Consider the following 44187-nt stretch of genomic DNA (forward strand, 5'->3'; position numbering starts at 1 on the left):
CGGGCTGGGGTTCTACGTCCCCGACCTGCTGACGGTGGCGCTGCTGCTGGCCGCGCGCCGCATGCGCGCCGGGGCCGCCGCCGGGCTGGGGGTGCTCTTCGGCGTGCTGGACGGCGCGGTGAATCCCTTCACCATGGGGGCCAGCGCGCTGGTGCTGGCGGTGCTGGGCTACCTGGCCTCCCGCTCGCGCGAGGTGCTGGCCGGCGACTCGCCGGTGCTCCTGGTGGCCTTTCTGGGGCTGGGGAAGTACCTGTTCGACGCGTTCCTGTGGGGAGTGCTCTCTTCGCGGTCCCTGGCGGGGCCCGCGTCCGTGCTGTTCACCCTCTCCCCGCTGGCGGCGCTGTACGCCGCGGCGGCGGGGCTGGCGGCCGTAACCGTGTACCGCGCGCTGGTGTAGGGATCCGTCTATGAGAAGGTACAGGGCGCTCCGGCTGGGGGACCCCCTCCTCTTCGGATTCGTTGTGGCGCTGGCGATCTTTGGGATCGCCATGGTGTTCAGCGCCGGCGTGGTGGACGTGGGGTACACCCGCGCCCAGGGGGCGTGGCGCGCCCAGATCATCTGGTTCTGCCTGTCGCTGATTCTGGTGCCGCTCATCCTGCGCGTTCCGGTGGGGTGGCTGGAGTGGGGCGCGCAGCCGGCCTACGCCCTCTCCCTGGTCCTCCTCCTCCTGGTCCCCGTCATCGGCTCCGGCGGCGAGACGACGGGCGGCATCAAGAGCTGGATCGTGATCGGGCCGCTGCGCCTGCAGCCGGCGGAGCTGGCGAAGCTGGCCACGGCCATGATGCTGGCGCGCGTCCTGGGCGAGTGGCGGGAGCCCCCGCGCACGCTGTGGGCGCTGTGGAAGCCGATCGTGGTGGTGATGGTGCCCATGGTGCTGGTGCTGGCGCAGCCCGACCTCGGCTCGGCGATGGTGTTCGGCTCGATCCTGGTGTGGTGCCTGTTCTGGGCCGGGACGCCGCTGATGACCATCTTCTTCCTGGTGAGCCCGGCGCTCTCGCTGTTCATCTCGATCAACCCGATCGTGTGGGGCGTGTACATCGTCGTATTGCTGATACTGCTGCTTTACCGCGACGCATTCCTGGCGGAGAAGGCCTCCATCTGGATGGCGAACGCCGTGGCGGGCGGCGTGGCGCTGCCGCTGTGGAACACGCTGAAGCCCTACCAGAAGAACCGCCTCCTGGTCTTCCTGGATCCGATGATCGACGCGCGCGGGGCGGGGTACAACCTGATCCAGTCGCGGGTGGCCATCGGGAGCGGCGGGCTGTGGGGGAAGGGGTTCCTGGACGGCTCGCAGAAGCGCCTGGCCTTCCTTCCCGAGCAGCACACCGACTTCATCTTCGCCGTGGTGGGCGAGGAGACGGGGTTCATAGGGGTGATGGCGGTGCTGGTCACCTTTGGCCTGATCTTCTGGCGGCTGATCCACATCGCCGAGCGCTCGCGCGACCCGTTCGCCTCTCTGGTGCCCATCGGGCTGCTGGGGAGCTGGTTCGCGCACGTGCTGGTGAACGTGGGGATGACGGTGGGGATCATGCCCATCACCGGCATCCCGCTCCCCTTCATCTCGTATGGCGGCTCGTTCCTCCTGCTGAACATCGTGGCGATGGCGGTGGTGCAGCGAATAGCCGCGGAGACGGCGAGATAGCGGAACTGCAGGGATGAGGGATGGGGGATCAGGGATGAGGCGCGTCTCCGCGGCATCTCCTGTTCCCTCTCCCTAATTCCCACATCCCCCATCCCTAATCCCTAATCCCCACCAATGGCCTGGTTCCGCAAACCCAAGACGCGCCTGCAGGCGGCCGACCGGCGCGACCTTCCCGGCGACGTGTGGGAGAAGTGCCCTGCGTGCGGGGACATCCTGTACCGCGAGAAGCTCAAGGAGAACTGGAACGTCTGCCCCACCTGCGCCCACCACATGCGGCTGCCGGCCAACGGCTACGTGGCGCTGCTGGTGGACGAGGGGACGTTCCGCGAGCGCGACCGCGACCTGCGCTCGGCCGATCCGCTCAAGTTCGTGGATCTCAAGGCCTACAAGGACCGCCTGGCCGCCGCCGAGCGCAAGAGCGTCCATGGCGAGGCCGTCATCACCGGCGAGGGGAAGCTGGACGAGATCCCCGTGTCGATCGGCGTGATGGACTTCGCCTTCATCGGCGGGTCGATGGGCTCGGTGGTGGGGGAGAAGCTGGCGCGCGCCGGGCTGCGCGCGCTGGAGAAGCAGCAGCCGCTGATCATCGTCTCCGCCTCCGGCGGGGCGCGGATGATGGAGGGGATCTTTTCGCTGATGCAGATGGCGAAGACCTCCGCCGTGCTCGCGCAGATGGACGAGGCGGGGCTCCCCTACATCTCCATCCTCACCGACCCCACCACGGGCGGCGTCACGGCGTCGTACGCCATGCTGGGCGACGCCAACCTGGCGGAGCCGGGTACGCTGATCGGCTTCGCGGGGCCGCGCGTGATCGAGCAGACGATCAAACAGGAGCTCCCCGAGGGCTTCCAGCGCGCCGAGTTCCTGCTGGAGCACGGGATGCTGGACCGCATCGTCGACCGGCGGAGCATGAAGCGCGAGGTGTCGCGCCTGCTGCGGCACATGCTGGCGCTTCCCGCGCCGGAGGACTTCGCGCTGAACATGGCTCCCGACGCCCCGTGACGCGCGCGGACGTACCCGGGGCCTGGCTCTTCGCCCGGCCCACGGGCGGCATCCGCTGGGGTCTGGAACGGACGGAGGCGCTCCTCGCCGGTGTGGGTGATCCACACCGGCGTTTCCGTGCGCTCCACGTGGGCGGCACCAATGGCAAGGGTTCGGTATGCGCCCTCTGCGCCGCCGCTCTGCGCGCCGCCGACCCGCGCCGCACGGTGGGCCTCTACACGTCGCCGCACCTGATCTCCTTTGCGGAGCGCATCCGCATCGGCGGCGCGGCGGTGGAGCGCGACCTCCTGCTGGCGTGCGAGGCGCGCCTGCGTCCCGCCATCGAGGAGTCGGGCGCCACCTTCTTCGAGGCCACCACCGCCATCGCCTTCCTCTGCTTCGCCGAGGCGGGTGTGGACGCGGCCGTGGTGGAGGTGGGGCTGGGAGGGCGGCTGGACTCCACCAACGTCATCACCCCGGTCGCGACCGCCGTCACCAACGTCGGCATCGACCACACGGAGTACCTGGGCAACACCCCCGGCGAGATCGCGTGGGAGAAGGCGGGGATCTTCAAGCCCGGCATCCCCGCCATCGCCGGCGAGACGGAGCCGCTCCCCCTGGGCGTCCTGCGCCGCCGCGCGGAGGAGGTCGGCGCCCCCTTCTTCGCGCTCGATGACGCCGCGCGCGTGGACGACGTGCGCCTGTCGCTGGAGGGCACGCGCTTTCGCCTGGCGTCCGCGCGCTGGGGCGAGCGCGAGGTGCACACGCCGCTGATCGGCGCGCACCAAGCCCGCAACGCCGCCCTCGCCGCCGAGCTGCTGGGCATCCTCCCCGACGATCTGCGGCCGGGGTGGGACGCGGTGGAAGCGGGGCTGGCGGGGGTGCGCTGGCCGGGGCGGATGCAGGTGGAGGTGAGGAACGGGCTCACCTGGGTGTTCGACGTGGCGCACAACCCCGACGGCGTCGAGTCGCTGGCCGCCGCGCTGGACGCGCTGGATCTTCCGCGTCCGCGCGTCCTCCTCGCGGCCATCCTCTCGGACAAGGACTGGCGCGCCATGCTCCCGCCACTCGCGGCCCGCGTGGACGCCGTCGTGCTCACCGTCGCACCCACCGCCCCCGACTCGCGGCGCTGGGACCCGGAGGCGGTGGCGGCGTCGCTGGAGGTGCCGCCGGGGGTGGCGGTGCGGGTGATCCCCGACTTCTCCGCGGCGCTCCAGCGGGTGACGACGATGGCGCCGTACGGCACGGTGCTGGTGACGGGGTCGGTGCACACGGTGGGGGATGCGCTGGGGGAGCTGGGGGTGTGAGGGGCCCCCTCCCCCGCTCGTTCCTCGCGACCCCTCCCCCAAAACTGCCTGGGGGAGGGGTGGTGGTCCGGGTTGGTTCCCGTGGGCGTGATCCGGGGTATCTGTATGGATGAACTCCAACAGGATTCGGAAGACGACGCCTGAGCTCGACGCTCGGGCGAAAGAGCTGCGGCGGCGGGAAACGCCGGCTGAGCGGGTGTTGTGGCGGCGGTTGCGGAGGGCGCAGGTGATGGGGTACAATTTCCGGCGACAGCACCCGGTCGGGCGCGCCATCCTCGACTTCTATTGCCCGAAGGGACGCCTCTGCGTGGAGCTGGACGGGCCGATCCACGACCGCACGCGGAACTACGATGCCGCGCGCGACGCCAACCTCGCCGCCCACGGCGTCAGGGTCATCCGCTTCCGCAACGACGAGATCTTCGCCGACATCGAAGACGTCCTCGCCCGCATCCGCGCCGCGCTTCCTCCGCCGTGCGCACCGGAGCACGTCGATCACCCCTCCCCCAGGTAGTTTTGGGGGAGGGGTCGCGAGGAACGAGCGGGGGAGGGGGCCCCCGCCGTCCACGTGTTGACACCGCCATCCCCCGCGCCCTACATTCGCCACAGGATACGTCGAGCGCGGTCCCACCTTTGCGGCGGGCCCGCGCTTTTGTGCGCAATGCGCCCGGATTCCTTTGGTACAGCGTCCGAGATGACTGGCAAGAACGGCTGTGTGGTGATCGTGGGCTCCCAGTGGGGAGACGAGGGGAAGGGGAAGATCGTCGACGTCCTCGCGGAGGAGGTGGACGTCGTCGCGCGCTACCAGGGCGGGGCGAACGCGGGGCACACCGTGCACGTGGGGACCGAGGAGTTCATCCTCCACCAGATCCCCTCCGGCATCCTGCACCCCAACCGCCGCTGCCTGCTGGGGAACGGAGTGGTGCTCGATCCCTTCCAGTTCTTCCAGGAGCTGGACAAGCTCACCGCGCGCGGCATCGACGCCGCGCCGCGCGTGGGGGTCAGCGGGCGGGCGCACCTCCTCCTGTCGTACCACAAGCTCCTGGACCGTGCCGCCGAGCAGCACCGCGGCGCCGGGAAGATCGGCACCACGGGGCGGGGGATCGGGCCGGCGTACGAGGACAAGGTGGCGCGCCAGGGGATCCGCGTGGCCGACCTGCGCGATGCCGCCCGCGCCGAGGAGCGCCTGCGCGCCGCCGCCGTGCGCGTCAACGAGCGGCTCTCGCTGCTGGCCACGGACGAGCGGGTGGATGCGGACGCGCTTGTGGCGGAGGTGATGTCGATCCGCGACCGGCTCCTCCCCATCATGGTCGATACGGGGCGCGTGATCCACGACGCCATCCGGGCCGGCGAGCGCGTGCTGCTGGAGGGCGCGCAGGGGGCGCTGCTGGACGTGGACCACGGCACCTATCCGTACGTCACGTCGTCCAACACCACGGCCGGGGGCGCGGCGCTCGGCGTGGGCGTGGGCCCGACGGCGATCAGCGAGGTGTACGGGGTGGTGAAGGCGTACACGACCCGCGTGGGTGAAGGGCCGCTTCCGACGGAGTTTCCGTCGCCGATGCAGGAGCAGATCCGCGACCTGGGCGGCGAGTACGGTGCCACCACGGGGCGGCCGCGGCGCTGCGGGTGGTTCGACGCGGTGGTGGTGCGCTACGCGGCGCGCGTGAACGGGCTCACCGGGCTCGCCGTCACCAAGATGGACGTGCTGGACACGCTCCCCGAGCTCAGGATCGCGGTGAGCTACCGGGCGGGCGGGGAGTCGCTGGAGGACTTCCCCGGCGACCTGGGGCTGCTGGCGGAGGCCCAGCCGGAGTATGAGACGATGCAGGGGTGGCAGACTTCCACCGCCGATGCGCGCCGCTGGGACGACCTGCCGCCGGCCGCGCAGGCGTACCTGCGCCGCATCGAGGAGCTGACGGAGGTGCCGATCCGCTACGTGTCCGTGGGGACGCGCCGCGACCAGATCATCCACGTGGAGCGATGACCCGTCCCGGACGTGCTCGTGGATGGCACCGGAAGGGCGCGGCAATGGGGCCGCGCCCTCCGCTCGTTTTTCGACCGGGAAGAACGCGTTGACCGATCTGGACGCCGATGCCGTCCTCGCGCTGGTGAAGCCCTCCGTCCGTGCGATGGGGGCCTACACCCTGCGCCCGTACGAGCCGCGCATCAAGCTCAATCAGAACGAGAACCCCTGGGACGTTCCGGACGAGGTCAAGGCGCGCATCGCCGCCATCCTCGCGGATCGGCCGTGGAACCGCTACCCGCCCTTTGTCGCCTCCAACTTCATCGCCGCGGTGGCCGAGGCGACGGGGTGGCCGGCGGAGGGGATCCTGGTGGCGAACGGATCGAACGAGCTGATCCAGTCCGTGCTCGCGGTGGTCGTGGGGCCGGGGACCTCCGTCGTCATCCCCGAGCCGACGTTCACGCTCTACCGGCTGATGACGGAGGTCAACGCGGGCGAGGTGGTCTCCGTGCCGCTCGCCGCCGACCTGCGCTTCGACGTGGACGCCATCATCCGCGCCGCGCGGGAGAGCCGGGCGGCGGTGGTCGTGCTCTGCACACCCAACAATCCCACGGGCGCGGCGCTGTCGCTCGACGAGATCTCGCACATCCACGACGAGGCAAGCGGGCTGGTGCTCGTGGACCAGGCCTACGTGGAGTTCGGCGGCGCGGACGCGATCTGCCTGCTCGATTCGCACCCGCGGCTCGTCGTGCTGCGCACCTTCAGCAAGGCGATGGCGATGGCGGGGCTGCGCGCCGGCTACATGCTGGCGCACCCCGCGCTCACGGCCGAGGTGAACAAGGCCAAGCTGCCGTACAACGTCAACTTCTTCACCGAGGTCGCCGCGGCGGAGGTGCTGCGGGCCCGGCATCTGCTGGAGCCGGGGGTGGCGAAGCTGCGAGACGAGCGCGACCGGCTGATCCGCGAGATGTCTGCGATCCCCGGCCTGCGCGTGTACCCCAGCGAGGCGAACTTCTGGGTCTTTCGCGTGGAGTCGCCCAACATCACCCACACGCAGCTCTTCCAGCGGCTGCTGGATGAGCACGGAATCCTGATCCGCGACGTGAGCAAGTACCCGATGCTTAAGGATTGCCTGCGCGTCAACGTCGGCGCGCCGGAGGAGAACGACGCCTTCCTGGGCGCCGTCCGCGCGATCATGGAGGAGGCGCGATGAGCCGCGTGGGCACGAGGGAGCGGAGCACGCGCGAGACGCAGATCCGCGTCCGCGTCGACCTGGACGGCACGGGAAAGGCCGAGGTGAGAACCGGCGTCGGCTTCTTCGACCACATGCTGGACGCGCTGGCCCGCCACGGGATGTTCGACCTGGAGGTGGAGTGCACGGGTGACCTGCACATCGACGCGCACCACACCGTGGAGGACGTGGGGATCGCGCTGGGCGGCGCCTTGCTGGACGCGCTGGGCGACAAGCGCGGCATCGTGCGCTACGCGGATGCGACGGTGCCGCTGGACGAGGCGCTGGTGCGGGCGGTGGTGGACGTCTCTGGCCGCCCCTTTCTGCACTTCCACGTGCCGCTCCCCGCCGGCCAGCCGCGCATCGGCGACTTCGATGCGGCGCTGTCGGCGGAGTTCTGGCGCGGGTTCGCCATGGAGTCGCGGCTGACGATGCACCTGGACGGCATCCGCGGCGACAACGCGCACCACGTGGTGGAGGCGACCTTTAAGGCCGCCGCCCGTGCGCTGGACGCCGCCACCGCGCTCGATCCGCGCCGCGCGGGCGAGGTGCCCTCGACGAAAGGGGCGCTGTGAAGCCCTCCATCGTCCTGCTGGACTACGGGGCGGGGAACCTGCGCTCCGTAGCCAAGGCGTTCGAGCACGAGGGCGCCGAGGTGACGCTGACCTCCGACCCCGCCGTGGCGCGTGGCGCGGAGCGGCTGGTCCTTCCGGGCCAGGGGCACTTCGGGCAGTGCATGACGAGGCTGGAGGAGAGCGGGCTGGGCGACGCGGTGCGCGAGTTCATCGGCACGGAGCGCCCCTTCCTGGGGATCTGCGTGGGGATGCAGCTCATCTACGACGCCAGCGAGGAGGCGCCCGGCATCCCCGGCCTCGCCCTGATCCCCGGCACGGTGAAGCGCCTGCGCACGGACCTCCCCCTGCCGCACGTCGGCTGGAACTCGGTCGAGTTCGTGCGCATGGCGGAGGGCGACCCCGTGCTGGAGGGCGTTGCCGGCCCCAAGCCGCGCTACTTCTACCACGTCCACTCCTACGGCGTGCTGGAAGCCGACGGCGAGCACGTCCTCGGCCGCTGCACCTACGACGACGCGTTCGCATCCATCGTGCGGCGCGACAACGTGTGGGGCATCCAGTTCCATCCTGAAAAGAGCCAGGAGGACGGTTTGCGCATCCTGGGCAACTTCGCGCGCCTATGAACTGCCGTTTCACACAGAGCCGCAGAGGAAAAAGAGAGAACACTGTGGGAGAACCAACCCTCTCTGCCTTTCTTGTAGTTTCCTCTGTGTCTCTGTGTGAGGCCCCACAAGATCTCCGGGAGGTCCCATGACTGAAGAAGAAGGACCGCGCTTCGCCTACGCGATGGACACGCTGCTGATGGAGGTCGGTCGCCTCAACCGGGTGATCCGCCGGCTGCAGGAGACCCCGTCCGCGGACCCGATCGAGCGGGCGGATCGGGACGGCGTAATCACGAACCTGATGCAGCGAATCGTCGAGATCTTTGAAGCGATCGACGCGCTCGGGACGGCGCAGGGCGGCGAGGACCAGCCTTCCGACGAGGAGTGAGATGGCGGAGTTCTACAAGGGCCACGGGCTCGGCAACGACTACATCGCGCTGGAGCTGGACGGGCTCCCATTCGACCTCACCCCGCCCGCCGTGCGCCTGCTGTGCAACCGGCACACCGGCGTAGGGTCGGACGGGGTCCTGGGGCGCACCGGGTCGACGGCGGCGGACTTCGGGCTGCGCATCTTCAACCCCGACGGCAGCGAGGCGGAGAAGAGCGGCAACGGGCTGCGCATCTTCGCCGCGTACCTGCTGGAACGCGGCGAGGCCAGCGTCGGCGTGCCGTTCAGCGTGGAGACCCCCGGCGGCATCGTGGGGATGACCGTCGTCGGCGCCATGGGCGGCGGGGTGCTGATGGTGGAGGCGGAGATGGGGACGGCCGCGTTCCGCAGCACGGACGTGGGGCTCGCCGGCGACGAGCGCGAGGTGGACAACGAGGCGCTGGAGCTGGAGGCCGGCGACGCGGTGCTCATCAACACCGTCTCCATCGGCAACCCGCACTGCGTCGTCTTCATGGATGAGCTGGACGTGGAGGACCTTCGCCGCCGCGCCCCGCAGATTTCCACGCACCCGGCATTCGCGCGCGGCACCAACGTGCAGTTCGCCGTCCCGCTGGAGCCGGGCGCGGTGGAGGCGTGGGTCTGGGAGCGCGGGGCGGGGGAGACGCGCGCATCCGGCTCCAGCGCCTGCGCCGTCGCCGCCGCCGCGGTGAGACGCGGGATGGTCACCGAGCGCAGCGTGGAGGTGCGGATGCCCGGCGGCTCGCTGCACGTGGACGTGCGCGACGACTTCTCGCTGCTGTTGCGCGGCCCGGTCGAGGGCGTGTACCGCGGGACGCTGGGCGAGGGGATGGTGGCGCGGCTGCGGGAGCTGTCATGGGGCTAGCGAAGCGCATCATCCCCTGCCTGGACGTCAAGGAAGGGCGGGTGGTGAAGGGGATCCAGTTCGAGGGGCTGCGCGACGCCGGCGACCCCGTGGAGCAGGCGATGCGGTACGACGCCGAGCGCGCGGACGAGCTCTGCTTCCTGGACATCACCGCGTCGCACGAGGGGCGCTCGTCGATGCTGGAGGTGATCCGCCGCACCGCCGAGTCGATCTTCATCCCCTTCACCGTGGGCGGCGGCGTGCGCTCGGTGGAGGACTTCGTCGCCATCCTCGGCGCCGGCGCGGACAAGGTGACGGTGAACACCGCGGCGCTGGAAGACCCGGCGCTGGTGGCGCGCGCGGCGGAGCACTTCGGCTCGCAGTGCGTGGTGGTGGCGATCGACGCGCGGAGCAGCGAGTCGTCCGGGAGCGGCTACGAGGTCTTCACCCACGGCGGGCGCCGCGCGGCGGGGCTCGACGCGGTGGAGTGGGCGCGCCGCGTGGAGTCGCTGGGCGCGGGAGAGATCCTGCTGACCTCGATGGACCGCGACGGGACGCGCGACGGCTACGACCTGGAGCTTCTCCGCGCTGTGAGCGGCGCCGTGCGGATTCCCGTGATCGCGTCGGGGGGCGCGGGGGCGCTGGAGCACCTGGATGCGGGGCTCGCCGCGGGGGCGCACGCGGTGCTCGCGGCCTCCATCTTCCACTTCGGCGAGTACACGCTGGCCGAGGCGCGGCGCTACCTTGCGGCGCGCGGGCACGCAGTTCGCGAATAGAACGGGCGCGCTGCCACGAACCTTGCAGGAGCGCCGCCGATCCGCATGCGCGGAAGGGTGCAGAGCTGACAGTCGCGGCCCGTGAGCCGCTCATCGAGGGAGATTGCCGTGACGGAAACTAGATCGTTCTGGAAGGCGCCCGCCGCCGCTCTCCTGGTGGCGGCGCTTGCCGCGTGCGGCGACGACGCCGGAAACGGGGGCGAGGCGAAGGGGAAGGCCGGCGCCGCCGCCAAGGGCGGCACGGGAGACACGGCCGCGGCGCAGCAGGCTGCGGGTCCGCCCCCGCAGTTCAAGCTCGGGAACACGGCGGCGCAGGCGCAGCAGTGCCTGGAGCAGCGGCAGCAGCGCCTGACCGCCGCGGCCAACGCGCTCAAGGCAGACTCCGCGGCCAAGCGCCCGGGCGCGGGGAAGAACCCGGCCTTCGCGGTGGAGCAGGGGTGGTACCCCAAGATGCCGGCGTTCAGAGACGGCGCCATCCTCCCCTGCAACCGGGTCATCGTCTACTACGGCAACCCCGCCTCCAAGAAGATGGGCGCCCTCGGCGAGTTCCCGCGCGACGAGATGCTCGCGCGCCTGCAGCGCCAGGTGGCCCAGTGGAAGGAAGCCGACCCCAACACGCCGGTCGTCCCCGGCCTGCACCTGATCGCGGTGGTGGCGCAGGGCGATCCCGGCCCGTCAGGCAAGTACCGCACGCAGATCCGCGACGCGGTGGTGGACTCGATCCACAAGATGGCGCAGTCCATCAACGGCGTCCTGTTCGTCGACGTGCAGGTGGGTACGGACGACATCCGCAGCATCATGCCGCGCTTCGACTCCATCCTGAAGGCTCCGGACATCCACTTCGCGGTGGACCCGGAGTTCTACATGCGCGGCGGCGTGGTGCCGGGGCGCAAGATCGGGACGATGTACGCGGCGGACATCAACTGGGTGATGGACCGGCTGACGCAGATCGTAAAGGAGAACAACCTTCCGCCCAAGATGCTGATCATCCACCGCTTCACCCGCGGCATGGTGCCGGACGTGCAGAACGTCCGCCTGCGCCCGGAGGTGCAGCTGGTGCTGCACATGGACGGGTGGGGCGCGCCGTGGCTGAAGTACGACTCGTACCGCGACTACGTGGTGCGCTACCCGGCCCAGTTTACCGGGTGGAAGAACTTCTACCACAACGACACCAAGAAGGGCGACCCGCTGACCACCCCGCGGGACCTCCTGCAGCTCTGGCCGGAGCCGCTGTACATCCAGTATCAGTAAGCCCTCTCCCCGCTCGTCACCTCGCTGCCCCTCCCCCAAACTGCTGGGGGAGGGGCGGTTTGCGTGCGGCGGTGCGGGGTGCATCGGCGGCGCGGGGTCGGGCACGGGCAGCCACGCGGGGCGGCCCCTACAAGATCACGTTGCGGACGGGCGGGGTGGCGGTTTCGCGCATTGCAGGGCGTGGAAGCACCGCGCGGAGGGCCGCGATCTCCCCCCTCTCCCAGCAGTTTGGGAGAGGGGGGCAGGGGGGGTGAGGGCCTCCCTCACCACGCGATCCCGTAGTCCTCGCCGTGGATGCTGGAGCCGCCCCAGAACGTGCCGTGCGCGCGGTCGAAGAAGATGCCGTTGATGGGGCCGGAGGTGATCTTTTCAAAGGTCAGCTCGTAGCCCATGCGCTGGAGCTGCGCGCGCACCTCGGGCGGCGTATTCTCGGCCAGGAGGATGCGGCCGGGGCGCGACTCGTGGCCGCCGAACGAGGCGCGCAGCTGGAAGGAGTTGATGTTGGGCGCCTCGGCGGCCTCCTGCGCGTTCATCCCCCACTCCACCACGTTCAGGAAGTACTGCAGGAGGTTCTGGTCCTGGCTGTCGCCGCCCTGCACGGCGAAGGAGAGGTACGGCTTGCCGTCCTTGAGCGCCATCGAGGGGGTGAGCGTCACGCGCGGCTGCTGGCCGGGGCGCAGGACGTTGAACGGCCCCTCGGCGGGGTCCAGCACGAAGCTCTGCATCCGCTGGCTGAGCCCCACGCCCGTGCGCCCCGCGATCACCGCCGGCACCCACCCGCCGCTCGGCGTCACCGACACGACCCACCCCTCCGCGTCCGCCGTCTGGATGGAGGTGGTCCCCAGGTAGAAGCTCTCGTCGAAGGAGAGCGACGCGCGCGGCGGGGCGGAGATGCTGTCGCCCACGGGTCGGCGGTTGTGCCACTCGCGGAGCTCGCGTGTGAACGGGTTGCGCCCGTTCTGGAACGGGTACGGGTCGCCGGGGCCGATCAGCGGGTCGTTGCGTTCCGGGTTGAAGAGGCGGCTGCGCTGGCGCGCGTACTCCTTGGAGAGCAGCCCCTCGAGCGGCTCCGCGGGCGGGAACGCCGGGTCGCCGTAGTAGAAGTCGCGGTCCGCGAAGGCGAGGCTCATCGCCTGGTAGAGGGTGTGGATGTAGCGCGGCGAGTTGTACCCCATCGCCTTGAGGTCGAAGTTCTCCAGGATGTTGAGCGCCTGGAGCATCGCCGGGCCCTGCGTCCAGGTGGTCAGCTTGTAGACCTGGATCCCCTTGTAGTCGGTGGAGACCGGCTCCTCGATGCGCACGCGCCAGCGGTCGAGGTCCTGCAGGGTAATGAGCCCGCCCTCCTCCTGGACTCCGCGCACCAGCTCGCGCGCGATGTCGCCGCGATAGAAGCGGTCGTAGGCGGCCAGGATCGCCTCCTTGCGGCTGCGCCCCTGCCGTAGTGCGTTCTGCTCCGCCTCCACCATCTTGCGTAGCGTGGCGGCCAGCTCCGGCTGCCGGAAGATCTCGCCGGCCCGCGGCGCCTCCCGCGCCTCGCCCGCGTGCGGAAGCATCACCGAGCGCGAGTAGCGCCACTGGCGGATGCGCTCCTTGTTGCGCTCGATGCTGTTCGCGGTCTGCGCCTCGATGGGGTACCCGTCCGCCATCTGGATGGCGGGGGCGAGCACCTCCGCCAGCGACAGCTTTCCGTACTCGGCCAGCATCACCAGCAGCCCGCCCGGCGTCCCGGGCGTGACGGCGGAGAGGGGGCCGTACTCCGGCGGGTACGCCATGTTGCGGGCGCGGAAGAAAGCGGGCGTGGCGCCGGTGGGAGCCACGCCCAGGGCGTTGATCCCGATCACCCTTCCGGTGTGCGGGTTGTAGATGAGCGCCTGCGTCTCGCCGCCCCAGCTCAGCACGTCCCACATGGTGGAGGTGGCGGCGAGCATGGCGCACGCGGCGTCCACCGCGTTGCCGCCCTTGTGGAACATCGCCGCGCCGGCGGTGGCGCCCAGCGGCTTCCCGGTGATCGCCACCCAGTGCCTGCCGTGGAGCACGGGCTTGGCCGTGCGCTGCCCCGCCTGCGCAACTGCCGGCGCCGCGGCCAGCGCCGCCAGCAGCAGCGCCCCTGCCGACCTGCGGATCTCTCGGGCGAGTGCCATCGAGTGTTTCTCGCGTTTGTTGGTGATGTGCGTGTGTGCTTGACGAAATAGCGGGTTGCGGGCGCGGGGGCCAGGGCGGACCCCTCACCCCCCCGGCCCCCCTCTCCCAAACTGCTGGGAGAGGGGGGAGATCGCCTCCATGGGCGCGGGTGCCTCCGCATCGGGAAACGCATCGATCCGATAGGGGCGCGATTCATCGCGCCCACCCTCGCCCCCACCTCGTCCCCCGCCGTTCGCCCCGTTGCGGGTAGGGGCAGACCTGCGTGTCTGCCCGCCCTTGCCCCCGCCTCTGACCCCCGCCCTCCGCACCCAAACCTCGTAGGGGCCGCCCCACGTGGCTGCCCGTGCCATCCCCCGCGCCGTCTCATGCCGCCCGCGCCCATGCACGCTAAACGCCCCTCCCCCAGGTAGTTATTGGGGGAGGGGCCGCGAGGTGACGAGCGGGGGAGGGGGCCCGCCCCCTACGTCCGCACCCTTAACATCAGCACCATCCCCGCCACCAGGAACAGCACGTTGGGCGCCCAGGCCGCCCACACCGGGTCCACGGCGCCGCTGCTGCCCATGGCCTTGCCCACGCGGAAGAGGAGGAGGTAGATGATGGTGACGCCCAGCGAGATCCCCACGCCGTACGCGGTGCCGCCGCGCTGCGACGAGGTCACCAGCGGCGCGCCGAAGATGATGATCACGATCACCGCCACCGGGATCGCCAGCTTCTGCCCGCGCTCCACGCGCAGCGGGTTGGCGTCGCCGCCGGAGCGCTCGATGGCGCCGATGAAGCGGCTCATCTCCGCGTAGCGCATCTGCTCCGGCTCCTTGGGCTCGCCCAGGAAGTCCTCTGGCGTCTCCACCAGGCCGGGAACGCGCAACGTGTCGAAGCTCGCCGTCACCTCGCGGCCGTCGGCGTGCAGGATGCGCGTGTAGCCACGGTACAGCTTCCAGCCATCCTTTTGGGTCCACGAGGCGCGCTCGGCCATGCGGTGGATGCCGGGCTGCCCGCGCGCGGCGTTGCGCTCCATCGTCACCTGGTTCATCTCGCCGCCCGCCGGGTCCAGGCGGCGCACCGTGAGGACCCCCTCGCGCTCCGTCTGGTACACGAAGTTGAGGCGCGGGCCCTGCGACGACGTGGTCTGCTCCCCCATCAGCACCGCGCGCTTACCCAGCGTGATCGGCACCAGCTCGCTCAACCCGAAGGCGATCCCCACAAGGATCACCCCCAGCATGGCGACAGGGAGGAAGAGGCGGTAGAAGGAGATTCCGCCGGCCTTGGCGGCGGTGATCTCCTGGTGGCGCGTCATCCCGCCGATGGTGAACACCGTGGCCACCAGCGCCGCGATGGGGAAGCCGTACAGCACGAACTGCGGGTAGAAGTAGACGTACGACAGGAGCAGGCGGCCGCCCGTGATCCCCTTGTCGATGTACTTGTCGATGTTGTCCGTGACGTCGCCGATGATGAAGAGCAGCGGCAGCCCCAGCACCAGTCCGACAAAGGTGCCCACGAACTGGCGGATGACGTAGCGCGACAGGATGCTCACGCCCGCACCTTCCCGCGCCGCGCCCCAAAGTCGCGCAGCGCCTGCATGATCCCGTCCCACGTGCTGTTGCGGGCGGTGGATGTCTCACGGCCCACGGTGGCCATCCCGAACACGCCCACGATCGTCATCAGCACGTTGACGATCCACATCGCCACCCACGGTCGCATGAGGCCACGCCCCGCCAGCGACTCGCCGCCGATCAGCCCCACGTAGTACACGGAAAAGATCACCATGCTGGTGGCGATCACCATCCCGATTCCCCCGCCGCCGAAGCGCAGCGCCAGCGGCACCCCCACCAGCACGAATACGAGCGACGCGACGGCGATCGAGTACTTCTTGTGGATCTCCACCTGGTAGTCGCCGATCTCTCGCGTCAGGTCCGCGGCGCGGCGGCGGGATGCCTGCAGCTCGTCGGCGGCGCGGCGCGCCCGCTCGCGCGCGTCGCCCGACTCGGACGAGATGAACCCGGAGCTGGGCGCCACCACTTTGGGCGCCTCGCGCCTGGCGCCCGGAAGAACGAGCGCCAGGTCGCGCACGGCCACTTCGCGGGCGCGCTTGAGCGACTCGCGCCGGTCGCGCGCCAGGGTGTCCACGTGCGCGGCCAGCATCCCGATGGTCATTTCGCGCTCGCCGCGGTAGCTGCCGCCGCCGCTGCCGTCCACCTGCAGCAGGTTCCCCACGCCGGGGATGCCGAAGCGCTGCTCCTTGAAGTCGATCCTGCGGAACACCCTGGGATCGTCCACCGACACCTCGCGCATGTGCCCGTCGAAGAGCCGCATCACCAGGTCGGTCTGCGCGCGGTTGAAGAGGGCGCGCCCCGAGTCCGCGTAGATGGTGCGCACGGTGGACGGGTTGGTGACGTCGTAGATGGAGACGTCCCACAGCCGGTTGGTGCCCGGCTCCACCCGCGCGGCGCGCATGTAGAACACCTGCCCCGTGGCGTTGGAGGGGGCGATGCGGTTGAGCGTCTGCGGCTCCAGGATCAGCGTGGGCGTCTTGCGGGCGATGTCCAGGTAGAGCTGGCTCCACTTGAAGTTCGACTCGGGGAGCACCCGGTCGTTGAACCAGATCATGACCCCCGTGATGATCGTCGCCGCCACCAGCAGCGGGGCGAGGAGGCGGCGCAGGTCCACCCCGCTCGCCTTCAGCGCCATGATCTCGTTCTCGGCGGTGAAGGTGGAAAAGGTGTAGAGCACCGCCACCAGCACGGCCATGGGGAAAGTGAGCGCAACGGCGGCCGGAAGCGCCAGCACAAAGAACTCCAGGATCACGTCCACCGGGAGCCCCTTGCCGGCTAACTCCGCCAGCCGCTTGGCCAACGTGTTGATCAGCACGACCCCGGTCAGCGCCACGAAGGCGAAGACGAGGGGCCCCAAGTGCGCCCGGAGCAAGTATCGGGTCAGGATTCGCATCATTTTATCACGAGGACTTGCCGGGTTTTCCGGCCATATCTAACATACCCCACGCGCCGGATCGGTTCAACCGCGCGGCCCTCCTTCAGCCCCCGCAAGCGATTACCATTCCGTGAGTAACGTCCTCCGCGCATTCTGCGCCGTCACGTTCGCCGCGCTCGCCGCCTGTGCCGGCGACAAGCCGCCCGAGCCGCGCCCGTTCGACGCCAACCTGGCGTGGGCGCACCTGGGAGAGCAGCTCGCCTTCGGGCCGCGGGTGGCGGGGCTCCCTCCGCACGAGCGGCAGCTTCGCTGGATGAAGGACCAGCTCGGCTTCCGCGCGGACACCGTGGTCGTGCAGCAGTTCACCGCGCGCGTGGGTGGGAGGACGCTGCGCCTCGCCAACGTCTTCGCGCGCTGGCGCCCGGAGGCGAAGGAGCGCGTGCTGCTGGTGGCGCATTGGGACTCCCCGCGCCACGCCACGCGCGATCCCGAGGAGCACCTCCAGCGGCGCCCCGTCCCCGGCGCCAACGAGGGCGCATCGGGCACGGCGGTGCTGATGGAGCTCGCCCAGCTCTTTCACGAGGTGCCCCCCGCCGTCGGCGTCGACATCCTGCTGACCGAGGGCCTGGAGCGCGGGGAAGGGGGGACGGGGCTGGGCACGCGGCACTTCCTGGCGAACCGCCCCGAAGGCTACCGTCCGCGCTGGGCGGTGTACGTGGACCGCGTGGGTGACCGTGACCTGCGCATCCCGATGGAGGGCGCCTCCGCGAAGGCCGCCCCGGAAGCGGTGCGGCGGGTGTGGGAGGTGGCGCGCGAGGTGGGGATGGACTCCGTCTTCCAAGCGCGCACGGGGGAGGCGCTGGAAGGCGAGCACCAGCTGCTGGCCGCCGCGGGGATCCCGACGGTGGCCGTCATCGATCCGGAGCACGGGCGGCAGAACGAGCTGTGGCGCACCACCGACGACGCCATCGACCAGGTGCGCCGCGAGAGCCTGGGCGCGGTGGGCGCCGTGCTCTCCGCGCTGGTCTACCGGGAGCGGCTATGAGTGTGACGCCCCAGGAGCGTCTCGCGCTGGGAGTGGTGGCGCTCCTCCTGGCAGCGGGTGCAGGTGCGCGCGTCCTCCGCCCCGCGCCCGCCCCGGCGTCGTGGAACGCATCCGCCGGCGAGGACGCGGCCGCCGGCGCGCGCCTGCGCTCCTCGACGGCCGACAGCGTGAAGCGCAACGAGCACCGCGCCCGCCCACTCGCCGCGAACGAGCGGCTGGACCCCAATACCGCGCCCGCCGACGAGCTCCAGCGGCTCCCTCGTGTCGGCCCCGCTCTGGCGGAGAGGATCGTCGCGTGGCGCGCATCGCACGGCCCCTTCCGCTCGCTGGGCTCCATCGACTCCGTTCCCGGCATCGGCCCCTCGCTCCTGGCGGGGATTGCGCCGCACCTGGCGCTCCCCGCCGCGCCCGCGATGGCTAAAAGCGTGCGCTCGCAGGCCACTGTGGACCTCAACACGGCGAGTGCGGCGGAGCTGGACGCGCTGCCGGGGATCGGCCCGGCGCTGGCGGAGCGGGTGGTGGCGTACCGTGCGGAACATGGCCGGTTCGGCACGGTGGACGAGCTGGCGAAGGTACCGGGAATCGGGCCTTCGCTGGTGTCGCGGGTGCGGGGGCAGGCCCGCGTTACCCCTTGACATGGCATAGAGTTACCCGCAAACTTCCATCCCGTACCCATCCAGACGCGCCGCCCCGAAACGCCCCTTCCGGGGGCCGCGCAGCTATTCCCACCGAGGCCTATGGCAGTCTCCGCCCCCGCTGCTGACCGCATCGGCGAGCAGCTCGTACGCGAAAACCTCATCAACCAGGAGCAGCTCTCGCGTGCCCTGGACGACGCGCGTGCCAACGGGACGCGGGTCGGCTTCTCGCTGGTGAAGCTCGGCTTCCTGGCCGAGCAGGACCTGGTGCGCGCCCTGGCCCGCCAGCACCGCGTGCCGGCCGTGGACCTGGAGCGGGTGAAGCTGGACCCCCGCATCCTGAAGCTGATCCCCACCGAGATCGCCACGAAGCACCAGGTGCTGCCGTTGCGCCGCGTGGGGCGCACGCTCACGGTGGCGATGTCCAACCCGACGGACCTGGGGGTGATCGACGACCTCAAGTTCATCACCCGGCTGGACATCGAGCCCGTGATCGCGGGGGACTTCACCCTCAAGAAGACGATCGACCGCGAGTACGAGCAGTCCGACGAGCGCATCACCGACCTGCTCAAGCAGATCGAGCTGGACGACATCGAGGTGATGGAGGACCGCGAGGAGGAGATGTCCGCGGTCGCGCTGGCCGCCGCGGTAGACGAGGCACCGGTCGTAAAGCTGATCAACGGCATCCTGACCGACGCGGTGCAGAAAGGAGCGTCGGACATCCACTTCGAGTGCTACGAGAAGGACATCCGCGTCCGCTACCGCGTGGACGGCGTGCTGCAGGAGATCATGCGGCCGCCCATGAAGATGAAGGCGGCGCTGATCTCCCGCTTCAAGATCCTCTCGGACCTCAACATCGCGGAGCGGCGCGTGCCGCAGGACGGGCGCCTCAAGCTGCGCCTGGGGAAGCGCGTCATCGACTTCCGCGTCTCCACCCTCCCCACGCTGTTCGGGGAGAAGATCGTGCTGCGAATCCTGGACAAGGGGAACCTGACGCTCGACCTGGAGAAATTCGGGATGGAGCCGAAGGCGGAGCAGGACTTCATGCACGCCATCATGAACCCGTACGGGATGGTGCTGGTCACCGGCCCCACGGGCTCCGGAAAGACGACGACGCTGTACAGCGCCCTTTCCAAGATCAACACGAACGAAGTCAACATCATGACCGCGGAGGACCCGGTCGAGTACAACCTGCACGGCATCAACCAGGTGCAGGTGCGTACCGACATCGGGATGACCTTTGCCGCGGCGCTGAAGGCGTTCCTGCGCCAGGACCCCAACGTCATCATGGTCGGCGAGATCCGCGACCTGGAGACGGGGAGCATCGGCATCAAGGCCGCGCTCACGGGCCACCTGGTGCTCTCCACGCTGCACACCAACGACGCCCCCTCCACCATCACGCGTATGGTGGACATGGGGATCGAGCCGTTCAACGTGGCCTCGGCGGTCAACCTGATCACTGCGCAGCGCCTGGTGCGCCGCATCTGCAGCGGCTGCAAGGAGCCGGTCACCTACCCGGAGGTCTACCTGCGCGCCGCCGGCATCGACCTGGACGAGGCCGCCGCGATGACCTTTTACCGGGGCAAGGGCTGCGATACGTGCAACGGCTCGGGCTACAAGGGCCGCCAGGGCCTCTACGAGGTGATGGCGATGTCCCCGGCTCTCCGCCGCATGATCCTGCAGGAAGCCTCCACCGCCGACCTCCAGGCCCAGGCCATCGCCGAGGGCATGCTGACGCTACGCATGGACGGCATGCAAAAGATCGCGCGCGGCGTCACGACGCTGGAGGAAGTGATCAAGGAGACGGCGGCGTGATCTGAACCGCGGTGCCTAGTGCCTGGTGCCTGGTGCCTGGTGCCTGGTGCCTGGTGCCTGGTGCCTGGTGCCTAGTGCCTAGTGCCTAGTGCCTAGTGCCTAGTGCCTAGTGCCTAGTGCCTAGTGCCTAGTTGCGAAGTCGCGGTTACTTGGCACTGAGCACTTGGCACTAAGCACTTGGCACTCGGCACTTTCTTTTCCTGGCACGCAACTTGGCTACATAACCCTCGCAAATACAGAACATCGCGCCGTGACGCGCATTCCGGCCGTGCACTCCGCGGCATCTTGCAAGGGATCTTGCACGGTGCACGAGACGGCCCGGCGCGCCAGGGTCCGCAGTCCTTCTCGCATTGCCGCCGCAGGAGCACGATGAGTGTCGCAACCGCCGAAGTCGCCGTCGCCCGCACGATCAACCTGCGCTCGCTCCTGGAGGAGATGATCGAGCGCGGTGCGTCGGACCTGCACATCACCGCCGGAGAGCGCCCCAAGCTGCGCGTGGACGGCAACATCACCGACAGCTCGACCGACTTCATCCTGACCCCCAAGGACACGCTCCAGCTCACCTACTCGATCCTCACCGAGAACCAGAAGAAGCGGTTCGAGACGGAAGACGAGCTGGACTTCTCCTTCGGCATCCAGAACCTGGCGCGCTTCCGCGGCAACGTGTACCGCCAGCGCGGCTGCGTGGCGCTGGCCATCCGCCAGATTCCGTTCAAGATCCTCACCTTCGAGGACCTGCGCCTTCCCCCCGTGGTCAAGACGCTCAGCGAGCGCCCGCGCGGGCTGGTGCTGGTGACGGGGCCCACGGGATCGGGCAAGAGCACCACGCTGGCCGCCATGCTGGACAAGATCAACAAGGAGCGGCGCGGCCACATCCTCACCATCGAGGACCCCATCGAGTTCATCCACCGCCACCAGGGGTGCATGGTGAACCAGCGCGAGGTGGGGGCGGACACGCAGAGCTTCTCGCGCGCGCTCAAGTACGCCATGCGCCAGGACCCGGACGTGATCCTGGTGGGCGAGCTGCGCGACCTGGAGACGATCCAGGCGGCGCTCACCATCGCGGAGACGGGGCACCTGTGCATGGCCACGCTGCACACCAACTCGTGCGCCGAGACGATCAACCGCATCATCGACGTCTTCCCGGCGCACCAGCAGCCGCAGGTGCGGGCGCAGCTCGCCTTCACCCTGGAAGGCGTGGTCACGCAGCAGCTCCTCCCCAAGGCGCGCGGCCGCGGCCGCTCGATGGCGGCGGAGATCATGGTGTGCACCCCCGCCATCCGCGCCTGTATCCGCGATGACAAGGTCCACCAGATCTACTCGATCATGCAGGCCGGCAAGAAGCACGGGATGCAGACCCTCAACGACGCCCTCCGCGAGCTCTACCTGCAGCGCGAGGTGACGCTGGAGGAGTGCGTCCGTGCCTCTTCGGACCCGAACGATTTCCTGAAGTCGGTTGGTGAGAGCGTAGCGAACTGATTCCGTTCCCCCCCTGTCCCCTGAGCAGGCCCAATGCCCGTATTCGCCTACAGCGCCCGCAACCACACGGGCGAGATCATCGGCGGCGAGATCGACCTGCCGACGCGCGACGAGGTGGTGGGATTTCTCCACCGCCAGCGGCTGCGCCCCGTAACGGTCAACGCCAAGGCCAAGGACATCAACTTCACCTTCGGCACGGGGATCAAGACCCGTGAGGTGGTGATCTTTACGCGGCAGTTCGCCACGATGATCAACTCGGGGCTCCCGCTGGTGCAGAGCCTCACCATCCTGGCCGAGCAGACCGAGAACAAGGCCTTCGCCAAGATCATCACCGAGGTGCTCAACGACATCCAGAGCGGCCAGACGCTGGCCGATTCGATGCGCAAGCACCCCAAGGTGTTCACCGAGCTGTACGTGAACATGGTGGCGGCGGGCGAGGCGGGCGGCATTCTGGACACCATCCTGCTGCGCCTGGCCGTCTTCCTGGAGAAGAACGACGCCCTGGTGCGCAAGATCAAGAGCGCCATGACCTACCCGGCCGTGATGCTCTTCGTGGTGATCGCCTGTACCACCATCCTGCTGTGGAAGGTGGTGCCGGTGTTCGCGGGGATCTTCATCGACGCGGGGCTTGAGCTGCCGCTCCCCACCAAGGTGGTGCTGGCGGCGAGCGCCTTCCTGCAGAGCTACCTCTGGCTGATGATCCTGGCGTGGATCGGCATCGGCTTCGGCATCCGCCAGTACTACAAGACGGAGAGCGGGCAGCTGGTGATCGACAGGTTCCTGCTCAACATGCCGGTGCTGGGGTCGATGCTGCGCAAGTCGGCAGTGTCGCGTTTCACCCGCACGCTGGGGACGCTGGTCTCCTCGGGCGTGTCGATCCTGGAGGGGCTGCAGATCACGGCCCGCACGGCCGGCAACCGCGTCATCCACGACGCGGTGATGGCGTCGCGCGCCTCCATCGCCGGCGGCGCCACCATCGCCGAGCCGCTCAAGACCTCCGGCGTCTTTCCGCCCATGGTCGTGCAGATGATCAACGTCGGCGAACAGACCGGCGGCCTCGACGAGATGCTCTCCAAGATCGCCGACTTCTACGACGACGAGGTCGACGCCGCCGTCAGCGCCCTGACCTCCATCCTGGAGCCCATCATGATCGTCGTCATGGGCGTCGTGATCGGCGGGATGGTGGTGGCCATGTACCTGCCCATGTTCGACATGATCAAGGCGGTGCAGTAGGACGCGGTGTTGGCCGTCGGGCGAAGTGTCGTTTTTGCGACACCTAAAATGTCGCGGACGACATGCGAATTGTCGCTGCGGTTGCGCTCGGCCGGAGTAACCCGTGAAATCGATGCAGGCCCCTCTGTAACTCAGAGGGGCCTGCATCACGTATGTGAATCGTCCGCCCTGCCGCTTTTCGACCTCCATCCCGCCATCGTTTTCTCAAGGACACGTCCAGTGTACTAACTATCGAGTTGGCCGAGGTAGGCGGTGCCGTTTCAGCAGCGATCACAGCGCAGACCGGCGGATGGCGCTCCGTGGCTCCATAAAGTTGCGGGGGCGCGGCGGGGCAGGCGTTTCGTTTGTACGTCCAAGGCCGAGGATTCGGCGCCCGAATCGCATGATCCTGTCGAGCAACAGTGACCTCAACGTCGGGAGCGTGAAAGACACTGGGTTGGTCGACCGCCTTTACACAAGATGGTCCAAAGAGTATCATGCGGGCGTCGTCTCCCGCCACCGGTGTACACGCCCACCGCCCTTCAGATTGATGCAACTGACCAAATTCAGAGCGCTGGGCTTCCGCTCGGTGGACGACAGCGGCTGGGTGGACGTCGACCGGGTGACAGCACTGATCGGCACCAACGAATCCGGCAAGACGAACCTCCTCCTCCCCCTCTGGAAACTGAACCCCGCAAGCGGCGGCGAGATCAAGCCGACGGCGGACTACCCACGGAAGCGCTACAACGCCATACGCACCGATCCAGTCAAGCCCGTGTTCGTAGAGGCAGTCTTCGAGCTGCAGGAGGAACTGCGCAGGCGGCTCGCGGCTCTCACTGGTTCCCCGGAGGAGTTTTTCGCCACTGCGCTCGTGAAGCGGGACTTCGCCGGCAAGCACCACGTCAGCTTCCCCAGCTCGCGGCCGGTGCGCGAGGTGCGCGCGCCGCGGCTGTTCGAGATCCTCGCGGTAGCGGAGGAGGAGGTGCAGGCGGCGCAGCTCACGAAGGCCGAGGAGCCGCTAAAGGAGGCGATGCTGTCGGCGGTGGCCCGCGCACGTGAGGCTCTCGAAGCGGAGGAGGTGGTGCCGACAGGGGATGTTGCCGGGGGCATGTTGAGGGCGACGCAAGGCACGCTGTCCGGCGTGGACCTGAGTCAGGCGGCCAAACGCAGCTCGATCAGCCCGGCATTCGGCCGGGCCGTAGATGCGGTGGCCGAACTCGTGGCAGAGGTGACGGTCCCGCACCCGGACGACAACGAAGAGGCGCGGGCGCTGGTCGTCGCCCAGATGCCGAAGTTCGTGTACTACTCGAACTATGGGAACCTCGACTCCGAGATCTATCTGCCGCACGTCATCGAGAACATGGCGCGCACCGACCTGGGCTCGAAGGAGGAGGCGAAGGTCCGCACGCTCAAGGTGCTGTTCGACTTCGTGCGGTTGAAGCCGCAGGAGGTGCTGGACCTCGGTCGCGACATCCGGCGCGGCCGAATGCACGACGAGCCGACCGCCGCCGAGATCGAGGCGGTGGCGGAGAAGAAGAAGCAGCGCAGCATCCTGATGCAGTCGGCGGGCTCCGAGCTCACCGACCGGTTCCGCAACTGGTGGCGCCAGGGCGAGTACCGTTTCCGGTTCGAGGCCGACGGGGACCACTTCCGTATCTGGGTCTCGGACCAGCGCCGGCCGGAGGAGGTGGAGCTCGAGGGCCGGAGCACCGGGCTCCAGTGGTTCCTCAGCTTCTATCTGATCTTCCTCGTCGAGAGCCAGGACGCCCACCAGGGTGCGATCCTCCTCCTAGACGAGCCCGGGCTTTCGCTCCACCCGCTCGCGCAGCGCGACCTGTCGCAGTTCTTCGACAGCCTCTCAGAGAAGAACCAGCTCGTGTACACCACCCACTCGCCCTTCCTGGTGGACCCCGACCACCTGGACAGGGTGAAGGCGGTGTACGTCCGCGACGACGGGACGACCGCTGTGTCGGCCGACCTGCGCGCCGGCGCGAGCGAGTCCGCACACGGCAAGTCCATCTACCCCGTCTGGGCGGCCCTCGGCCTCACGGTCTCGGACACCATGCTGCAGGGCGCCCAGCCGCTCCTCGTCGAGGGGGTGTCCGACCAGTACTACCTGGGCGCGATCAAGGCACTTCTCATCGGCGCGGGACGCATACAGCCACGGCGTGAGATCGTCTTCGTGCCCACGGGAGGGGTCAAGGGAATCCGGGCCACCGCGGCCATTCTCGCGAGCCAAGAGGAGGAACCCCCCTACGCGTTGCTGGACTCGGACGGGGCCGGCGCTGGCCTCGCGCAGCAGATCAAGGGAGACCTGTACCGGGGCTTCGGGGATCGCCTCCTTATGGTGTCCGAGTTCGCGCCGGGAGTTCCGGGCGCTGAGGTCGAGGACCTGATCCCGCTCGACGCCATGAAGTACGTGGTGAGACGGTGGATCCGCGGCGACGAAGACTTCGACGACGTGGTGCGGGACGGCGCACCCGTCGTTGACCAGATCAAGGCGTACGCGGAGCAATGTGGCGTTCCCCTCCAAGACGGCTGGAAGGTGGAGCTCGCGAAGAGGGTGAAGGCGCGCCTCCTCCAGAGTGGCATCGATGCGCTCCCGGAGGAGACCGTGGTACGGTGGACCGGGCTGTTCGACCGCATATGCGGGACGCCGGGTTCGGTGGTGCCGTAGTGCCGGAGGGTGCTGCCCATCAGGTCCTCCGACTGGGACGGGCATCCCGATCCAAGTGGTGGTCACTTTGGGCCTACTCCAACCCAGGTCCGCTGGGCAGCAGGTGAACAGGCGTCTTGGTTCGCTCCAGGGCGTGGTCAGCTCGAACAAGATTACGTCCTGACGTTTGTGGTGCATTGCCGCGACCGGTGGCAAGCGTTCGGGCCCCCTGCCTTCGCACAATCTTGGACCCTTCTGTACCGCTAAGGGCAGATGATCGGCTGCCGCGAATTCAAAGACGCCTGTATCACTTCACTGTGCCAGCGTTCACCGACGGACGGCACGGGTCGAGACTCAAACGAAATGATTGACCCATTCCGGGTCCACTCTTATGGTTCCCGAGATGTGGCGACGTTCAGCCCGCCTGCACAGTCTTAACCCCAAACTCCGTGGGATGAGCAATGCAAAAGACGGCTAGGGCACTACTGGTATCGGTGTGTGTGTGCGCCACCACAAGTGGGTGCTACGGGGTTCGCAGCGCCATCGGCAACACGATCGCTGGGGCTGGAAATCGAGCCGAGTTTCGCGGTACTGCTGGCGCTGGGTTCGCGGGAGTGAGGTTGTTTGAGGTGCTTGAGCTCCCGGTCGGAACTGGGGAGGCAGATGCGCCGGATTCAGTGGATCTGATTGCGAACAGGAGAGTCTCGTGGCGTCCGGCAATCTCCACAGGCCTTCAAGTGATGTTCTACTCACTCACCGAATCGCAGGCCGGCGCCGGCCTGGGAACGCACATTGTTTTCGTTCCTGACGCTGGCGGCCGCACGAGCCCGTTCCCATCGATAACGGCTCACTTCGGGAATCCCAGTCATCAGGTCTTCATCGGGGGGTTATTCATGCCCTCAGATAGGGTGCGTTTTCCCAACGGGGGGGATCGGTATCGGATGGAGCGCCCAGCGAACAATGCATTCCCAGATTTCGTCTTGGAGAATAACCGCGCATGGCATTACAAGCGCCCAACGTTATACATGGGGATCGAGATCGCTGGCGGACGCATCAGCGAGCGTGACGCCGAGCTGGCCGCCGAGGCAGAAAACCGCTCGGCAGCCATGTCGATCGAGATTGCCGGATCCCTCACCGTCGAGGTAGACAAGATCGATCAGCTCGCGCCCCGTGTGCTCGACAAGGACAAGGAGACCGTATCGGCCCGGATTACGTACGGGAGCAGTGACCCATCGGTGGTCACCGTCACGTCCGAGGGGATCGTGCGGGGGGTTAAGCCAGGAACCGCCACCATCACCGTGAACGCAGCGGGCTTGACTCGACAGGTAACCGTTGTTGTGAAAGCAGCGGGCCCATAATCGACGGGAGGAAGTCGCGCTCGGCGGTGAGCGGCGCTGCCAGGTGGTGAAGGGCCCACGCGGTGTCGCTGATCTGCGGCGCGGATGTTGCAAGCTGTTACAACGCAACAGCTTATCCCTTCATCCGGGAGGTCGTCATGTCAGACACGCAGCAGGATCATCAGCAGGCGTACGGCGAAGGTCTTGCGGATGCGGAGGCCGGCAAGGAGGACCGTACTCAGTCGGGCAGCGGGGTTGCCGAAACTTTGGTGGATGCGGCCAGCGGCGGCATGATCAGCCTGCTTGACGCCGTGACGCCGTCCCACGACTCCTCAACGGAGGATCAGTCCTACCAAGCTGGCTACCGCGACGGGGAACAGAACGACTGAACCTGTCGGGCTGATTTGGAACGAACGGTCCCGGCGAGCCGACTGGCTCGCCGGGACCGGCGCGTTATTACTTCGGAGGGGGGTAAGTCCCACATTTCAGCGCGTAATCGACCCTCGAACAGCAGTATTCTCGCTCCGACGATTTCTTCAACAGCCTTCTAGATGTGGCAGAACAATGGTCCTCCCACATGAGTGGAGTGTCTCTCTCCGTTATTCAGGAGTTCCCTCAGTTCTCCGAGGCGATGCCTCGGCACAGGAGTGCGTCGTGAACGCGATTCGCGCCACGCGGGGCGCCCATTCGGGCGGCGCGCCAGAGTGGCTGCAAACCGCCGTCTGCACCACGACCCTCGAAAGGGTGTGCCCGCAACTTGGTTCGGATTCCCCTCACTGGAGGTGAACTATGTCTGTAGCTTCTCCGCCGGACGCTGCTGCTGCCCGCTCGCACGACTCACAGACGGCCGCAGCCCAGCGCAATTTTCGCGTGATGATCACCCCTGAGTTCCCTGTAGATCATCAACCCTTCAGCGGCCCGAGGCCGCCGCAATGTCGTGCTCCAGCGCGTCGATCAAGAGCGGGGCGCTATTCGCGGCGTGTCCAGTGCTTTCCGCAACCTCGCAAGCGCGTCGGGCGAGCGCGAGCGCTATACCCCACTCCCCGGCCAGACGTAGGTCGTTGGCGGCATTCTCTAGCGCCCGGATGTGCGACGGCGGGCCATTGAGCACCGCAATGCGGATGGCAGCTTCGTGAGCTGCCTGTATGCGGTGCTGAGCGGCGGAGAGTTCGTCCCGATTGCTGTCACCGAGATTGACCATCAGCCGCCGCGGCGTGAGCATGTATGCTTCGATCGCACCCACCATCGCGTACGTCCAGTACATCGCGTCCAGGTTGTAGGCACCGCCGCTGTGGACCAGGCGGAGTGCCTCATTGATTTCGCGCTCCACCCGGGCCGAAAGCATCCGCATGTGCTGAAGCCGCGGTGCCCAGTCACTCTCATCGTACAGGGGCAGCCCAGTCCGCCGTGCAGCGAGGATACTCACGGTTTGGTCCAAGTCGATCCCCGACGCATCCACGGCAAGGTGTCGGGCGAGCAGCGCGCGGAGTGCTGCCTCCTCGGCTCGCATGCCCATCTGCTGGGCAACTTTGATCCCGCTTTCACAAACCTCCGCTCCGCGTCGGGGGTTGTGCTTGCGCAGCCAGTACCCCTGCTCCACGATAGCCGCCGCAACCAAGACCCGCCCGTCATCGGCTTCCGCCCGCGCGAGCGCAAGTTGCGCCAACCCCGCGTCGCCATCGTCGCAGGCCAGTGCCTCTTCCGCGGCACCGACTGCGGGCGACTCCACACCACGGAGCAGGAACCGGTCATATGTGCGCCCCCGCGGCTCGGACTCTCCAGCGGGACCGGACTCGGAGGCACCCGCGTCGGCCGGAGCAATCGGCGGATCGGTTCCGGCCGCGTTCCCCGCCAGCCGCGTCAGCGCCTCCTCGATGGATGCGATCTGCGGCGCGAGGCGCGGAAGGGCTATCGCGGGGAATTGTTCCAGCACGTAAGGGTGCCGCCCCAGGAGGGTCTCAAGTGACTCACCCGCTATGCAGATTCCATCTGTGAAGCCGGCGGTCTTTGCTTCGTCCCGGACGAGCCGCTGCAGCGGTTCGCGCAGGGTGCTGGGTGTCACGAAAGCGAAGACCTGAACCGGATAGGCGCCCTCGTCACGCAGGGCAACTGCCTTGCGCAGGTCGCTGCGGATTTTCCTGATGATCCGATCCCGCTCGACCTCCAGACGTTCAGGCTTCGTGGGGCAGTAAACGGCGTGCAACTCGCCGTTCGATCGGTCGAAGCCGTCGAGGCCACCGTCCCCGCCGGCGTCGTCGACCACCTGGTAGTTGCTTACGCCCCGCTCTGCGACCATAAGCGCACGGACCATCGCCTGAAAAAGTGCGGGGTCACGGATTTCCCTGATCTGCATTCGTCCTCGCAACGGGTAGGGCGCGTGCACGTCGCCTCTCCTGCTGGTTGAGCCCCGCGGACAGGAGAGGGATGCTGTCGTGCTTGCGACAGCATCGCACGATGGTCGCCTGCTCCCGTCCCTTCCTGTTGAAATCCCGATGGGCGCTATGTAGTCGATCCACAGCCAGCGGATCCAGCCGCCAGGAGAATCCGCACGAGCACTGGGCCTCGCACGTCAGCTGCGCGACGCCCATCAGAGTGGCGCCGGTGCATCGACAACGCGCACGACATCGCTGAACCAGCCGATGATGTCAGGATGTGCCTGCAGCTTTTCCTCGATCTCCGTCCGTGTCCACCAGTCTATCCAGAACCTACCGCGCCTGCGCAGGTGGTCCAAGTGGTCAAACAACCCAGACGTGATCGTTGAAGAAACCGCCAACAGGTAGCCATTGGCATCGTGGTGCTCCAATAGGTCGCGGATATCCCGCACCCGTGACTTGTCGACCGGCCGGCGATAAGCCTTGCATTGGACAATGACGCGGCGTTCACGGCTGGGCGTCTCATCCAACGAGAGCGCCTCACCTGGGAGAGGCGGAGTCGTCCACGTCGCGAGGAGGTCGCGACCCCCATCCCGGTCTTTGCTACTTCCGACCTTCCTGACCCAAAGAACGGAGGGTTCCCGCCTTACGAGTTCCATGATCAACAGTTCGAACCGTTCATCATCGATCGACTCGCTCCAGCGAAAATGCTGTGCTGGATAGAGGCTTGTGATCGTTTCTCTGTACGTCTCCCGGATGCGCGCGCGTTCGCGCTCAAAGCGCTTGCGCCCCGACTCGCATAGCAGCGTTACGAAGTGGTGTCGGCCTACCGCCACGAGTCGGTTTTCGAGAGGGACCAACAGCACTTCGGATGGCCGCGTAGTCGGCTCGCAAGCCCTCATCACGCGATGGAGGTTACGCACATCTTTGTGCCCGACTGCATGGCTTGACAGCTCCGACAGGAAGAACGTTTGGCTCGGCCCCTGGAGCGTCGTCCACCGCTGTTTTGCGGTGAGTGCGTTTCGCGTGCACTCGGCGAGCCCGGGTACGCGCAAGACGGTTACCGAAGGGCGTACACTCCGAAAATGGCGCCATGGAGGGTTCACCCGGTGCATCCACTGACTTTCCAACTTAGCGCTTTCTTTAGGTAGTGCGCCCAGGATCTGGCTGGCCCACTCATCCACGGGCGTCGGTCCGGTCGCCTCCTCCTCGGCACGCTCACTCAGCGCGGGTAACCAGTCGGTGTGCGTGATGAACCATCTCGCGAATGCAGGTAAGCTGGAGAGCGCATCCTTGATCACGCCGGCTCCCGATTCATCCGCCGGAAGGCTGAAGCCATCCGGCTGCCCGAGCGTTATGTACCGCGAGTACAGCTCGGTATCGATCCCGGTGATCGGGTGCACCTCATCCCAAAGGGCGCAGGAGATTCCGTTCCGGATGCGTAGGAATACGGCGAACAGCGTCGACAACCCATCGTGCAGATCGGTGCGTTCGTTAGGGTAGGCACTCCAACCGTCCGTGCGCACCCGGAACATGAGCCCGAGGGTCTCACCCTCCTCCGCGGCCTCCCAGATCGGCTCGATCTCAGAGGGCCGCTGTTCGAGGCTCTGGTAGTGGTCTGCCAGGTCTGCTAAAACCCGCTTTGCGGGTGTCGACATAAGGGAGTGCGTCTGGAGGTGCCTGGAGTTGCAGCCGGGGCTCTGGATGCGATGGGAGCCTCCTCGTCTCCGGCCGCAACGGTCTACAGGTGAACAGCCGCGCGGGACACCATTCCAGCGGCACGCGCTCGGATCGGGCGACTCGGTACGCGTAGACGGCCTTGTCGCTCTCGCGTTGGGTGTGCGCGCGACGAGCAGTCCGCGGGGGCTCTCTGGCGCCTCTATGGTGGGGGCGAGCCTGCTGATCGCGTGGTGCCGCGCGGCGATGACTCAGCGAGGTGGAACCGCGTTGCCGGTCGCCCAGGCATGCCTGCGGCATGCAGCCCATCCGGTTCTCAGGGCGGGAGCGGGTTATTTTAGAATAACGGGTCATCCCGTGAGCGGGTACCGGCGAACCTTTAGTGCGCATAACGTTCGATGACCAAATAATTCTCGACTACATGCGTGTCCAGCCGCAGCGAGAGCTCACGAAAGAAGTTGCTTGCATCGACCGCCTTACGTAGATCATGACCGAGCACCCGACCATGTGCGATCCCGTTGCGCTGGTCGCGGATCGTATGGAACCGGTCATGTTCAGCTTGTGAGACTGGATAAGTAAGTAGGTCCGCCATGAGATCGGGAATGTGAACGGATTTCCAACGTTTGCGTTGGGCCACGACCTGTCTCAGGCCAAATAGCATGAGTCGCTGAGACGGCCAGAGGACAGGCTCGTTTCGGAGAGCTGCCACGTGCTTTCTGTATTGATCTGCACGCCCAGGGTTGTGGTTCATACGCAGCAGGGCAAGCGCTCGATCAGCTTCCGGTGACCGAGCACGCGGTGAGAACTGCTTGCGGATGGCCCGTTCGACACCCTCCTCTCCCCCGTGAAACTGGAGAACCTCGTCAATGAGTGAAAAGAAGTACGCTTCGAAGTAGGAGAATATCGACAGTAGCAAAGTCGCACCGAGCACGGTTGGATATTCCTTCAGTGTTCGTTTCTCGGTCGAGTATGGCTCGCGCGATGCTCGAAATGACGGGTTCGTCGCAAGGTATGCTCGAGAATCGAGTTCGTGGGCGGCGAGGGCGTGTGCTAGTTGCGGTGCTGCCGTTGTGACGAGGACCGCGAAGTCAAGCATCTGCTGCGATTGGCTACGCCACACCACGTAAGCATTGCTGTGTCTGAGCATCCGATCTCCATATGTTGCCTGAGCTATGGAATGGGCGGAGTTGCTATTGTACTTAGCACAAAGATAGTCGAGCGTAAAGATGCGCCTCGTGCAGCGACCATGGTCCGAGTGGTCCCGATCTACCGATTCTTGGAAGTCATGGTTTCTGGCCCGGTGCGAAAGTGAGGGGGCGTGTCTATCTAATAGGAGTTACGCAGTTGGCTAAGATCGCAGGCGCTGCCTGGGCTCGCTAAGGCACCTGTATTCACGCTCGAAAACCGACTTTGCGGCGGTTTCCCGCGGTCCCGCTCGCTGAACGGCATTCCGCAGGCGAGATCCAACTGCGTAACTCCTATCTAAGTCCAAGAGCGCGCGGCCCCTGTGGGTCGATGGACGATGCGGATCGACGTTCGTGTTGCGCGCGCCCGACCCCACTCGCCGCGCCGTGTCTACAGGTGTAGCACGACAGCGACGATCTCGGAAGGCCTGGGAGCGCACCGCCAACCCCGGCCGGAAACAAAACCCTTGACTTGCGCGATGGATCGCGCAGAAAGTGGGAGCCGCCCCGGTTTATGGAGGCCGCACTGGTCTCCCGCGAGCGTGGATTCACACGCCGGCTGCTCCCGCCCCACCCGAGCTTCCCCGCTACAGGACGGTCTCATCCGCCAACAGCCCGAGCCGGAGCCCACCATGCGAGTCAGAAACCGATGGTGCTGGGTTGCAGCCGCTCTTGCCCTCTACGTCCCATCGTCCGCCGTAGGGCAGATGAAGGCTGACGTGATCAGCGTCGAACAGGCCGAGTCGAGCTTGCTCGAGCTCTCCGACGCGGCTGTCCTCCTTCCCCTGCTGCTCACACTCTGTTCGTTATCACCCTCGTTTCCTCACCTCCATCCGGGATAACTCCATGCCTCGCATGTCTCGGTGCGCCTTCTGGGCAGCTCTTCCGGTCCTCCTGAGTGCGAAGGCGGCATCCTCACAGGTCGAATCGTCGCCGGATATCTTCTACCGCTCCCTCGCAAACGCAGTATGGAGCGCGGCTGGGGATCTGGAACTCTCCCTGTCGGCGGGGCACTGGCAGCAGAATGTAGGCGGCCGGCGGGTCCGCTGGCGGAACGACGCAAACACGGTTGCGCATCTCACCTTCGATTACCGGAACGGTGCGCTCGCGGGCGCCAAACTTCGCGTGCGACCCGCGGCACATCTTTGGGCTGGGACCGGCGGCACATCGTTCTCAGTCGCCTTCGACTCCGCACGATACGATAACTACGGCCGCGTGGTCGAGTGGTGGGTACGCCCGGACAACTTTAACGCGGATGTCGCCGCGAGTTATCCGACAATCCAGCAGGCGCTCGAGTTGAAAACGTCTCCGGGCGAGACGTTCATCGCACGTCCCTTCGCTCGTTTCGAGAACCCGCAACGGTGCGATGCAGGTTGGGGCGGGTGTGTCATGAACCGACCGATGGTTACAGAGGTGCGCTTTCGAAACCATGGCGCGGGCTCCGGGTTGGCGGTCGAGTTCAAACCCAACTCAACGATCTACTTCTCCCGGAGTGGTGGCGGGCGCTTTGACAACTTCGTGACTCTGCGCGCAGGAAGTGGCGTCACGTTCGACCACGTGCGCTACGACATGGCGACACGCGAGGTGCAGGGACACCTGCTGAACCTCACGCTCGACGCGCATGGCGGGGAGCTCAGCAGCACAGACCTACGGTTGATCATGCGTTCGGGCGCCGGCATCCGATTCAACGACGTGCGTTTCGCGCGCGACCCATCCGGCTCCTACATCAATGCTGACCTTGGGACTCTTGAGTTCGACGCGGGAACGGGGTCTCGCATTGGCCTGACGCGCGGCCACCAGAACAACTCCCATCTGAATTTGGAGAACGGGTCGCGTCTGACGCTCCACGGTTTCCAGCTAGGGGTGGACGACCGGCGCAGCACGAGGGTGCGCATCGGGGCGGGGAGCAACATTGCGCTCCAGATCCGTGGCGGCCAATTGGGCATAGGGCAGCGTGGCTTCTTGGCCCTTGGGACAGGATCGCTGAATGGGTCGCTAGACGGCTCGTGGGACTCGGTCGATCCGTCACCCGACACCCAGTTGGGCGTGCGGCTGCTCGATGTCTCCGTCACCGGCGGTGTGCTCCCCATTAATGGGGAGACGACGTTGACGCTGACCGGCGGGCGGGCACACTCGACGGATCTGCGCTTGGTCGGCCGCAATTTCGCAGGGGTGGTGGGAACCTTCGATGATCTCAACGTATCGGTTGAGGATCGGAGTACGTTTGGAGTGCCGGGTAGCTTCCGCGTGGTCACGAGGCCGGGCGCACAGATCGTGGCCGCGACGCCCAGCAAGCCGCTCCGGTTCGACGAAGGCTCCGGGCATCCTTCAGGTACACTTGCCTTGACGCTTCCGTACCGCCGATTTGAGCCGGCGCGGGGCCAGTCGGTCGTTCTCCGGGATGGGACCCTCCGCTTCGCGGTGACGCAAGAACAGAATGGTGCAATCGCGGGTACCGACGGGAGCTTGGACGGAACACTAGAGGCGACCGCGGGTGGTACCGCGCTCACGATGAGGATGGAGTTGGACGATATGGCTCTGACCCGCCCGGCGGGGGGGGACGCGCAACTCGAAGCACGCGTGCGTGCGGTCGTGCAGCCGGGCTTTGTGATCGATGCGGTCACCCCGTGGGGTGGCGTCGTCGAGGACGTGAGTCTATACCCCGTTCACCTGACGACGCGTATTGCAAGCGCTACCCCGACGACTGAGGGTCGGCTCAAGGTTGTCCGGGGTGATGTCACCCTCGACTCGCTCGTACTCACCCCCACGATCACGCTAACCATCCCGGCGGGAAGCGGCGAGCATCCGGAATTCGACAACCCGAACAGCGCCAATGGCACCCATGGGCCAGACGAATTCAGGGGTTGGCAAGAGCTGATGGTGGTCGACAAACAATGCAACCTGCACATCTACCTTAAGCCGACGACCTACAGCGTACGCAGTCGCCTGGGCCTCTACATCCGCACCGGTGAGCTGGACGTCAAGCTCTCGGGTTTCCAGCCAGACCGGGGTATCGAATTTGGACGTGACGGCTGCGATCCAAGCCTTGCGCTGACCATCATCGGTGCGGTCGCGGGTGGGGCCGTGCTCGGACCCATCGGGGTGGCCGGGGGCGGTCTCCTCGGTCGACACATCGGCAATGACTTGAATGACCAGATCGACGCCACAATCGCGACCAAGATGGATGAGAAGATCAACGGCTTCAACAAGCGTTGGACGATACACGCACCCTGAACTTCGGGTGATCCCACGCCCGCCCGAACTCGGGCGACGCTCGCTTGAACATATTCCAAGCGCCGTCGACCGAGCAGCGAAAACGCGGCGCTCCCCTGTTGCAATGCCGGGCTCCGACCGGCCGCTAAATGGCCACGGTCCCAGCCAGGCGTGATCCCCTGCGAGCGTCACTAGCTTCCTAGGAAGAACCAAGCCCCTCCTCGATCGGCTGAGGAGGGGCTTCGTGTTGCTCCGCCTCACTTTTCGCGGGCGACGTACTCGAAGATCCGTCATCGGAACGGCTGGTCCAGTCGTTCGAAGTTGACGCGTCGCGCTACTCCGGCGTGTGGCTGAAGGCGAGGTGGTGCTCGTCTCCGAACTCGTCGCCTGCGAAGAGTATCGAGATCCCGACGGCGGCGAGTAGGCACACGAACGCCAGCTTGATCCGCTCCTCATGAGCGGACGCCCCGTTGTCTCCGAGGAAGCGCAGGTGTCCTCCCCGCCGCTGCCGGTCCGGCACGCCAGCGCCCATCGCATCTGTGCGTTGCACAGCCCGCGGAATTCTCTAGGGCGGTTCTGCACCGCCCCCGCCTCTTGCAATTCTGATGCGGCAGCGTGCCGGATCCGCCGGCGAGCACTCGAGCGCCAGAACGGAAACCCGTGCTTCACCGGAGGCCACGGTCAGGAGGCGAGACTGAGCCTATCGCCCGAAGGTAGCACCGTTCTCCTTCTGGCGTGAACCGCACGGCGGAAAGCATTATTACGTGATACACGCCGGCGCATTCCGAATGCGGCCGCCGAATGTCCACACCTCCGCCGAGGCCGCATGAGCGTACCCGATTCCGGCGCCACCGAACCGCCCCGAACTCTCGCCCAACAACTCGTGGAGGTCTACACCACGACTGGTGTGCAGTGGGGCGATGTGGATCTGGTCTTCTTCGGCAGGTCCGGTACACTGGCCCGGTTGAGTGAATACGCGGTGGTCCTCAAAAGACTTAATCGCGGGGGGCAGCGTATCTTCGAGAATGTCTGCATCATCTGGCCTACCCAAGACGAGGAAGTCGCAGCGCAGATCAGGAATCAGTTCGGCGAACTCCTCGCTGAAATGCGAGGAGGTCCTCTTTCAAGTGCCGAGGTCGACGTGGCATTTGAGGGAGTCCGTGTTGCGTTTCCAGACACACTGGAACTCGATTCACTGATCGAGGTCATGAATGGCGCAACGTCCCGGAGCGCGTTTGTTGTGGCGCATGCGGCGTGGTATCGCGCTCCATCTATAACAGATGCTATTCTTGATCCTGCGTTTCCTGGTGACGTGTGGGCACTCCATCTACACGCGTTGCTTCTGAGGGCGACTGCAGTCGGATCCGCCTCGGAGTGCTACGTGCTCTTGGACACAGGGGAGGAGTTCTCCGTACGCGACGAGCATCGTGATCTCTTGTTTTCGGTGGAGCGGACCGCCGTCCTAGTCGGGGGGGAGCCGTCTGTAGAGGAAGGCATCCGTCTCGATCACCAGCGCTGGCTCACGCTGGCGCGTAGCGGAGACCTGGAGGCGGCGCTGATCGAGGTGGATGCCCGGGAGGACCTTCCACAGAGTACCAAGACGCTGGTTCGACTCCAGCTCCTTGACGCCGCTGGCTTTCGGCGCATGGTCCGCGCTGAGCTCGACGCGGATCCTGATATCGCGACCGGGTTGGTCCCCGAGGCCGCGCTTCAGCTTGCCCGATTGGCCGAGAACGCCGATGCAGATGAGTTGGCGGCGCAGCTCGTGGCAGATGCCCTGGAACGGTTAGCCACCCGGCATTCCCTCGAACTTGCTCTACAGATCGCCGAACGCGTCGATGACGCAGCCCTCGTGACAGCCGTGGAGACGCGGATCCGAGACTACTTCCCCCACTCTGATGCGCTCCTGCGCCGACGGGCCCGTTCTTTTGCGGTTGAGCAACGCTACGTCGAAGCGGCCGCACTGCTTCGGGGTGTTTCATCCCCTGAGACGGCGGAACTTGCAGATTTTTGGGAGTTCCTGGGCCAGCAGGCTGGAACCTCCGGTCCCGCAGACGCGGCCTGGATCATGGAGCAGGTTATCGAGCGATTCCCCAGTAGGGTTGACGAAGCGCACCGGTTCTGCTCTGAAAGGCTGATTGGCGAGGAGCGAGTGGATGAGGCGCTGCGGATTCTCGTTCAGGAACCCTCGCCGGGGTCGCCCGTGACCCGCCCACAGGAGTTCGCTGCGATCGATCTGATTCAGCGCGCGTCACTTCGAGGCTACCCGATACGTCCCGATGTGTTGGCATTCGCATTAGAGCGCGTCATCGGGCTTCTCGCAGCGCACCCCACCGACGAATCTGTTCGGTTTAAGGTGTTGCGGACACTCTCCCCGGAGTTTTTAGGCCTGCTAGGTACCAGCGCTCTGGCCGTGGTGATGCTGTCCATCTCGGAGCGTCCCGTTGAAGTGCGTAGGCGCCGACGTCCTTTGCTGATGGGCGGTACGTCTGAGGATGAGTACCGCGGGCTCGTTCATAGCGCTACAAATTGGTACCACGCTGGGGTGCGCACCGCGTTTGGTACCCGAACATTTCCGGAGGACCTGCTCGAGATCCCTCCTGACCAGGCGCTCGCAGGTGTGGCCGTGCTCGCCGATGAGGTTGCACGACAGTTCGACGAATTTGAAGACCACGCTGCGCTCGTTTTCTATCTGGCACTGGCCACTGCTATCGCCCCGCTGACTTCCGAGCCAGACCAGGACCTGATCATTCTGCGGCAGGTGGCAATGCGTCTTACGCAGTCCGGCCAGATGCAGCTGGCGCGGGACTGGGCGGAGCAGATGCTCGCCCTTACCCACCGCCAAGGGCGGCGTGCTCGGTTGGCGTGGATGTCCTATGCAGAGGTGTACCATCGCAGCGGGAACGTTCAGGAGGGAATGCTCGCGATCTGTTGTGCGATGGCCTCGTCGCCGGAGACCACCTGGGAAGACGTCTGGTACGAGCGCATGCTGATGTTTCGCCTACTTCGCGATGTTGAACTCCTCGAGGACGCTCGCCCGCTCCTCGGGGACGCACGGCGCGCGCTACAGCACCTCGGCCTCGAGGAGCGTCAATCCATCCGGGTCGATACGGCGGAGCTCCAGATCGACACGATGGAATACAACCATGACAACACGCGTGACGAGGCGCGGCTGCTCGGGTTGATCGACCGGGGTACCGAGAACCTGCGTAGCGTGCTCTCCACCGCCGGCGAGCTTCCCCCGGCGACGGTGATGCTCGCATCGCTGCTGCAGATCGCCCGCCGGGAGGGACTTGCCGTCCCGCCGGAAACTTTCGAAGCGTTCGCCGATGCCCTCACCCGCCTGGGGCCCGGGCTCAGGGAAATTGCCGAGATGGTGGGGAGCACCGAACCGCAACTTGAGCAGCTTGTCGCAATCGCCAATCGGATACAGCCGGCACGGTACACCGAAGATATCGGAACCGACCTTCACCAGTTCGTCAGGCTGGCGCGCCGACTGCTGGCGAGCAATGCGGCACAAGATCCAGCGGCCGCCATTTACGCGATCGAGGCGCTCACGGACCATACCACCGCGCTACCCGGGCCGGAATCCCGCACGCGTCTCATCGACTCGGCCGCGGGCCCTGCAGAAGCCGCACGCGAGATTGCCAGGGATGGGCTTGGAGTCGTGATGATAGGAGTGGGCGAGAGGCGGTTGTACCGGGTGATCGTTGAGGACGGTGCGCTCGGGGATACCGTTGAAGAAACGGATGAAACCTTCTCGGTAGATCGCATCGGAGCCTGGTCCGTCGCTTACCCGTACGGGTACCATGAGGCCGCGTCGCAGGAGTTTTACACGACCACAGAGGGGATTGGGCTCAGCGCTCTGCCGGTGCGCGCCGTCGTAGTCGCGAGCACCCACCTGCAAGGCTTCCCGCCGAATCTGTTGCAGATTAGCGGCGAGCTGGCTGGGCGTGGGCACCGCGTCGCTGCAGCCCCATCGCTGACCTGGCTCCACGCCGCTCGGTCGAATCCATTTGTGGGTGACCGGCGCCGGCTCGCGTGGATTCCGGTTGGTAGCCGCGTAGAGCCCTTCCTAGCTCTGACGGTGCTTACCGACCTCCTGCGCCAGACGCTCGAAGAGCATGGGGTCGAGCTCTCAGAAGGTGCTGAGCCACCCGAGGGTGCAGCCGGGGCGGAGCTGGTGATCGTCGGAGCGCACGGGAGCGTCGCCGAGGAGAATCGATTCTTCAGGGTCCTCAGAGACGATGCCGATATGACGATAACGCCTGCGTCACTCTCAACCAGCATCGCTGGAGTAGGGACGGTGATCCTCTTTGTTTGTTCAGGTGGCAGACTCGACCACGATCCGACCGCGAGTGCGGTGCTCGGTCTGGCGAAGCGGCTTCTCGCCCGGGGGTGCCGCGCCGTCGTGGCCGCACCCTGGCCGCTGGAGGTAGTGCTCCCGCACCAGTGGCTGCCTACATTCCTGCGCGAATGGGACAAGGGCGTGCCCGTGATCGACGCATGCTACGCAGCCAATACGGCGGTGCGTATCAGCTCGCAAGAGGATCCCAAGCGGTACCTGGCGATGACGGTGTACGGTGACCCTCTCATCACCAGAACGATGTAGGTACGCGGGTCGATGGCCCCACGCCGCGCGCTTACGGCCTGGGTAGTGGCCGCTCTCGCTCCCGTTAGGGGAGCGAGAGCGGCCCCATGACTACCGGGTTGGATCCCGATACCGCCAGTGCTGGTTGGCACCGCCCGTACAACGGAACAGCATCATGCGGGTACCGTTGCCCGTTGCTGCTCCACGTACGTCGATGCACAGGCCATTGATCCCCCGCAACTCACCGCTCGGTGTGAGATCCCACTGCTGGTTCGCGCGTCCGTGGCAATCCCAAACCTTTACAGGATCATAGACCTTCCCGTTGTGCCCGTCCACGCACATCCCATGGACCCGGAGCGTGCGATCCGGCATACGACGGAACCGCTGGTTCGCGAGCCCGCTCCCCAGGCAGTCCCAGAGATGCAGCTCCGTGCCCCGCGCACCGGAGGGCGCATCCATGCAGCGGCCGCCGGGGAGCATGGTGGCGACGCTCACGGCACTTCCGCCGATTCCGCCTAAGTCTTCACGCCACAGATGATTCTCCCCGGAGTGGCAAGTCCACGCGACGAGCTGCGCGCCGTTGTTGCGGGCATACTGGTCGATGTCCAGGCAGAGCGGGCGCCCCTGGGGGTCGCGCGCATCCCGAAGCTGCAGGTTTCCCGATGGTGAGAGCCCCCACCTCTGTTGCAGGCCCGGATGGCAATCGTGTACTACGATTGGGTCGCCGACGCGTGCCTGCCACGCATCGAGGCACTTTTCGCCATGTACCTTGACCTGGCCCGTCTCGGGTACGTAGGCGAAGCGCTGGTTGTGATTGCCGGGAATGCAGTCCCACATGTGGACGCGTGAGCCGTTCGAGGCATAGGGCGCGTCCAGGCACTTGCCGGACATGAGGCTCACCAGCGCCATCGGCTGCAGCACGCGCACTGTGCTGTACTGGCTGTGCTCGCCGAACCACGCGTATCCGTCGCGGACCATTCGCCATTGGAAGGCGCGGACGCCCGGGGTCGTCGGCGCTCGGACGGGCACACTGATCTCGGCTATCCCGTTGAACGGAATGCTTCCCCCGAGGCCCGCACGGCCCGTTCCCCAGGTCGCGTTGTTCTCGGGGCTCTGCGATCCCAGCCGATAGGCGAGGCTCGGCTCCCAGGACTGCAGCCCGGTGTTCTGGAAGAGGACGACGACCAGGTACGCGCCCCCAGGCCACATGGTGGCCGGCAGCCCGCGATAACCGTGGAAGCGTGCTCCATAGCCGACCGGACCCGCCAGGTACGACAACGGATCGACGGTCGTCGCCCGGTTGTTGGCCGTGGGGTCTGCCGCGGTGAGACGTCGGCCCGGCCGCACCTCGTAGTGGAGATGCGACCCCGTAGAGGTGCATCCCCCGCCTGTCACGTTGCCCAGTTTTCCGACTGGGTCTCCCTGGCGCACCCGCTGACCAACGGCGGGAGCGATCAGGTTGGTCATGTGCAGGAGGATATGGGTGTGCCCCCAGTCATCGAGGATAAACACGCCGCCGCAGTACCCGAGGTTGATCACGGTCCCGGATACGGGAGCATGCACCGGGGTACCGGTGTCGTCCCACCAAGCGAAGTCGAGACCCGCGTGGCCGTTCGATCCGCCGTCCGGCTTGTACCCCTGCGAGATCCCGGCGCGAGGACCGACGGCGCCGAACAAAACGTTCTGGAGCGAGGTGAGCGGGATGTAGCCACCCGATGCAAGGGAGTGGCGCGGCGCGAGGGCGGCCGCCGGGTCTGATCCGGCCGCAGCTCCTACCGGCGGGATCGTGGCGCCGTCGACCGTGAGGGTCGGCTGACGATCACACGCGACCAGAAAGAGGGTGATGAGACTCGCACGCGCGACGTGCCATGCGCGTGAGGTCCACTGCCGGCGCACGCAGGCCAGCCGCGGATGGGTCAGTCGGGAGTGAAGTGCGTTGAGCGACATGGATGCCTTTTTCGTTTTGTGTGTTGTCGGGTTGTGCCCGCGTGGCGAACACCGACGGCGCAGGCATGGCTGGACGGGAGACGGACGTAGCACGCAGTACCCACGAGGGAGGTGCCGGAATCGACGAGCGCAGAAAATCGAGACATTCGGATACCTTAGGTTTCATAGCACGGAGGCCATCCCGTGGAAGCTCCGCCTTGCGAATGGGGCGGCTGTTTGGCCGTACACGGCAGCGTCAGGGTCCCATGATGAGGTCTCCCGGTTCGAACGTTGATGAACGATAGGGTCGAAGAATACCACGGTCCTTGCAAAAAACCGGTTCGCGGCAGGGCTCACGGTCCCATGGGGCACCTCCTCTGAAGCCAGGTTGCTCGAGACGACAAAAAGCCGCATACCTAAGGCGTATGCGGCAAGAGCCCGGTCTGAGACCAGGTGTTTTCGTCGATCTGTCCCACTCGGTGCCTCCCTCCCATCGCAAGCTCCCCGTTGGGGCCGTGCCACGGATCCGAGTCACAGTTAGTATACGTCGAGCTGCGGCCACGGTCAAGGAGTGTCCTCTACTACCACACCGATTGGGCTTATTGGACGTTTCCTGCAGGACAGGGCCGTTCCGCGGTAACTCCAGCGAAGGGCTCAGCCACGTGCGGTTGTACGCCGAGCACGTATAGGCGCAGGTACTCCATCAGAGCGATGCCAAGGCGGTCCCCGAGAGTTGCTGGCACCCGGCCGCCGGTGCCAGGGCACCGACGGTGAGGCCGCTTCGCAGTTGAACTTGGGGTTCGCTGCTTCGCACGAACAATCCTACTTCTTGCACCGGTTCCGTAGCGCTGCTTCGCGCAGCTACCGCGCGGTTTGGTTCCCCAGCCTTTGTGCCGAGCAGTTCGTTTCCATACACCAGGTCCGAAACCTTCGCCTTTAGGCGAACAGCTTTAGCGACCTGTAGAAGCCGGCTGGTCGAGTCGGAACCCTCGCCAGCAGAAAGCCCCATCTCGAGAAGCCGGTCGAACCGGGGGACGACCGCTTCAGTGGCCTATCAACCTACCCGCTTTACCCGGTCGTCACTTAGTCGAGCTGCTCGGCGTTTCTCTTTGCCCCCGGGTAGGGCAGCACCGCGACTGTACGATCCCTACCTACTCGCCGACCAGCCGATCGGCCTGGCCTACCCGTGCCGGAGTAGTGCTCCACTCAGCACGATCTTATTACGCCACTTTGCGACTAGGTTAAAATGCAGTCTGGCTCACTTCTTGAGAGCGCAAAATGCACGGAGGTACTCAGGCGCTCCTGAGGTTCAGCAGTTGTTGCTTATGTTGAACTACACGCTTGGGTCAGCGTATCAGAGCTGGAATGGAGTGCGAAGCTGGTGACGGAACTGTGGAGGGCAGATGAACGTGCCTGGTGCAGCGACATCCACAGAGATCGTCCAGGACTCCGGTGCCTCGGGCGGCGGCCTCACAGAACCTGTTTGTTGGCAACAGGTTCACGAGTTCGCCGACGCCTTCTCCGGTACGCTCAGCGCGCTCCGCGAGGCGTTAGTACTGGAAGGAGCAGCCGGGCGTCTGCGTGGACGCATCCCGGGCATCTCTGCACTATCTCGCAACCGTCGGAACCCCTCCCGTGCAGGACCAGCTTCCAAGGCGCAGTCCGACTCGTCCCCGTCGGAAAGCCATGTAACGGTTTGCCGCCTCGCGGCACAGTCGGTCCGAGACAGGGCTGATCCGGAGCTTCTACTCGCTTTGGATCAGCTGGACAGCGCTGCAGCGCGTTGCCTCGCTGCAGCCGCGGTCCTCCAGAGACAAGGCCGACTCACTGCAGACGACCAGATTGATGTCCGAAATGCGCGTAAACGTGTGACGAAGCCGAAGGTCGCCACGCTCGCGCGCAGAGGACCTGCCGCAATACAATCGCGAGTAGCGCAGTTCGATGTACTCGCGGCTCTGTTTGAACTGCGAGTTTCCCAACACGGCGAATGCAAGTTACGGGAGATTGTTGGTGCGAGTGGAGGGGCTCTACGCGTCGCCGAGGTTCAGGTCGGAGTGCGGTCATCGTCTGAGGATTTTGGGAGTCGGCCCGACCCATCGGATGTGCTGTATGGCGCCCCACTCCACTCGAAATGGGGAGAGAAAGCCCGCGGTGCGCCCCAGCCTCACCCTGGAACAGTCATTGGATTCCAGCGGCCGCATCCCTCTGATGAGGGAGCAAAGGTCCGAGCGCAGTTAATCGCACCGGTGCTGAACGGTGACCTAACTAGTTTCCATCCGGAAACAGCGGAAAAGCGGGTATCGGGTAGCCGTGGAAAACGTCGTACGGAGCGGTTGCTACGCAATTCGAACCCGATCCGCGGGTATGATTCCGCTCCGTTTGGGTCAGAGACGCAGGTACAT

The 44187-nt window shown here is 66.5% G+C and carries 31 protein-coding genes (1 of these 31 only partly in view); 23 read left to right on the plus strand and 8 right to left on the minus strand.

Features of this window, described 5'->3' with window-relative positions; translation table 11 throughout:
* The 13 genes from mreD to VF584_16420 all read left to right on the plus strand — a co-directional run.
* Nucleotides 1–397 carry the 3' portion of a rod shape-determining protein MreD gene (mreD, locus tag VF584_16360; GenBank protein HEX8211749.1) on the plus strand. It extends 80 nt beyond the left edge of the window, so the window shows 397 of its 477 coding nt (coding positions 81–477); the start codon falls outside the window, past its left edge; its stop codon occupies nt 395–397.
* Nucleotides 398–407: 10 nt separating this feature from the next.
* Nucleotides 408–1643, plus strand: coding sequence for a rod shape-determining protein RodA (gene rodA, locus VF584_16365; GenBank protein HEX8211750.1), 1236 nt, complete (start codon nt 408–410; stop codon nt 1641–1643).
* 114 nt (nt 1644–1757) lie between these two features.
* The gene (gene accD / locus VF584_16370) at nt 1758–2645 is read left to right on the plus strand and encodes an acetyl-CoA carboxylase, carboxyltransferase subunit beta (GenBank protein ID HEX8211751.1); all 888 of its coding nucleotides are present in this window, start codon (nt 1758–1760) and stop codon (nt 2643–2645) included.
* A complete protein-coding gene (locus VF584_16375) occupies nt 2642–3931 on the plus strand; it encodes a folylpolyglutamate synthase/dihydrofolate synthase family protein (GenBank protein ID HEX8211752.1) in 1290 nt (429 codons plus the stop codon). Before accD ends, VF584_16375 begins: the two co-directional genes overlap by 4 nt.
* 109 nt (nt 3932–4040) lie before the next feature.
* Nucleotides 4041–4442, plus strand: coding sequence for a DUF559 domain-containing protein (locus VF584_16380; protein ID HEX8211753.1), 402 nt, complete (start codon nt 4041–4043; stop codon nt 4440–4442).
* 180 nt (nt 4443–4622) lie between these two features.
* Nucleotides 4623–5915 (plus strand): adenylosuccinate synthase, encoded by a 1293-nt coding sequence (locus VF584_16385; GenBank protein ID HEX8211754.1) that lies wholly within the window; start codon nt 4623–4625, stop codon nt 5913–5915.
* A gap of 88 nt (nt 5916–6003) precedes the next feature.
* Complete coding sequence (hisC, locus tag VF584_16390) at nt 6004–7107, plus strand: histidinol-phosphate transaminase (GenBank protein HEX8211755.1); 1104 nt, start codon at nt 6004–6006, stop codon at nt 7105–7107.
* Nucleotides 7104–7700: an imidazoleglycerol-phosphate dehydratase HisB gene (gene hisB / locus VF584_16395; GenBank protein HEX8211756.1), complete on the plus strand. Its 597-nt coding sequence runs from the start codon at nt 7104–7106 to the stop codon at nt 7698–7700. The genes hisC and hisB overlap by 4 nt, the downstream gene beginning before the upstream one ends.
* Nucleotides 7697–8320: an imidazole glycerol phosphate synthase subunit HisH gene (hisH, locus tag VF584_16400; protein ID HEX8211757.1), complete on the plus strand. Its 624-nt coding sequence runs from the start codon at nt 7697–7699 to the stop codon at nt 8318–8320. The genes hisB and hisH overlap by 4 nt, the downstream gene beginning before the upstream one ends.
* Before the next feature lie 127 nt (nt 8321–8447).
* Complete coding sequence (locus VF584_16405) at nt 8448–8687, plus strand: hypothetical protein (protein ID HEX8211758.1); 240 nt, start codon at nt 8448–8450, stop codon at nt 8685–8687.
* Between the two features lies 1 nt (nt 8688).
* Nucleotides 8689–9570: a diaminopimelate epimerase gene (gene dapF / locus VF584_16410; protein ID HEX8211759.1), complete on the plus strand. Its 882-nt coding sequence runs from the start codon at nt 8689–8691 to the stop codon at nt 9568–9570.
* On the plus strand, nt 9561–10325 hold the full coding sequence (gene hisF / locus VF584_16415) for an imidazole glycerol phosphate synthase subunit HisF (GenBank protein ID HEX8211760.1): 765 nt from the start codon (nt 9561–9563) through the stop codon (nt 10323–10325). The genes dapF and hisF overlap by 10 nt, the downstream gene beginning before the upstream one ends.
* A 108-nt stretch (nt 10326–10433) precedes the next feature.
* Nucleotides 10434–11576 carry a hypothetical protein gene (locus VF584_16420; GenBank protein ID HEX8211761.1) on the plus strand — a complete coding sequence of 381 codons (1143 nt, stop codon included), beginning with the start codon at nt 10434–10436 and terminating at the stop codon, nt 11574–11576.
* A 263-nt stretch (nt 11577–11839) separates the two neighbouring features.
* Here VF584_16420 and VF584_16425 read toward each other — a convergent pair whose 3' ends face one another.
* The 3 genes from VF584_16425 to VF584_16435 form a co-directional block, all read right to left on the minus strand.
* Nucleotides 11840–13717, minus strand: a complete 1878-nt coding sequence (locus tag VF584_16425) for a gamma-glutamyltransferase (GenBank protein ID HEX8211762.1) — start codon at nt 13715–13717, stop codon at nt 11840–11842.
* Nucleotides 13718–14178: 461 nt separating this feature from the next.
* Nucleotides 14179–15249, minus strand: a complete 1071-nt coding sequence (locus VF584_16430; GenBank protein ID HEX8211763.1) for an LptF/LptG family permease — start codon at nt 15247–15249, stop codon at nt 14179–14181.
* Nucleotides 15246–16661 carry an LptF/LptG family permease gene (locus tag VF584_16435; protein HEX8211764.1) on the minus strand — a complete coding sequence of 472 codons (1416 nt, stop codon included), beginning with the start codon at nt 16659–16661 and terminating at the stop codon, nt 15246–15248. The genes VF584_16430 and VF584_16435 overlap by 4 nt, the downstream gene beginning before the upstream one ends.
* Nucleotides 16662–16773: 112 nt before the next feature.
* Between VF584_16435 and VF584_16440 the strand changes: the two genes are divergently transcribed.
* The 8 genes from VF584_16440 to VF584_16475 all read left to right on the plus strand — a co-directional run bounded on the left by VF584_16440 (nt 16774) and on the right by VF584_16475 (nt 27211).
* A complete protein-coding gene (locus tag VF584_16440) occupies nt 16774–17688 on the plus strand; it encodes a M28 family peptidase (protein HEX8211765.1) in 915 nt (304 codons plus the stop codon).
* Nucleotides 17685–18323, plus strand: coding sequence for a ComEA family DNA-binding protein (locus tag VF584_16445; protein ID HEX8211766.1), 639 nt, complete (start codon nt 17685–17687; stop codon nt 18321–18323). The genes VF584_16440 and VF584_16445 overlap by 4 nt, the downstream gene beginning before the upstream one ends.
* Nucleotides 18324–18425: 102 nt before the next feature.
* Entirely contained in the window at nt 18426–20138 is a 1713-nt protein-coding gene (gene pilB, locus VF584_16450) for a type IV-A pilus assembly ATPase PilB (GenBank protein ID HEX8211767.1), read from the plus strand.
* A 369-nt stretch (nt 20139–20507) separates the two neighbouring features.
* Nucleotides 20508–21617, plus strand: coding sequence for a PilT/PilU family type 4a pilus ATPase (locus tag VF584_16455; protein ID HEX8211768.1), 1110 nt, complete (start codon nt 20508–20510; stop codon nt 21615–21617).
* 33 nt (nt 21618–21650) lie between these two features.
* Nucleotides 21651–22850, plus strand: a complete 1200-nt coding sequence (locus tag VF584_16460; protein ID HEX8211769.1) for a type II secretion system F family protein — start codon at nt 21651–21653, stop codon at nt 22848–22850.
* Between the two features lie 529 nt (nt 22851–23379).
* The gene (locus tag VF584_16465) at nt 23380–25506 is read left to right on the plus strand and encodes an AAA family ATPase (protein HEX8211770.1); all 2127 of its coding nucleotides are present in this window, start codon (nt 23380–23382) and stop codon (nt 25504–25506) included.
* A gap of 1004 nt (nt 25507–26510) precedes the next feature.
* Nucleotides 26511–26843: an Ig-like domain-containing protein gene (locus VF584_16470; protein ID HEX8211771.1), complete on the plus strand. Its 333-nt coding sequence runs from the start codon at nt 26511–26513 to the stop codon at nt 26841–26843.
* A gap of 62 nt (nt 26844–26905) precedes the next feature.
* Nucleotides 26906–27211, plus strand: coding sequence for a hypothetical protein (locus VF584_16475; GenBank protein HEX8211772.1), 306 nt, complete (start codon nt 26906–26908; stop codon nt 27209–27211).
* Between the two features lie 521 nt (nt 27212–27732).
* Here VF584_16475 and VF584_16480 read toward each other — a convergent pair.
* From VF584_16480 to VF584_16490, 3 genes are all read right to left on the minus strand, one after another.
* Nucleotides 27733–29175, minus strand: a complete 1443-nt coding sequence (locus VF584_16480; GenBank protein ID HEX8211773.1) for a hypothetical protein — start codon at nt 29173–29175, stop codon at nt 27733–27735.
* 234 nt (nt 29176–29409) lie between these two features.
* The gene (locus tag VF584_16485; GenBank protein HEX8211774.1) at nt 29410–30852 is read right to left on the minus strand and encodes a restriction endonuclease; all 1443 of its coding nucleotides are present in this window, start codon (nt 30850–30852) and stop codon (nt 29410–29412) included.
* A gap of 398 nt (nt 30853–31250) precedes the next feature.
* Entirely contained in the window at nt 31251–32018 is a 768-nt protein-coding gene (locus VF584_16490; protein HEX8211775.1) for a hypothetical protein, read from the minus strand.
* Nucleotides 32019–32901: 883 nt separating this feature from the next.
* Between VF584_16490 and VF584_16495 the strand changes: the two genes are divergently transcribed.
* Nucleotides 32902–35289 carry a hypothetical protein gene (locus VF584_16495; protein ID HEX8211776.1) on the plus strand — a complete coding sequence of 796 codons (2388 nt, stop codon included), beginning with the start codon at nt 32902–32904 and terminating at the stop codon, nt 35287–35289.
* Between the two features lie 313 nt (nt 35290–35602).
* Here the strand turns inward: VF584_16495 and VF584_16500 are convergent, their stop codons facing one another.
* Nucleotides 35603–35800 (minus strand): hypothetical protein, encoded by a 198-nt coding sequence (locus VF584_16500; GenBank protein HEX8211777.1) that lies wholly within the window; start codon nt 35798–35800, stop codon nt 35603–35605.
* Nucleotides 35801–36094: 294 nt separating this feature from the next.
* Between VF584_16500 and VF584_16505 the strand changes: the two genes are divergently transcribed.
* Nucleotides 36095–39880: a CHAT domain-containing protein gene (locus VF584_16505; GenBank protein HEX8211778.1), complete on the plus strand. Its 3786-nt coding sequence runs from the start codon at nt 36095–36097 to the stop codon at nt 39878–39880.
* 90 nt (nt 39881–39970) lie between these two features.
* Here VF584_16505 and VF584_16510 read toward each other — a convergent pair whose 3' ends face one another.
* A complete protein-coding gene (locus VF584_16510) occupies nt 39971–41806 on the minus strand; it encodes a ricin-type beta-trefoil lectin domain protein (protein ID HEX8211779.1) in 1836 nt (611 codons plus the stop codon).
* Nucleotides 41807–44187 lie beyond the last annotated feature (2381 nt).

This window comes from Longimicrobium sp. (assembly GCA_036389135.1).
Taxonomy (GTDB): Bacteria; Gemmatimonadota; Gemmatimonadetes; order Longimicrobiales; family Longimicrobiaceae; genus Longimicrobium.

What these genes read in the sequence shown, in the direction of transcription:
- rodA (HEX8211750.1), top strand. Translation starts at nt 408, where the DNA reads ATGAGAAGGTACAGGGCGCTCCGGCTGGGGGACCCCCTCCTCTTCGGA.
- accD (HEX8211751.1), top strand. Translation starts at nt 1,758, where the DNA reads ATGGCCTGGTTCCGCAAACCCAAGACGCGCCTGCAGGCGGCCGACCGG.
- VF584_16380 (HEX8211753.1), top strand. Translation starts at nt 4,041, where the DNA reads ATGAACTCCAACAGGATTCGGAAGACGACGCCTGAGCTCGACGCTCGG.
- VF584_16385 (HEX8211754.1), top strand. Translation starts at nt 4,623, where the DNA reads ATGACTGGCAAGAACGGCTGTGTGGTGATCGTGGGCTCCCAGTGGGGA.
- hisB (HEX8211756.1), top strand. Translation starts at nt 7,104, where the DNA reads ATGAGCCGCGTGGGCACGAGGGAGCGGAGCACGCGCGAGACGCAGATC.
- VF584_16405 (HEX8211758.1), top strand. Translation starts at nt 8,448, where the DNA reads ATGACTGAAGAAGAAGGACCGCGCTTCGCCTACGCGATGGACACGCTG.
- dapF (HEX8211759.1), top strand. Translation starts at nt 8,689, where the DNA reads ATGGCGGAGTTCTACAAGGGCCACGGGCTCGGCAACGACTACATCGCG.
- hisF (HEX8211760.1), top strand. Translation starts at nt 9,561, where the DNA reads ATGGGGCTAGCGAAGCGCATCATCCCCTGCCTGGACGTCAAGGAAGGG.
- VF584_16425 (HEX8211762.1), bottom strand. Translation starts at nt 13,717, where the DNA reads ATGGCACTCGCCCGAGAGATCCGCAGGTCGGCAGGGGCGCTGCTGCTG.
- VF584_16435 (HEX8211764.1), bottom strand. Translation starts at nt 16,661, where the DNA reads ATGCGAATCCTGACCCGATACTTGCTCCGGGCGCACTTGGGGCCCCTC.
- VF584_16445 (HEX8211766.1), top strand. Translation starts at nt 17,685, where the DNA reads ATGAGTGTGACGCCCCAGGAGCGTCTCGCGCTGGGAGTGGTGGCGCTC.
- pilB (HEX8211767.1), top strand. Translation starts at nt 18,426, where the DNA reads ATGGCAGTCTCCGCCCCCGCTGCTGACCGCATCGGCGAGCAGCTCGTA.
- VF584_16455 (HEX8211768.1), top strand. Translation starts at nt 20,508, where the DNA reads ATGAGTGTCGCAACCGCCGAAGTCGCCGTCGCCCGCACGATCAACCTG.
- VF584_16460 (HEX8211769.1), top strand. Translation starts at nt 21,651, where the DNA reads ATGCCCGTATTCGCCTACAGCGCCCGCAACCACACGGGCGAGATCATC.
- VF584_16465 (HEX8211770.1), top strand. Translation starts at nt 23,380, where the DNA reads ATGCAACTGACCAAATTCAGAGCGCTGGGCTTCCGCTCGGTGGACGAC.
- VF584_16470 (HEX8211771.1), top strand. Translation starts at nt 26,511, where the DNA reads ATGGGGATCGAGATCGCTGGCGGACGCATCAGCGAGCGTGACGCCGAG.
- VF584_16480 (HEX8211773.1), bottom strand. Translation starts at nt 29,175, where the DNA reads ATGCAGATCAGGGAAATCCGTGACCCCGCACTTTTTCAGGCGATGGTC.
- VF584_16485 (HEX8211774.1), bottom strand. Translation starts at nt 30,852, where the DNA reads ATGTCGACACCCGCAAAGCGGGTTTTAGCAGACCTGGCAGACCACTAC.
- VF584_16490 (HEX8211775.1), bottom strand. Translation starts at nt 32,018, where the DNA reads ATGCTCAGACACAGCAATGCTTACGTGGTGTGGCGTAGCCAATCGCAG.
- VF584_16495 (HEX8211776.1), top strand. Translation starts at nt 32,902, where the DNA reads ATGCCTCGCATGTCTCGGTGCGCCTTCTGGGCAGCTCTTCCGGTCCTC.
- VF584_16500 (HEX8211777.1), bottom strand. Translation starts at nt 35,800, where the DNA reads ATGGGCGCTGGCGTGCCGGACCGGCAGCGGCGGGGAGGACACCTGCGC.
- VF584_16505 (HEX8211778.1), top strand. Translation starts at nt 36,095, where the DNA reads ATGAGCGTACCCGATTCCGGCGCCACCGAACCGCCCCGAACTCTCGCC.
- VF584_16510 (HEX8211779.1), bottom strand. Translation starts at nt 41,806, where the DNA reads ATGTCGCTCAACGCACTTCACTCCCGACTGACCCATCCGCGGCTGGCC.